The 57,671-nt window shown below is 39.8% G+C and carries 50 protein-coding genes (1 of these 50 running past the window's edge); 34 read left to right on the top strand and 16 right to left on the bottom strand.

Annotated features, from left to right (window positions below):
• Positions 1–2,876, bottom strand: the 5' portion of a protein-coding gene (locus tag I6F50_RS11565; protein WP_165727298.1) for a PAS-domain containing protein. The gene continues 565 nt to the left of window position 1, outside the view; 2,876 of the gene's 3,441 nt are visible here — the first part of the coding sequence; the start codon lies at positions 2,874–2,876; the stop codon falls past the left edge of the window.
• A gap of 414 nt (positions 2,877–3,290) precedes the next feature.
• Here I6F50_RS11565 and I6F50_RS11560 point away from each other — a divergent pair, with 414 nt between their 5' ends.
• The 12 genes from I6F50_RS11560 (at position 3,291) to I6F50_RS11505 (ending at position 17,211) form a co-directional block, all read left to right on the top strand.
• Positions 3,291–3,554: a DUF4212 domain-containing protein gene (locus I6F50_RS11560; RefSeq protein ID WP_007377498.1), complete on the top strand. Its 264-nt coding sequence runs from the start codon at positions 3,291–3,293 to the stop codon at positions 3,552–3,554.
• A 10-nt stretch (positions 3,555–3,564) separates the two neighbouring features.
• On the top strand, positions 3,565–5,289 hold the full coding sequence (locus I6F50_RS11555) for a sodium:solute symporter family protein (RefSeq protein WP_197176265.1): 1,725 nt from the start codon (positions 3,565–3,567) through the stop codon (positions 5,287–5,289).
• A 125-nt stretch (positions 5,290–5,414) separates the two neighbouring features.
• Complete coding sequence (locus tag I6F50_RS11550) at positions 5,415–7,253, top strand: putative nucleotidyltransferase substrate binding domain-containing protein (RefSeq protein ID WP_197176264.1); 1,839 nt, start codon at positions 5,415–5,417, stop codon at positions 7,251–7,253.
• Positions 7,254–7,268: 15 nt separating this feature from the next.
• The gene (locus I6F50_RS11545) at positions 7,269–7,892 is read left to right on the top strand and encodes a 3'-5' exonuclease (RefSeq protein WP_197176259.1); all 624 of its coding nucleotides are present in this window, start codon (positions 7,269–7,271) and stop codon (positions 7,890–7,892) included.
• Positions 7,893–8,161: 269 nt separating this feature from the next.
• The gene (locus I6F50_RS11540; RefSeq protein ID WP_197176258.1) at positions 8,162–8,890 is read left to right on the top strand and encodes an SIMPL domain-containing protein; all 729 of its coding nucleotides are present in this window, start codon (positions 8,162–8,164) and stop codon (positions 8,888–8,890) included.
• 74 nt (positions 8,891–8,964) lie between these two features.
• Entirely contained in the window at positions 8,965–9,627 is a 663-nt protein-coding gene (locus I6F50_RS11535; protein WP_197176257.1) for a peroxiredoxin-like family protein, read from the top strand.
• Positions 9,628–9,819: 192 nt separating this feature from the next.
• Positions 9,820–10,836, top strand: a complete 1,017-nt coding sequence (epd, locus tag I6F50_RS11530) for an erythrose-4-phosphate dehydrogenase (RefSeq protein ID WP_197176256.1) — start codon at positions 9,820–9,822, stop codon at positions 10,834–10,836.
• Positions 10,837–10,900: 64 nt separating this feature from the next.
• Positions 10,901–12,076, top strand: coding sequence for a phosphoglycerate kinase (locus tag I6F50_RS11525; RefSeq protein ID WP_197176255.1), 1,176 nt, complete (start codon positions 10,901–10,903; stop codon positions 12,074–12,076).
• A 201-nt stretch (positions 12,077–12,277) separates the two neighbouring features.
• On the top strand, positions 12,278–13,342 hold the full coding sequence (gene fba / locus I6F50_RS11520) for a class II fructose-bisphosphate aldolase (RefSeq protein WP_007377491.1): 1,065 nt from the start codon (positions 12,278–12,280) through the stop codon (positions 13,340–13,342).
• Positions 13,343–14,064: 722 nt separating this feature from the next.
• Complete coding sequence (phoB, locus tag I6F50_RS11515) at positions 14,065–14,754, top strand: phosphate regulon transcriptional regulator PhoB (RefSeq protein ID WP_006791869.1); 690 nt, start codon at positions 14,065–14,067, stop codon at positions 14,752–14,754.
• A 65-nt stretch (positions 14,755–14,819) separates the two neighbouring features.
• On the top strand, positions 14,820–16,127 hold the full coding sequence (phoR, locus tag I6F50_RS11510; RefSeq protein WP_024608321.1) for a phosphate regulon sensor histidine kinase PhoR: 1,308 nt from the start codon (positions 14,820–14,822) through the stop codon (positions 16,125–16,127).
• A gap of 115 nt (positions 16,128–16,242) precedes the next feature.
• Positions 16,243–17,211 carry a PstS family phosphate ABC transporter substrate-binding protein gene (locus I6F50_RS11505; RefSeq protein ID WP_197176254.1) on the top strand — a complete coding sequence of 323 codons (969 nt, stop codon included), beginning with the start codon at positions 16,243–16,245 and terminating at the stop codon, positions 17,209–17,211.
• Between the two features lie 233 nt (positions 17,212–17,444).
• Here I6F50_RS11505 and I6F50_RS11500 read toward each other — a convergent pair whose 3' ends face one another.
• From I6F50_RS11500 to sfsA, 8 genes are all read right to left on the bottom strand, one after another.
• The gene (locus I6F50_RS11500) at positions 17,445–17,681 is read right to left on the bottom strand and encodes a hypothetical protein (RefSeq protein WP_007587168.1); all 237 of its coding nucleotides are present in this window, start codon (positions 17,679–17,681) and stop codon (positions 17,445–17,447) included.
• Between the two features lie 33 nt (positions 17,682–17,714).
• Complete coding sequence (gene panC / locus I6F50_RS11495; protein WP_007587167.1) at positions 17,715–18,563, bottom strand: pantoate--beta-alanine ligase; 849 nt, start codon at positions 18,561–18,563, stop codon at positions 17,715–17,717.
• The gene (gene panB, locus I6F50_RS11490; RefSeq protein ID WP_197176253.1) at positions 18,563–19,357 is read right to left on the bottom strand and encodes a 3-methyl-2-oxobutanoate hydroxymethyltransferase; all 795 of its coding nucleotides are present in this window, start codon (positions 19,355–19,357) and stop codon (positions 18,563–18,565) included. Before panB ends, panC begins: the two co-directional genes overlap by 1 nt.
• 30 nt (positions 19,358–19,387) lie before the next feature.
• Positions 19,388–19,873, bottom strand: a complete 486-nt coding sequence (folK, locus tag I6F50_RS11485; RefSeq protein WP_007587165.1) for a 2-amino-4-hydroxy-6-hydroxymethyldihydropteridine diphosphokinase — start codon at positions 19,871–19,873, stop codon at positions 19,388–19,390.
• Positions 19,874–19,877: 4 nt separating this feature from the next.
• Positions 19,878–21,359: a polynucleotide adenylyltransferase PcnB gene (pcnB, locus tag I6F50_RS11480; protein ID WP_007587164.1), complete on the bottom strand. Its 1,482-nt coding sequence runs from the start codon at positions 21,357–21,359 to the stop codon at positions 19,878–19,880.
• Positions 21,360–21,437: 78 nt separating this feature from the next.
• Entirely contained in the window at positions 21,438–22,382 is a 945-nt protein-coding gene (gene gluQRS / locus I6F50_RS11475; RefSeq protein WP_197176248.1) for a tRNA glutamyl-Q(34) synthetase GluQRS, read from the bottom strand.
• Positions 22,383–22,402: 20 nt separating this feature from the next.
• Complete coding sequence (gene dksA / locus I6F50_RS11470) at positions 22,403–22,846, bottom strand: RNA polymerase-binding protein DksA (RefSeq protein ID WP_002962671.1); 444 nt, start codon at positions 22,844–22,846, stop codon at positions 22,403–22,405.
• A gap of 316 nt (positions 22,847–23,162) precedes the next feature.
• Positions 23,163–23,882 carry a DNA/RNA nuclease SfsA gene (gene sfsA / locus I6F50_RS11465; RefSeq protein WP_007587160.1) on the bottom strand — a complete coding sequence of 240 codons (720 nt, stop codon included), beginning with the start codon at positions 23,880–23,882 and terminating at the stop codon, positions 23,163–23,165.
• A 123-nt stretch (positions 23,883–24,005) separates the two neighbouring features.
• Here sfsA and pepB point away from each other — a divergent pair, with 123 nt between their 5' ends.
• Entirely contained in the window at positions 24,006–25,301 is a 1,296-nt protein-coding gene (pepB, locus tag I6F50_RS11460; protein ID WP_007587159.1) for an aminopeptidase PepB, read from the top strand.
• A gap of 183 nt (positions 25,302–25,484) precedes the next feature.
• Complete coding sequence (locus I6F50_RS11455; RefSeq protein ID WP_007377478.1) at positions 25,485–26,051, top strand: phosphoribosyltransferase; 567 nt, start codon at positions 25,485–25,487, stop codon at positions 26,049–26,051.
• A gap of 48 nt (positions 26,052–26,099) precedes the next feature.
• On the opposite strand, the gene I6F50_RS11450 is transcribed toward I6F50_RS11455, so the two are convergent.
• Complete coding sequence (locus I6F50_RS11450; protein WP_002962665.1) at positions 26,100–26,756, bottom strand: Crp/Fnr family transcriptional regulator; 657 nt, start codon at positions 26,754–26,756, stop codon at positions 26,100–26,102.
• A 288-nt stretch (positions 26,757–27,044) separates the two neighbouring features.
• Here I6F50_RS11450 and I6F50_RS11445 point away from each other — a divergent pair, with 288 nt between their 5' ends.
• A complete protein-coding gene (locus I6F50_RS11445; protein WP_002962663.1) occupies positions 27,045–27,281 on the top strand; it encodes a YgjV family protein in 237 nt (78 codons plus the stop codon).
• A 363-nt stretch (positions 27,282–27,644) separates the two neighbouring features.
• On the opposite strand, the gene rdgC is transcribed toward I6F50_RS11445, so the two are convergent.
• Positions 27,645–28,562, bottom strand: coding sequence for a recombination-associated protein RdgC (rdgC, locus tag I6F50_RS11440; RefSeq protein WP_024589755.1), 918 nt, complete (start codon positions 28,560–28,562; stop codon positions 27,645–27,647).
• Positions 28,563–28,675: 113 nt separating this feature from the next.
• Positions 28,676–30,445 (bottom strand): sensor histidine kinase, encoded by a 1,770-nt coding sequence (locus I6F50_RS11435; RefSeq protein WP_197176247.1) that lies wholly within the window; start codon positions 30,443–30,445, stop codon positions 28,676–28,678.
• Positions 30,446–30,811: 366 nt separating this feature from the next.
• Here I6F50_RS11435 and I6F50_RS11430 point away from each other — a divergent pair, with 366 nt between their 5' ends.
• From I6F50_RS11430 to I6F50_RS11365, 14 genes are all read left to right on the top strand, one after another.
• A complete protein-coding gene (locus tag I6F50_RS11430; RefSeq protein WP_024589756.1) occupies positions 30,812–31,180 on the top strand; it encodes a response regulator in 369 nt (122 codons plus the stop codon).
• 228 nt (positions 31,181–31,408) lie between these two features.
• Complete coding sequence (gene thrA, locus I6F50_RS11425; protein ID WP_165722047.1) at positions 31,409–33,826, top strand: bifunctional aspartate kinase/homoserine dehydrogenase I; 2,418 nt, start codon at positions 31,409–31,411, stop codon at positions 33,824–33,826.
• Between the two features lie 9 nt (positions 33,827–33,835).
• Positions 33,836–34,771 (top strand): homoserine kinase, encoded by a 936-nt coding sequence (gene thrB, locus I6F50_RS11420; RefSeq protein ID WP_197176246.1) that lies wholly within the window; start codon positions 33,836–33,838, stop codon positions 34,769–34,771.
• Between the two features lie 11 nt (positions 34,772–34,782).
• On the top strand, positions 34,783–36,066 hold the full coding sequence (gene thrC / locus I6F50_RS11415; RefSeq protein ID WP_165741378.1) for a threonine synthase: 1,284 nt from the start codon (positions 34,783–34,785) through the stop codon (positions 36,064–36,066).
• A gap of 269 nt (positions 36,067–36,335) precedes the next feature.
• Positions 36,336–37,592, top strand: coding sequence for a serine hydroxymethyltransferase (gene glyA / locus I6F50_RS11410; RefSeq protein ID WP_165727306.1), 1,257 nt, complete (start codon positions 36,336–36,338; stop codon positions 37,590–37,592).
• Between the two features lie 104 nt (positions 37,593–37,696).
• On the top strand, positions 37,697–38,146 hold the full coding sequence (nrdR, locus tag I6F50_RS11405; protein WP_006794272.1) for a transcriptional regulator NrdR: 450 nt from the start codon (positions 37,697–37,699) through the stop codon (positions 38,144–38,146).
• Positions 38,147–38,148: 2 nt separating this feature from the next.
• A complete protein-coding gene (gene ribD, locus I6F50_RS11400) occupies positions 38,149–39,273 on the top strand; it encodes a bifunctional diaminohydroxyphosphoribosylaminopyrimidine deaminase/5-amino-6-(5-phosphoribosylamino)uracil reductase RibD (protein ID WP_197176245.1) in 1,125 nt (374 codons plus the stop codon).
• A gap of 27 nt (positions 39,274–39,300) precedes the next feature.
• Positions 39,301–39,954, top strand: coding sequence for a riboflavin synthase (locus tag I6F50_RS11395; protein WP_166419234.1), 654 nt, complete (start codon positions 39,301–39,303; stop codon positions 39,952–39,954).
• Between the two features lie 29 nt (positions 39,955–39,983).
• On the top strand, positions 39,984–41,096 hold the full coding sequence (gene ribBA / locus I6F50_RS11390; RefSeq protein ID WP_165739809.1) for a bifunctional 3,4-dihydroxy-2-butanone-4-phosphate synthase/GTP cyclohydrolase II: 1,113 nt from the start codon (positions 39,984–39,986) through the stop codon (positions 41,094–41,096).
• A gap of 100 nt (positions 41,097–41,196) precedes the next feature.
• Positions 41,197–41,661, top strand: coding sequence for a 6,7-dimethyl-8-ribityllumazine synthase (gene ribE / locus I6F50_RS11385; protein ID WP_007587130.1), 465 nt, complete (start codon positions 41,197–41,199; stop codon positions 41,659–41,661).
• Positions 41,662–41,676: 15 nt separating this feature from the next.
• A complete protein-coding gene (nusB, locus tag I6F50_RS11380; RefSeq protein ID WP_024599862.1) occupies positions 41,677–42,087 on the top strand; it encodes a transcription antitermination factor NusB in 411 nt (136 codons plus the stop codon).
• A gap of 45 nt (positions 42,088–42,132) precedes the next feature.
• Positions 42,133–43,107: a thiamine-phosphate kinase gene (gene thiL, locus I6F50_RS11375; protein WP_165739811.1), complete on the top strand. Its 975-nt coding sequence runs from the start codon at positions 42,133–42,135 to the stop codon at positions 43,105–43,107.
• Positions 43,104–43,589: a phosphatidylglycerophosphatase A gene (locus I6F50_RS11370; protein ID WP_007587120.1), complete on the top strand. Its 486-nt coding sequence runs from the start codon at positions 43,104–43,106 to the stop codon at positions 43,587–43,589. Before thiL ends, I6F50_RS11370 begins: the two co-directional genes overlap by 4 nt.
• A gap of 38 nt (positions 43,590–43,627) precedes the next feature.
• Complete coding sequence (locus tag I6F50_RS11365; RefSeq protein ID WP_024589765.1) at positions 43,628–46,714, top strand: ligand-binding sensor domain-containing diguanylate cyclase; 3,087 nt, start codon at positions 43,628–43,630, stop codon at positions 46,712–46,714.
• 73 nt (positions 46,715–46,787) lie between these two features.
• On the opposite strand, the gene dxs is transcribed toward I6F50_RS11365, so the two are convergent.
• The 3 genes from dxs to I6F50_RS11350 form a co-directional block, all read right to left on the bottom strand.
• On the bottom strand, positions 46,788–48,650 hold the full coding sequence (gene dxs, locus I6F50_RS11360) for a 1-deoxy-D-xylulose-5-phosphate synthase (RefSeq protein WP_169045060.1): 1,863 nt from the start codon (positions 48,648–48,650) through the stop codon (positions 46,788–46,790).
• A gap of 105 nt (positions 48,651–48,755) precedes the next feature.
• Positions 48,756–49,643 (bottom strand): (2E,6E)-farnesyl diphosphate synthase, encoded by an 888-nt coding sequence (gene ispA, locus I6F50_RS11355; RefSeq protein WP_007587115.1) that lies wholly within the window; start codon positions 49,641–49,643, stop codon positions 48,756–48,758.
• A gap of 2 nt (positions 49,644–49,645) precedes the next feature.
• Positions 49,646–49,888 (bottom strand): exodeoxyribonuclease VII small subunit, encoded by a 243-nt coding sequence (locus tag I6F50_RS11350; protein WP_002961738.1) that lies wholly within the window; start codon positions 49,886–49,888, stop codon positions 49,646–49,648.
• 320 nt (positions 49,889–50,208) lie between these two features.
• Between I6F50_RS11350 and pomA the strand changes: the two genes are divergently transcribed.
• From pomA to I6F50_RS11330, 4 genes are all read left to right on the top strand, one after another.
• Positions 50,209–50,976, top strand: coding sequence for a flagellar motor protein PomA (gene pomA, locus I6F50_RS11345; protein ID WP_007587114.1), 768 nt, complete (start codon positions 50,209–50,211; stop codon positions 50,974–50,976).
• 2 nt (positions 50,977–50,978) lie between these two features.
• Positions 50,979–51,899, top strand: coding sequence for a flagellar motor protein MotB (locus I6F50_RS11340; RefSeq protein WP_007587113.1), 921 nt, complete (start codon positions 50,979–50,981; stop codon positions 51,897–51,899).
• Positions 51,900–52,050: 151 nt separating this feature from the next.
• Positions 52,051–52,539: a hypothetical protein gene (locus I6F50_RS11335; protein WP_024593682.1), complete on the top strand. Its 489-nt coding sequence runs from the start codon at positions 52,051–52,053 to the stop codon at positions 52,537–52,539.
• Between the two features lie 70 nt (positions 52,540–52,609).
• Positions 52,610–54,550, top strand: coding sequence for a DNA topoisomerase III (locus I6F50_RS11330; protein WP_165739814.1), 1,941 nt, complete (start codon positions 52,610–52,612; stop codon positions 54,548–54,550).
• 76 nt (positions 54,551–54,626) lie between these two features.
• Here I6F50_RS11330 and I6F50_RS11325 read toward each other — a convergent pair whose 3' ends face one another.
• Positions 54,627–55,937 carry a M20 family metallopeptidase gene (locus I6F50_RS11325; RefSeq protein WP_165739816.1) on the bottom strand — a complete coding sequence of 437 codons (1,311 nt, stop codon included), beginning with the start codon at positions 55,935–55,937 and terminating at the stop codon, positions 54,627–54,629.
• Between the two features lie 111 nt (positions 55,938–56,048).
• On the opposite strand from I6F50_RS11325, the gene I6F50_RS11320 reads away from it, so the two are divergent.
• Positions 56,049–56,906 (top strand): tetratricopeptide repeat protein, encoded by an 858-nt coding sequence (locus I6F50_RS11320; protein ID WP_197176244.1) that lies wholly within the window; start codon positions 56,049–56,051, stop codon positions 56,904–56,906.
• Positions 56,907–57,671 lie beyond the last annotated feature (765 nt).

Here is a 57,671-nt window from a genome sequence, read left to right as displayed (position 1 = left end):
TCGTTAAATATTTTTGCTTGCTCTACTTCGCTAATACCAGGGCCTGTATCCCATACTTCTATTCGTAAATTGTGCTTTCGGTTCCTACAGGCAATTAATACACGGCCATTATCGGTGTATTTAACTGCATTAGAGACCAAGTTTTGAATAATTCGGCGCAAATAGGTTATATCGCTGTGCACAATTTGCTGGTGTGAACGCACACTAAGCTTAAGGCCTTTATCACTTGATAAAATAGCGTACTCACTTTGCAATGGCGCTAAAATATCTTCAATATAAAAGTGGCGAGGGGTTGGGGTCATAGCGCCTTGTTCTAGCTTGGCTATTTCAAGTAGTGCCGACATTAAATGCACGGTTGAATCGAGACTGTCGCCTAATTTTTCAAAGCTGTTTTGGTTAGTGCTGTCGAGTTGCTTTTCGTCAATGGCAGCAAGGTATAAACGTGCTGCGTTTAACGGCTGTAAAATGTCGTGGCTCGCCAGTGCTAGAAAGCGCGTTTTACTGTCGTTGGCTTGCTCAGCTTCTCGTTTGGCTAAAGTAAGTGCTTGCTCGGTTTGTACACGGCTATCTATTTGAGCTTGTAAGTCTCTATTAATGGTTTGCACTTCTTGAGTTCGCGCTTCTATGCGGTTTTCAAGATCCATGTTTACTTCTTCAAGCGCATTTTGCGTACTTATGTGATTGGTAATATCCGAAAAGCTGGTAACAAATCCGCCATCGGGCAGCGGATTACCAATCATTTCGTATACTTGGCCATTACGACGGTGGCGAATAAAGTGATGCGAGCTGCCGTATTTTAAATGCTGCACACGTTTTTCTACTTGGCGTTCTATTTCACCAGGGCCACATTCACCACGGTTAGCGTTGTATCTAATAATATCTTCTATGGGTTGGCCTACTTCTAAAAATCCTTCAGGGTAGCCGAACATTTCGCTGTAGCGTTTATTCCAAGCTACTAGCTTTAAATCTTTATCGACAACTGAAATACCATGGCTTAAATTTTCGAGTGAGGTAAATAACAGATTTTGATTAAATTGCAGCGCTTGTGTGGTTTCGTCAAAAAAGTTTACAACTTCTTCAAACGCCATACGCTTACCCGACGATACCGTATGTATTAATGCTTGCGCGGAAGATGCGCCAAGCACGCCTGTTAACGCGCGTTCGCAGTAGGCTATAAATTCAGGCTCTGGGTGTGCGTTGTTATCGCTTAAGTGATGGGCGAGTGCGTAATGCGCCAATACTTGTTGGCTGCGCTGAATACCTAAAAAGGTTTGCAGTAGTATTTTAAAGTCGTAAACAGTGGCTTTTACGTCTTTATTTAAGCGCCTTGATAAAATAGCCTGATCTTTAGGGTTAACAAAAGCAGCTGCCTGAATCTTATCAATTAAGCGCTCCTCAGCCCCAAGTGAAAAACTAATATAACACCCAATATTGGCAAACAAAGCTATCAAGGTTCCACGAGTTATAAGCGTTTGTTGTAGCTCGCTATCAAGCGTTGCTCCGGCATCGAGTATTGGCAGCATTAAAAATAGTACCCAGCAAATAAAGCCCGCTACTAAACCTGCATAAACCCCATAAGCATGGCCTTTTCGCCAGTATAAACCGCCCACAATAGCGGGTAATAATTGAGTAACAAGTGAAAAAGCAACTAAGCCCATACTTGCCAGCGCGCTGCTATGGCCAAACCATTGTTGATAGAAATAGGCCAAAATTAATATGCCTGCAATAGCAAAGCGCCTTACAAGTAAAATTCGAGACTTATAACTGGTAGTAATTAAGTTGCGTTTAAATTTACGACGTAGCATTAGGGGTAATACCACATCGTTTGAAATCATCGTGCTTAATGTAAGCGTTGCTACCACTATCATTGCGGTGGCGGCCGATAAACCACCTATAAATACAAAGGTAGTTAAAAAGGCGTTGTCGTTAATTAACGGTAGGGCAAGTACAAAGCTGTCGGGTGAATAGCCGCTGCCAATTTCAGGATGAATTGCCGCAGTCGCAATAGGTAAAATCATTGCGGCAGTTAATAGTAAATACAGCGGGAAAGCCCAGCGAGCGGTAAGTAAGTGGCGTTTGTTTTGATTGTCGACCACGGTTACATGAAACTGGCGTGGTAAACATATAATAGCGGCCGCAGCCATTAAAGACTGGCCAATAAAGTTAAAGCTAAAGAAGTTAAAGTCGCTCCAATGGGCCCAAATCGACTCGGTTACTTTATTTGAAGTAGGCTCTGGCATATTAAATAAGGTGTAAACAGCAAGGCCTGCTACAGCAATAAGTGCAATAAGTTTAATCATCGATTCAAACGCGACAGCAAGCATTAACCCAGAGCGATACTCTGTTACGTCAACTTTGCGGGTACCAAAAAATATTGCAAATAAGGCCATAATTAATGTGGCAGAAAGCGCGAGCATATCGCCTGATATTTTATTACTGTTTTGCAAAAGTAAAAAGCTGGTACTAAGCGCTTTTAATTGCAGTGCAATGTAGGGAATAGTCGCCAGTAAGGCGATTACAGTAACCATAATAGCGGTAGTTTGGCGTTTGCCGTAACGAGCTGAAATAAAGTCAGCAATAGTCGTTATGTTTTGTTTTTTGCTTACCAGTACCAGCTTACGTAAAAACCCTTGGCCGAATAAAAACAGCAGCGCAGGGCCCAATAATATTGGCAAATAACTCCAGCTGCTGGTGGCGGCTGTACCCACTGAGCCGTAGTAAGTCCAAGAGGTACAGTAAATCCCAAGTGAGAGTGAATACACAAAAGGGTGATGGCTAATACGCTTCGCCAAAGGGGTTGTTTTATCGCCCCAATTGGCGAGCCAAAACAGCACACCTATATAACTTAAAGCAACAATAATGAGTACGGCAGTCATGTTGTTATTAAACCTTATTATTTTAAATAGTCCCTCAACCCTATGAGGGATTAACACAATACCAGAACTGAGGTTAAGTGTGAGGCTTGAATTTAAAATAAAACTTTCATTTTATTTCTATCTTATTGAATATTAATAATAAAAATAAAATCATCTCAAGCATTAGACTAATGTCGCATTAATAAACAACTTACCAATTTAATAGTAAAGCCAATTCAAAAAATTAAGCTAACCAATTGAAATAAAATGAAAATGTATAAAATACGTTTGAATGATAAATACAGTTTACGTAAACGTTAACAAGCTGTTACGACTATGGTCTCAATTCAATATGTAACCAGCGTTGCTAAATTGGTAAGCGAAGATAAAAAACCACTCATCGCGATATTGCGGTGCTTAAAGGGGAAAACAAAAATGGCTTTTAAAGATGAAGAACAAGCAAAAGCTTATTGGGCAGAAAACATTTCGCTGTTATTTAAACTATTAGCAGTGTGGTTTATCGTGTCTTTCGGCTTTGGCATATTACTGGTTGATGTACTTAATGAAGTACGTTTTTTTGGGTTTAAACTTGGCTTCTGGTTCGCCCAGCAAGGCGCGATTTATACCTTTGTTGCTTTGATTTTTGTGTACGTTTTCAAAATGAATACGTTAGATAAAAAATACGGCGTAGACGAATAGGAGCTAAGCAATGGATGTTCAAACACTCACGTTTATAATTGTTGGTTTAAGCTTTGCGCTTTATATCGGCATAGCAATTTGGGCCCGTGCGGGTTCAACTAAAGAGTTTTATGTAGCAGGCGGCGGCGTACCTCCTCTTGCTAATGGTATGGCAACGGCTGCCGATTGGATGAGCGCCGCGTCGTTTATTTCAATGGCGGGTATTATTTCGTTTGCAGGTTACGATGGCAGCGTTTACTTAATGGGGTGGACAGGTGGTTATGTACTATTAGCCATGTGTTTAGCGCCTTACTTACGTAAATTCGGCAAGTTTACTGTTCCTGACTTTATTGGCGACCGTTACTATTCACGCACCGCGCGTTTAGTAGCAATTGTATGTGCCATATTCATTTGTTTTACTTACATTGCAGGGCAAATGCGTGGCGTAGGCGTCGTATTTTCACGCTTTTTAGAAGTAGAAATTGAAACCGGTGTTTACATTGGTATGGTGATTGTATTCTTTTATGCGGTACTTGGCGGCATGAAAGGCATTACCTACACACAAGTAGCGCAGTATTGTGTACTTGTATTTGCCTACCTTGTACCAGCCATTTTTATCTCGATGATGATGACGGGTCATTTCTTCCCACAAACCGGTTTTGGTGCCACATTAATTGGCAGCGATGGCGTGTACGTACTTGATAAACTAGACGGCTTAAGCGCTGAACTTGGTTTTGCGCAATATACCGAAGGCTCTAAGAGCATGATTGACGTGTTCGCTATTACTGGCGCGTTAATGGTAGGTACTGCTGGTTTACCACATGTAATTGTTCGCTTTTTCACTGTACCTCGCGTAAAAGACACGCGTATTTCTGCAGCATGGACACTTGTGTTCATCGCGATTGTTTATACTACAGCACCTGCGGTTGCAGCCTTTGCTCGAGTAAACATGGTTGATACTATTAATGGTAAAGACGGTAGCGGTACAGCTTACGCAGAAGCACCTGGATGGATTAAAAACTGGGAACGCACAGGTTTAATTACATTTGATGATAAAAACGGCGATGGCAAAATGTTCTACACGGCGGGTAAAATCACCGATCCGAGCAGTGCTAACGAAGTAAACGTAGACCGCGACATTATGGTATTAGCAAATCCAGAGATTGCTAACTTACCAGCATGGGTAATTGCACTTGTAGCTGCTGGTGGTATTGCCGCTGCACTTTCTACAACAGCAGGTTTACTACTGGTTATTTCGACCTCCGTTTCGCACGATTTACTCAAGCGAACTCTCAAGCCCGATATTACTGACAAGCAAGAGTTACTTGCAGCGAGGTTGGCAGCCATGGTCGCTATTGTTATCTCCGCGTACTTTGGTATTAACCCGCCTGGGTTTGTGGCATCGGTAGTGGCATTTGCATTCGGCTTGGCGGCAGCGAGTTTCTTCCCAGCAATTATTATGGGTATATTCTCTAAAACAATGAACCGCGAAGGCGCCATTGCAGGCATGGTAACGGGTATTGGCTTTACCGCTGCGTATATCATCTTCTTCAAGTTTGTTAGCCCAGAGCTAAACAGCCCTGAAAACTGGTTCTTAGGTATTTCGCCTGAAGGTATTGGCTTAATTGGTATGATTATTAACTTTGCAGTTGCTGCAATTGTTCTTAAGTTTACTAAACCTACACCGGTTGAAATTCAAGAAATGGTTGAAAGCATTCGTAACCCAAAAGGGTCTGCAGAAGCACACGACCACTAGGCTATAATTTATAGATATAGTTTAGAAAACATAAAGCACCAAAAGCCCGACTTTAGTCGGGCTTTTTATTTGTTTAATAAATAAGTACATTAGATTGGTACATCACCATTTAAAGAGCGAATACAATGAGTGTAGAACAACAAGAAATAGCCCAATACGTTTGTTTGCAAGCGCCTTTTACTATGCTTGATAGCAGCGCATGCGAATATTTTGTAAATCATCTTGATATTATTTACCTCACCCGCGAAAACCAAACTCAGTGGTTACAAAGTGAAAACCCTAAACTGTTTTTAATTCGCTCTGGTTTGTATGACCTAGTTGATGGTAAGGGTGATGTTGTTACACGCTTAGCGCAAGGTGACTATTTTGGTTTTCCGTCGCTGTTAACCGGTGAGGCAATTCAAAATAGGTTGGAAGTACAAAAAGAGGGCATAGTGTATATGCTCTCTCAAACGCACTTTGATTTTTTACGCAGAGAATATAAATCGTTTGAGCAATACTTTGTACGCGCTCATGCAAACCGCTTGTTGTCATCGCATTATAAAAGTAAAAACGATAGTTGGTCTGAACGTAAAATATCAGAGCTGATGACCCGCACCGCCATTACGCTTTCGCCCGATGCAAGTATTAGGCAAAGCGCTAAAAAAATGAAAGAGCATGGTGTGTCGTCAATAATGATAACGCAGCACGCGCACTTAGTAGGGGTGGTAACCGACCGCGACTTACGTAATCGAGTACTTGCCGACGAGGTAGATCCACAAGACGCAGTAAGCAGTATTATGACCGCCAAGCCTAAGTTTATATTTGAAAACAACCGGGTGTTTTCGGCGCTGCACTTAATGCTTAAATACAATATTCATCATTTACCCGTGCTTGACGAAAACCATAACCCAATAGGGATGATAACCAGCACCGATTTACTGCGCCAACAAAAAAGCGACCCCGTACAGCTTATTGGGCGCATATATAAAGCGCATACTGTTACAGATTTAAAACGCTACGCTAAAGAAATTCCCGAACTTTTGCGTGGTTTTTCGTACAACATTGACGACATATCGCTAATTGGTAAATTACTCAGTGGTTTAACCGATGCGCTTACGTCGCGCCTTATTCACTTATTTCAAGAAGAGCATGGCGCAGCACCAACCAGTTTTAGTTTTATTTGCTTTGGCTCGCAAGCACGAGAAGAACAAACCCTGCATTCAGATCAAGACAACGGCTTATTACTCCCTAACGACTTAACCATCGATCAGCACGCTTACTTTAAAAGCATGGGTGAGTTTGTATGTGAAAACTTGGTTGAATGCGGCATTAGGCGTTGTCCAGGTAATATTATGGCAAGCAGCGATGAGTGCCGAATGAGCGTAAATGACTGGAGCGAGCGCTTTTTTAAATGGATAAAAAGCCCCACACCCAATGCAATGCTTAACTGTAAAATATTTTTTGATCTGCGCTTTATAGAAGGCTCTAACACTTTATACACGGCTTTTTGCGAGCAACTAATTCGTATATCGCGTAACGACTTATTCTATGCCGCAATGGCAAGCGATATAAGCAGTAACAGCGTGCCAATTGGTTTATTTAATAAATTTAAAACCGAAAAAACAGATCAAAATAATAAATACATAGATTTAAAAAAGCGAGGTGTCGTGATTATAAATGACATAGTACGTTTGTACGCTCTAAAAGCGGGTATTAGGCGCGCCAACACGCAAGAGCGATTAGACGCACTACTAAAACACAAACTGATCAGCAAAGAGGATATATACAACCTAAAAGACTGCTGGCGGTTCTTAACGCAACTTCGCTTGAGTACACAAATAAACGAAGAGGGCCTACCAAGCAACTGTATTAATCCTAATAAATTAAACTCACTAGAGCGCCATCAACTAAAAGAAGCGTTTTACCTTGTTAAACAAGCGCAGCAAGCCGCCGCGTTTAAGTTTGCTCGCGGTAGTTTATGATGGTGGGTTGCTAACATGGTAAAAAAGCTGCTCACTCGGTATTTAAAACGCCGTAAATTACTCGGTAAAAATGCCTTACAACAGCGTTATTTAGTAATTGATTTAGAGCTCACTGGCCTTGATGCAAAACAGCACGAAATTGTATCGGTAGCATGGGTGATAATAGATAACCAATGTATAAAAATGAGTGAGTCACAGCACCTTATAAATAAAGAGGTTACAAGCTTAGAGCAAAGCCCTGTTTTTCATGGAATTAGTGACGATGCTATAACAAAAGGACAGAGCCTAAATAGCATACTAACGCAATTGAGCTGTCATTTTAGCGACTGCATTTTAGTGTTTCATAATGCCATGCTCGATTGGGGTTTTTTAAAAATAGCGCTTAAAAATGCCAATATAACTATACGTCCTAAACTCATAATCGACACGCTCCATATTGAACAAAAGCGCTTACTGCATCATTCAACTGAAATAAAACAAGATGATTTAACCCTAAATGCCTGCCGCACACGTTATGAGTTACCAAGCTATCATTGCCATCATGCATTAACCGATGCACAAGCGACCGCCGAGTTACTGCTAGCCCAATGCCATCAAATAAGCCGTGGCAAAGAGCTAAAAGTAGGTGATTTGACGTAGGTTGGCTGTAGGCGCGGCTTTATGCCGCGAGAGATAAACTCCCGCCTACATAAAGAGGCGGTTACCCTATTTAAAGTAATCATGTAGTCGTGGTAAAAAAGATAAAAATAGGCGAATTGACGTAGGTTGGCTGTAGGCGGGGCTTTATGCCGCGCGAGGTAAACTCCCGCCTACAATAAAGGACAGTTTACTTTTACTATTAGCTGTATAATTATAGGTACTAAGTGTCTAATCATTACTTTAAATAGTTATCGCTTCAAGGAACGAACATGAAACTCATCACTACTATTTTCTTAACCTTATTCCCACTCATCACTTTTGCTAATTCAAGCTTACCTACAAGCCGTCAAATTTCGGTTCAAGGGACTGCAGAGGTGCTTGCCAATCCTGATATCGCTAAATTACTATTTCAAATTATAAGTATTAAAAACGAACCTTTAGCAGCTAAGAACGATCTTGATAATAAAGTTAATTTACTAATTGGCGGACTAAATCAATTTGAAATAACTGCCGATGATGTAGTTGCCTCAAGTGTTAAAGTTGAAAAAACGGGTATGGATTACGTTGAAACAGGGCATCAGGCTCCCGCTGAATATGCAGCTATAAGGACCTTTGAAGTAACACTAAAAAACATTGAAAAAGTGAATGATCTAAGTGATTTTTTATTGAGTTTAAAAGTAAATACGATTCAAAATACTGAGTTTTTATCTTCAAAATCTGAGCTGTTACAAGCACAAGCCACACAACAAGCACTTAATAACGCAAAAGAAAAAGCAAATGTGCTTGCTAACTCCTTTGGTAAAAAAGTGGGTGAAGTACGCACTATTAGCTTAACTCAAAAAAGCGTTTACAGTGGCTTTGGTGCAGCGGTTAAAAAAATAGATAGAGTAAATCCAATGAGCGATTCATTTCCTAAAGCTCGCAAAAATTATTTACAACCAACGGTAAGCTTTAAATCATCAATAAACGTGGTGTTTGATTTAGAAATAACTAACTAAAATTTTCATTTCAAATACATTTTCATAATGTAAGCTGGCTTTACGTTTTTGATTAATTTGAAGGTAGCGATACTATGAGCGATGAAAGCAACACGTTAAAAGCACAAACCGAGGCAAAAGTAGCCGCTGGGCGAAAAGGTAATCCTGATTTTATGAAAGGTGTTGATGAAAGTATTGCTCAAGCAAAATCCTTTCAAGAGGGTGCTAATGCACTTAATTTAGCTCAAAGTGCCCCACGCTTTGAGCTGCCGAACCAACAAGGTGAGCAAGTTTTATTAGAAGAGCTACTTGCACAAGGCCCTGTGGTTATTACTTTTTATCGTGGTAGTTGGTGTCCGTACTGTAATTTACAACTGAAAGCACTGCAGTCACGTTTACCTGAAATTCATGCTTTAGGTGCGCAGCTGGTGGCTATTAGCCCGCAAGTACCCGATGGCTCAATGAGCGAAAACGAAATAAGTAAAATGGATTTTGTAGTACTGTCGGATCAAAATGCGGATGTAGCAGCAAGCTATGGCGTAGCATGGCAAGTACCTACATTTTTACTAGAGCATATGCGAGTAGACAGAGGCCTAGATTTAGAGTCGCTGAATAACGGAAATGGCAGTATTTTACCTATTCCTGCCACCTTTGTTTTAGATAAACAAGGTAAAGTGACTTGGCGCTATGTTGATGTTGATTACCGTACTCGCTCTGAGCCAGAAGATATAATTAATGCATTAAAAAAACTAGTTTAAAAAGCTTAATTTACAAGGCTTAGTCTAAAAGCCCAGAGCCATTAAAGAGCTTGCAAGGCGTAAGCTCTTTGCTCTTAATTTAAAGTTTCTAATGCTACCCTCTTATAATAATACTCAAGGTCGATTACAATACAGCCATCTAAAAGGCGAATTGCCTTTATCTGCAAGCTAAAAGAGTGGATTTTATATTTCATGGCAATCAAACTTGCAATTAATGGTTTTGGTCGTATTGGTCGAAATATTGTCCGCGCGTTATACGAGTCTGGTTTGAGCGACGATATAAAAATTGTTGCGATTAACGAACTTGCTGATCCTGAAGCTATTGCTCATTTATTAAAATACGACACATCCCATGGTCGTTTTTCTTTTCCTGTAAAACTTGGTGAAGACACCATTAGTGTTGCAGGCGATACCATTGCACTTTTTTGTGAAGAAAACCCAATTGAATTACCTTGGCAAACGCTCGATGTAGACGTTGTACTTGAATGTACGGGTGTTTATCACTCGCGTGAACACGCACAGTTACATATTACTGCAGGCGCTAAAAAGGTGTTGTTTTCGCATCCGGCCGATAACGATGTTGATGCTACGATTGTGTATGGCATTAACGACGATGAGCTTAAAAGCGAACACACAATTGTGTCTAACGGGTCGTGTACAACTAACTGTGTTGTGCCGGTTATTAAAGTACTTGATGATGCATTTAGTATTGAATCGGGCGCTATTACAACAATTCACGCGTCGATGAACGATCAACAAGTGATTGATGGTTATCATCATGATTTACGTCGTACTCGCGCTGCAAGCCAATCAATTATTCCAGTTGATACAAAGCTCGCCCGTGGTATAGACCGTATTTTACCTAAATTTAAAGGCCGTTTTGAAGCCATCGCCGTACGCGTACCTACTATAAATGTAACGGCAATGGATTTAAGTGTAACGGTTAATACCGATGTAGATTTAAATGCAGTAAATAATGCACTTAAAGCGCAAGCAAAAGACCGCTTAGAAGGTATTTTAAGTTATACCGAAGAGCCGCTTGTATCGGTTGATTTTAATCACGACCCACATTCTTGTATTATTGATGGCACACAAACACGTGTTAGTCACAAACGACTGATAAAGTTATTAGTATGGTGTGATAACGAATGGGGTTTTGCTAATCGTATGCTCGACACAGCGCGTGCTATGATGGCAGTGAATAAGTAATTTATTAATATAATAATTTTAAACGTATTTTTCAGGTTCAGTATCGTTAACTAAGGAGATGTTCATGTCGGTCATAAAAATGGCAGATTTAGATTTAAACGGCAAACGCGTATTAATTCGTGAAGATTTAAATGTACCAGTTAAAGCAGGTAAAGTGACGTCAGATGCGCGTATTCGTGCAGCACTACCTACTATTAAATTAGCGCTTGAGATGGGTGCTAAAGTAATGGTTATGTCACACCTTGGCCGTCCTACGGAAGGGGAATATGATGAAGAGTTTTCGCTTGCACCTGTAGCTGATTACTTAAACGATGCCCTTGAGCAAACTGTACGTTTAGAAAAAGATTACCTAAACGGTGTTGATATTGCTGATAATGAAGTGGTTGTTTTTGAAAATGTGCGCTTTAACAAAGGCGAGAAGAAAAACGACGAAGCGTTATCTAAGCAACTAGCAGCACTGTGTGATGTATATGTAATGGATGCATTTGGTACGGCTCACCGTGCGCAAGCATCTACGCATGGCGTTGGCTTATTTGCCGATGTGGCATGTGCAGGTCCATTGTTATCAGCTGAACTTGAAGCGTTAGGCAAAGCACTTGATAATCCAGCGCGTCCATTAGTGGCGATTGTAGGTGGTTCTAAAGTATCTACTAAGCTAACTGTTTTAGATTCACTTTCTAAAATTGTTGACCAATTAGTTACCGGCGGCGGTATTGCTAATACCTTTATTGCTGCAACAGGTAGCCCAGTTGGTAAATCGCTTTACGAACCTGATTTAATGGACGAAGCGAACCGTTTATGTGCAGCAGCGATTGCTAATAATGGTGAAATTCCTGTACCGACTGACGTAGTTGTTGGTAATGAGTTTTCGGAATCTGCTGTAGCTACGCTTAAAGATGTAAGCGAAGTAACAAGCGACGATATGATTTTTGATATTGGTCCTGATACAGCGAGCAAGCTTGCAAAAATTATTGCAAATGCGGGCACTGTTGTATGGAATGGCCCTGTTGGCGTGTTCGAGTTTGACCAATTTGGTAATGGTACACGTGCTATTGCACAAGCAATTGCTAACTCAAATGCGTTTTCAATTGCTGGTGGTGGTGATACCTTAGCCGCAATTGATAAATACGGCATTGCCGATAAAGTTTCTTATATTTCTACTGGTGGTGGTGCGTTCTTAGAGTTTTTAGAAGGCAAAAAACTTCCAGCAGTTGAAATGCTAGAGTCGCGCGCTAAGTAATTTTAGTAGCGTAAGGTGAGGGGGTAATAGCCCTTACCGACAATTAATTATTAAATACCTCTCACCCTAATTTAATAGTTAATTTAGACGGAATATTACTGCAAAGCAGTGGTTTTTCGTGGCGTTGTTATAACGCCAAACTAACACATCCGTTCAAACTAGATGGTAGGGAACTACTGTCGATAAATTGGAGAATACCCAATGGCTTTAATCAGTATGCGACAACTTTTAGATCATGCCGCTGAGCATGGTTATGGCGTACCTGCTTTTAACGTTAACAATCAAGAGCAAATGCGCGCAATAATGGAAGCGGCTGACAAAACAAACAGCCCTGTAATCGTTCAGGGATCAGCTGGCGCACGTGCTTATGCTGGTGCTCCATTTATTCGTCATATGATTTTAGCAGCCGTTGAAGAATGGCCACATATCCCTGTTGTTATGCACCAAGATCACGGCACATCGCCAGGTGTATGTCAGCGTTCAATTCAGCTTGGTTTTTCATCAGTAATGATGGATGGCTCGTTAATGAGCGACGGTAAAACCCCTTCGAGCTACGAATATAATGTAGAAGTAACGCGCGAAACTGTTGCTATGGCGCATGCTTGTGGCGTATCGGTTGAAGGCGAGTTAGGTGTACTTGGTTCACTTGAAACAGGTGAAGCTGGCGAAGAAGATGGTGTTGGCGCAGAAGGTATATTGACCACTGAGCAAATGCTAACGGATCCTGAAGAAGCGGCTGACTTTGTAAATAAAACACACGTTGATGCACTTGCAATTGCCTGTGGTACTTCGCACGGTGCTTATAAATTTACTCGCCCACCAACAGATGACATTTTAGCGATTGATCGCATTAAAGCGATTCATGCCCGTATTCCTAATACGCACTTAGTGATGCATGGTTCGTCTTCTGTTCCTCAAGAGTGGTTAGAAATTATTAATCAGTACGGTGGCGAAATTCCAGAAACTTATGGTGTGCCAGTTGAACAGATTGTTGAAGGCATTAAGTTTGGTGTTCGTAAGGTAAATATTGATACCGATTTACGTTTAGCATCTACTGGTGCAATTCGTCGTCATATGGCATTAAACCCATCTAACTTCGATCCACGTAAATACTTAGCTGAAGCAACTAAAGCCATGACAGAGATTTGTGTTGCTCGCTACAACTCGTTTGGTACTTCTGGTCAGGCTAGTAAAATTAAGCCAATTTCACTTGATGAAATGCACCTTAAATACTTAAGCGGCGAACTAGACCCTAAAATTAGATAATAGATCGTTTATAATTGATCATTTAAGCCAGTAACTTTGTTGCTGGCTTTTTTAATGCCTGCGCTTTTATATTACGGGTACGGCTTTTATTGATCAGATCACTGTACTATCAACGCCGTACTTTTGGATCACGCATTTACTAACATAGCACTTTCGGATCATTACTTTACTAAGCCAACTCCACTTTGGCGCTATTTTAGCCTTTGAAATAATTTGATCGTTATTTATTTGTATAAACAATCAACAACTTATGGCTTTGACTAGGTACAACTCTGATCTGAGAGTGGATCGGCTTGGTAAAAATCTGATCCTTTATTTGGGGCTTAGTAAAATTTAGATCTATTTTTAAACGTATTGATTGTTACACAGGCGGGTATGTTAATTTTAAAATGGCTTTAAAGTTACTTTTAAGCCGTCGATCTGTAAAAAAGTATGGGTTAGTAAAACAATGATCCCAGCTAATTTTGTATTATGTAGTAATTTAAATACGGGCAAAAAAGCAGGTAATTTAAAAAATATGACATTTTAAAAATTTATCGTAAATCTCTTTTTATTACGTTAAATATTAAAAAGGTTTTAAAAATATGACGTTAATGAGGTTTTTTGTCACTAATTTGTGTTTTTTTTACCACCATTTTAATTTACACGTTACACTTTCATAAAAATGTCATACTTAGTCATAATAATGAAAACTAATTCGATAGCGTAAGAGATAAATTGGAATGTCACGTAAAGTACTAGTCGTAGATGACGAAGCTCCTATCAGGGAGATGTTGGTTTTTGTTTTAGAGCAAAATGGATTTCAAGCAATTGAAGCAGAAGATTACGACTCTGCTATTGCAGCTATGGTTGAACCTTACCCAGATATGGTTTTACTTGATTGGATGTTACCAGGTGGAAGCGGTATTCAAATTGCTAAAAAGTTTAAGCAAAACGAACACACCCGTCAAATCCCAATTATTATGCTTACAGCTCGCGGCGAAGAAGAAGACAAAGTACGCGGTCTTGAAGTAGGTGCTGACGATTACGTAACTAAGCCGTTTTCTCCTAAAGAGCTTATGGCGCGTATTAAAGCGGTTATTCGCCGTGTATCGCCAACCTCATTAGAAGAAGCTATTGAAGTACATGGCCTGCGTTTAGACCCTATTTCGCATCGTGTTACCTCAGAAGGTAACGAGCTTGATATGGGGCCAACCGAATTTAGATTACTGCACTTTTTTATGACTCACCCAGAGCGTGTTTATAGCCGTGAACAACTGCTTGATCATGTATGGGGAACTAATGTTTACGTAGAAGATCGCACGGTTGATGTGCACATTCGTCGTCTGCGTAAAGCAATTGGCCCACTTGGACATGACCGTTTGGTGCAAACTGTACGTGGTGCTGGATATCGTTTTTCAAGTAAGCTGTGATCAGCTTAAAGCTTAGCTAATGTATGAAATACGCATGTATTACTACTCTAAGGTAAAGTGAGTGTATGTATCGAGTTGTTAATAAGCAGGCGTTAGTAAAGCGCCTGTTTATCTATTTTTTACCCTTACTATTAATTGGTGTGCTGGTTGGCGCGCCATTTTTGCTTTTATTTTTAGGATCTTTTTCCCTCCTTATTTGGCACTACCATCAACTTTATCGTTTGAGCGATTGGCTACTTAATCAACGTAGCTTTAATCCACCTGAGGGCGAGGGTGCATGGGAGCAAGTGTTCGAAGGTATTTATCATCTACAGCATCGTAATCGTAAAAAACGTAATGAGCTTGCTGATTTAATTCGTCGCTTTCGCGATGGGGCTGAAGCAGTACCTGATGCGGTAGTGGTATTACAAAACGATTTAAGTATTGTGTGGTGTAATCAATTAGCCCTTAAAGTGCTTGGTTTGCAGTGGCCAACCGATCATGGTCAGCGTCTTGATAATTTAATTCGCGAACCTAAGTTTGCTAAATACATGCACAAAGGTGAATTTGACGACGCGCTTGAGCTGGATAACGGCCATAGCATTGAGCAAGTACTTGAGTTTAGGGTAATGCCTTATGCAAGCACGCAACTTATGGTTGTTGTGCGTGATGTAACGCGCTTAAAACAGCTAGAACAGATGCGTAAAGACTTTGTAGCCAATGTGTCACACGAACTACGTACACCGCTTACAGTGGTTACTGGGTATCTTGAGATGATGGATGGCGACATGATGCCGCCGCCAGCAATGTGGAACAAAGCGCAAAATACTATGCTTGAACAATGCAAGCGCATGGATAGCTTAGTCAGCCAATTACTATCGCTTTCGCGTATTGAAGGTGCTCGTCGCCAAGACAATGATAAAGCCATAAACGTACCGCAATTACTTGGTTATATTCACACTGAGGCAAACTCAATTAATCAAGACAAAGGCCATGAGCTTATTTTTAATATTGATAAAACCCTCGATATTAAAGGCTCTGAGGATGAACTGCGTAGTGCGTTTTCTAATTTAGTATTTAACGCCATTCATTACACTAAACCCGGTGGCAAAGTGGAAGTCTGTTGGCAGCGCAAAAACAATAAAGCGTGTTTTAGTGTTACCGATAATGGTGATGGTATTGCGCCAGAGCATATTAACCGTTTAACTGAGCGTTTTTATCGTGTTGATAAAGCCCGCAGCAGAACAACAGGTGGCTCAGGCTTAGGGCTCGCGATTACAAAACATGTACTAACGCGCCACGATAGTAAATTAAATATTAGCAGTGAAGTTAACAAAGGTTCGTGTTTTTCTTTCGAATTTTCAATAGATAAGACAGTTTCGCTAGCTAAGTAATTAGGCTGAAAAGCAAAGTCATAAAAGTGTCATTTAAGAGTAATGTAACTGTCATGTACTCACTTTAGAGTGGGCAGCAGTTAGAAAATGGGACGAACAAACCGGAGAACCCTACATGAAATTTAAAAACTTAGTTGCCGCAATGGGTGTGGCTGTTACAACTTTCGTATCTGCACAAGCAGTTGCTTTAGATCAAGATATTCCTGAGTATCAAAAAATTAGTGGTGTTTCAGGTAACTTCTCATCAGTAGGTTCTGACACTTTAGCCAACATGATGACGTTTTGGGCTGAAGAGTACAAACGTATTTACCCAAATGTAAATATTCAAATTCAAGCGGCAGGTTCTTCTACTGCTCCACCGGCACTAACCGAAGGTACTGCTAACCTTGGTCCAATGAGCCGTAAAATGAAATCTAAAGAAATCGAAGCGTTTGAAAGACGCTACGGTTATAAACCAACTGAAGTACGCGTTGCTATTGATGCACTAGCGGTTTATGTACATAAAGACAATCCAATAGAAGGTCTTCGTATTGACCAAGTAGATGCTATTTTTTCATCTACTCGTAAGTGTGGTGCACCAGAGCAAGTAAACCGTTGGAGCGATGTTGGCCTAACAGGTGACTGGGCAGCTAAAGATGTTCAACTTTATGGACGTAACTCAGTGTCAGGTACTTATGGCTACTTTAAAAAGAAAGCACTGTGTAAAGGTGATTTCCGTAATAACGTAAATGAGCAACCGGGTTCTGCATCGGTAGTACAGTCAATTTCATCTTCATTAAATGCAATTGGTTACTCTGGTATCGGCTATAAAACATCGGGCGTACGTACAGTACCGCTTGCTAAAAAAGGCGATAACTTTGTTGATGCAACACTTGATAACGTTGCGCAAGGTAAATACCCGCTATCGCGATTTTTATATGTTTATGTGAATAAACACCCGAATAAGCCACTATCACCTATGGAAGAACAATTTTTAAGAATGGTACTTTCAAAAGATGGTCAGCAAATTGTAGAAAAAGATGGTTATGTACCACTTTCTGCAAAGCTAGTAAAAACAGAACTTAAAAAGCTGGGTTTGAACTAATACCAATTGCATTAAATTAGTGAGTTATTATAGCGATAAGAAAATAGCGCAATAACAAGGCTAAAATTATGATACATAGTTGTTCTATATAAATAATTTTTAACGTAGTTAGTGAGTTATTTAATACACTAGAATGGTCATGTTTTTAATAAAATTGGTATGATAAACCATAGGCAATAAAAAACCGCTCACTGAGCGGTTTTTTTATGCCTAAAACTAAAAACTTTAAGGAATTAAATATTACCTAATTTTTCGGCTTGTGCTTTACATTGATTATAGCTCTCAACACATTTACCAGAGCATACTTGCTGCTTTAAGCCCTCAGCAGTTGTTTGCTGTTCACATGTACTTTCGCATTGGTAATTTTGTTGAGCACACTGATTCATTTCAGGGTTTTCAACTTGGTTTTGGCAACCTACTAATAGTGCAAAAGTAAGGGCGACTACGCTTGTTTTTATTAAAGTGTGCATGCTTCTTATCCTTAAAATGGAGTCGCAATAATATTAAATTTCGACTTGAATATTGTCGATCAATCTAACACCACCAAAATAGGCTGCGGCTAAAATAACAAATTGAGTATCTTCGATTGTAGCAGTTTTTAATGTATCTCGTTGAGCAATCTCAAAATAGTCTGGCTTTAGGCCAGCTTGCTCTAAGCTCTGTTTAGCTAAGCTTTCAAGTTTTACGAAGTCTTTTTCGCCGCTTTTAAGTTGCTCAGCGCATGTATTAAGTGCTTTAAATAATACGGTTGCAGTCGCTTTTTGCTCATCAGATAAGTAACCATTACGCGAGCTCATAGCAAGGCCAGAAACTTCTCGCATTGTAGGTACACCAATAACTTCGACCGGAATTGATAGGTCGCGCGCCATGGTTTTAATTACTTGCAGTTGCTGAAAATCCTTTTCACCAAAGCAGGCGTAATCGGGTTGTACAAGATTAAATAATTTTGTAACTACCGTGGCAACACCTCTAAAGTGACCAGGGCGTGAGCCACCACAGTAACCTAATGAAATATCAGGCACATCTACAAAGCTCTGTGCGCCAAGTCCATTTGGATAAATTGTCTCTACACTTGGGGTAAATACAATATCAGTGCCTAGTTCTGCAAGGCCTTGTTTATCTTCGTTTAGTGTACGAGGATAGTTATCTAAATCTTCGTTAGCACCAAATTGCATTGGGTTAACAAAAATACTCACAACGACTTTATCGGCTAAGTTTTTTGCTTTTTCTACTAGCGAAAAATGCCCACGGTGCAAGTTGCCCATCGTTGGCACAAGTGCCACGCTAAGACCCGCTTGGCGCCATGCTTTAATTTGACTACGTAACGATCTGATTTCAGTAATTGACTGCATTATTTAAACTCGTGTTCAGCGCTTGGAAACGCGCCATTTTTAACGTCTGTACAATACTTTTGAACGGCTGCAGGCATATTGCCTGTTTCGAGTAAAAAGTTTTTAGAAAATTTAGGAATGTAACCTGCTGAAATACCAACAAGGTCATGCATTACCAGTATTTGGCCGTCAGTTAAACTGCCCGCACCAATACCAATTGTTGGGATGCTTAGGGCGTCTGTAATGCGTTTTGCCAATGCACTTGGAATACATTCAAGTACTAATAATTGTGCGCCAGCAGCTTCAAGTGCTTTTGCGTCATCAATCATTTTTTGTGCTTTGTCTTCTTCGCGACCTTGTATTTTAAAGCCACCAAATACATGTACTGACTGTGGTGTAAGGCCTAAATGCCCGCAAACTGGAATACCTTGTTGAGTAAGCGTTTTAATGCTCTCGTAAAGCCATTCTCCGCCTTCAAGCTTAATCATGTTTGCGCCAGCGCGCATAAGCTCAGCTGCATTTTTACAAGTATCACTTACGCTTGAGTAGGTCATAAAAGGTAAGTCAGCAATTACAAATAATTCGCGGCTACCAGCGCGTACACAGCGGGTATGATATACAATATCTTGATTGGTTACGCCAAGGGTGTCATCGCCGCCTTGTAGTACCATGCCCAAAGAGTCGCCCACTAAAATAACTTCAACGCCGTTATCATGAAATAACTTTGCAAAACTAGCGTCGTAGGCTGTCAATGCAGTAATTTTGTTATTTTCTGCTTTCATTTTATTTAAAGTAGAAACGGTTATTTTAGACATAATATCCTCGCAGGCAAAAGCCTAGGTTAATTACAGAGGTAATTGTTGTAAGTCGTTGAGCGGTAAATTATTTGCAATGGTTTTTAATGCAATGCCGCTAGGTAAAATAAGTTCAGGTGCAAGCTCTAATAGTGGATAAACCACAAACTCGCGATTATTCAAACCATAATGAGGCACAGTTAAGCGCACCGTATTTATAATTTGATCATCAAATAATAGAGTATCGATATCAAGTGTGCGTGGACCCCAACGCTCAGCCTTTCTTACTCGACCATGCTCAAGTTCAATACGTTGCGTTAAATCAAGTAATTGCTCTGGCTCAAGGGTCGTTTTAATGCACGCTACTGCATTGATATAGTCTGGTTGATCTTGTGGGCCCATAGGCTTACTTGCATAGTAATGCGATACGTTTATAAATTCACAATTAGGCAGCTTTTTAAGCGCGATTACCGCGTTATCAAGCTGCTCTTTTGGTGAGTTTAGGTTGGCACCTAAACCCAAATAAACACAGTGCATGTTATTACTCAGCTGGCTTTTTAGTAGGTCGACGGCGCTTTCGCGGCTTAGGACCACCTTGATGGCCTAAGTTTTTAACCATCTCTTTTTGGCCGTTTATATCTTGGCTTAAGTATTGTGTCCACCACTGGGCAAGCTCAGTATGCTGTGTTTCGCCTGCATCTACGCGTAATAATAAAAAGTCGTAAGCGGCTTTAAAGCGAGGTTGCTGCGTTAGTCTGTAAGCACGTTGGCCTGCGCGTTTATCCAAACGATGCTGAATATGCCAAATATCGCGAGCACCTAAAGTAAAGCGTTTAGGAACCGCAATGTGTTGTGAGTTATCGCTTAGTACTTTATTCATTGCTTGTGCGAAAGCATCGTATTCTGCAAGTTGCTCTTGGCTTTGAATCTTTTTAGTACGTTCAAGCAGCGGGAACCAAAGTAGTGCGGCAAAAATAAACGCTGGTGTTACTTTTTTATCGGCATTAATACGTTTGTCGGTATTTTGAAACATTTGCTGAATAAGCGTGTGTTCTAAGCCACTTGGGTTTTTATCTAAGATTTTATCAAGCTCAGGAAACAGTGAGCGGAATAAGCCGTATTTACGCAGCATTAAAAAGTTAGCTTCGGCCTTGCCATTTAAAAACAGCTTAAGAATTTCTTCAAATAAACGTGCCGGCGGAATGTTATCAAGCAAACTTGCAAGCTCGCTAATTGGCTTTTCACTTTTAGGCGCAATGCTCATATCAAGTTTAGTAGCAAAGCGAACTGCACGTAACATACGAACAGGATCTTCGCGGTAACGCGTTTCAGGGTCGCCGATTAGCTCAATTTGTTTAGCTTTAATTGCCGCTAAGCCGTTGGCGTAATCGTGAATACTAAAATCTTTGATTGAGTAATAAAGTGCATTGATTGAAAAGTCGCGGCGTTCTGCATCTTCTTCAATACTGCCAAATACGTTGTCACGTAGTAATTGGCCTTCATCGCTTGATTGGCTTATTTGATTTTTGTCTTCTTGCGCTTCGTGGTGGCCACGCATAGTCGCCACTTCAATAATTTCACGGCCAAATACAATATGTGCTAAACGAAAGCGACGACCAATAAGGCGACAGTTTCTAAATAGTTTTTTTACTTGATCTGGCGTGGCATTAGTAACTACGTCAAAATCTTTTGGCTGTTGGCCTAACAATATATCGCGAATACAACCACCAACAAGGTAGGCATCGTAGCCACCGTCTTTTAAGCGGTATAATACTTTGATTGCATTTGGGCTAAATTGTTTGCGAGAAATACCATGCTCACCACGAGTGACAACAATAGGTTCACTGCTTACAGAAGCGCTTTCGGCACTGGTATTCGGGCCGATTATTTGTCGGCAAAATTGAAAAAGCTTGGAAATAATAGTCTGTCTCCTAGAAGGTGTGATTGACTCTGCATCGCAATCAAAAGTTACAGCAAATGGGGCGGTTATAGCCCAGTACAAGCTGTTTGACGTAATTAGCATATATTTAGGCGGCTATCATATACCAGCAGGGTTTAAAAATTAAGTTGATGTGTTGAAATTAAGCCGTTTTTAGCTATTTTATTTACTTAAATGTGTAAATTGGACTTTCTGACTACGTGGATGCTGAGAAATTTGTATTTCGGATACTTGTGGTACCTGTTTTAAGCTAAAGTTTTTAATTCCCCAAGCGATTAATTGTTCAATATTTAAATCGATTAAATCAGCTATAACAGGCAATCCTAAAAATTCAAATGCACTAATTAAAGCAGGCTTTGGATTTTGTTTGCTAATGGCAGGGGCATAATTTTGTTTAGACAATTTGAAACCAGGCTTGGCAACCGCTAAAGGTAAATGAGCAAATTCAGGCACAGGGCTATCGAGTTGTTTAAATAAACTAATTTGCCGAGCGGTTGGCTCAATTAAATCAGCACCTCTTACAATTCGATTAATCTCTTGATCAATATCATCGACGACCACAACAAGTTGATATGCAAATAAGTCATCGCTGCGTTTAATTAAGTAATCTTCATGGGAAAGGGCGCTATTTACTGTTATATCACCTTGAATTAAATCATTAAATTGAGTCGTTGGATGTTGCTGAACTAAGCGAAGCGCACCGCATTGAGTATTATGATTAAGTGCTTGGCAATGCCCCTGATAAATACCGCCAATGGCTTTTATTTGTTTGCGAGTACAGGTGCAACCATAAACAAGGTTTTGTTTTAAAAGTGAGTGGGTAATATCTTGGTATAAAGGCAGACGCTGCGTTTGATATACAACAGGTTCGTCCCAGTGAAGGGCGTAGGCATGTAAGGTATTAAGAATATCGGAGTCGGCGTTTTTAACCACGCGCGTAGTGTCAATGTCTTCAATACGAACTAACCAATCTCCTTGGTTAGCTTTTGCATCTAGATAACTACCCACAGCCGCTACAAGTGAGCCAAAATGTAATGGCCCAGAAGGAGACGGTGCAAAACGACCGCGATATTTACGCATAGGCGCAGTAACGGCTGTAGGAGACATAACTAATTAATAAATATTAATTAGCCGCGTCCAGATTGCTTTTCTTTGATTTCTGCAAGTGTTTTGCAGTCTACGCATAAATCGGCAGTAGGACGTGCTTCTAAGCGACGTATGCCAATTTCGATGCCACAAGACTCACAAAAGCCAAAATCATCTTCTTTAATCAAATTAATTGTTTTTTCAATTTTTTTGATTAATTTACGTTCGCGGTCACGAGTACGAAGTTCTAAAGAGAACTCTTCTTCTTGTGCAGCGCGGTCAACTGGGTCAGGAAAGTTAGCAGCTTCGTCTTGCATGTGTGATTTAGTACGATCAACTTCGTTACGTAAATCATTACGCCAAGTTTCTAAAATCGCTCTAAAATGAGCACGTTGTGCATCATTCATGTACTCTTCGCCTGGTTTTTCTTGGTATGGTTCTAAACCGGCTTGAGCCAATAAACCATGTTTCTTTTGGTCTGGCATAACTCTCTCCTAAATCCTTAATTTAATGCCTCAGCATTAGCCGGCGGTATAAATAACAGAATCTTATATCCTAGGCAAATTTATTTTTAATTAATCGAATTAGCTTCAACCATGCTTACTGAGTAAAAAGTGTATTAATAGTCTATTTACACTTTTAATTAATTCACATATTCGCTTTCTAAAACTTGCCTTGTTATGTGGGCAAAAGCTTTAAAAACAAGTTAATTTTTATAATTCACTTTGTATAACTTTTTTTAATTTGAGTACTTTGCTTATTTTGCAAATTACGCTTAGTTCAATCCCTTGGTTTAATACACTATTGTGCAAATACTATTTTTTTATGAAGTAAAACTTCATTAGCAGAAATTGTGGCCTTGTATGCTAATACTTCAACGCCGGCTATTATTGCTTGGCTTAATAGCGTGGCGTATTTTTTATCAATATGCGCAGCTGCACTTACTGTATTTATTCCTTCATGCAAAACAGCGAACAGTAATACTGCTCGGTGGCCTTGTTCGATCATTTCTATTAGTTCGCGAATATGCTTTTGTCCGCGCAGTGTTTGCGCATCAGGAAAGTAGCCTTGCCCGCTTTGTGGTGCATCTTCGCTTAATAATGTGACTGATTTAACTTCTACGTAGCAATCAGGCTTATTTTCGTCTGTGAGTAAAAAATCGATTCTGCTGTTTTCGCTGCCGTACTTTACTTCGCTTTGCAATTGACTGTAGTCGAGTAGCTCGCTTATTACATTATTGTTTATTGCTTCTTCTACTACTTTATTAGCCACTGCTGTATTTACACAAATAAGCTGCGATAAGTTATTTTGCGTAAGCTCTAATGAATGCGGGTATTTTCGTTTTGCGTTATCGCTTGTTGAATAAAAAGCAGCAAAACCCGGCTCTGCGCATCCCGTCATTTTACCTGTATTAGCACAGTGGGCGGTAAATTCACTGCCATCACTTAATTGTAAATCAGCTAAAAAGCGTTTGTAGCGTTTTAATAAGGTGGCAGGTTGCAGAGTTGGCGTGTACTTCATGATAACTTCCAAAGCGTAAATACTGCACAGCAGTGTGGTTTATGTTATTTATCTCAAGCTGTTGGGAACTTAAGCGCTCTATAGTAAACTCGGTGGCACATTTAAGTGCAAGGGTATTCTAACATGAGTGAAAAATTTGTTGTTCAACTAAGCGAACAAGCAGCAGCGAGTCATTGGGGCGATAATGCGTCATTGTCTTTTAATGAGCGCGGTGCAACTGTTCATTTGTCTGAGCAAGAAACATTGAAAAATGTTCAAAAAGCTGGTCGTACTATTGCAATCCAAGGTATTAAAAACGTTGAATTAGCAGGCGATGCTTGGTGTACAGAAAGTCAGTGGGCTTTTTATCAAGGCTTTGTAACACCAAAATCGTTAAACGGTGTTGATTTTGTTGATAACGCACAATCAGATATTAAAGAACTTGCTCACTTAAAAACGTCAGCAATTTGGGCACGTGAAATGGTTAACGGGACTGCCGATGACATTTACCCAGAAAGCCTTGCTGAAAAAGCGGCTGAGTTTATTCAATCATTAGCGCCTGAGCATGTAAGTTACCAAATTATTAAAGGTGATGCGTTACTAGAACAACAGTGGATTGGTATTCATGCTGTTGGTCGCGGTAGTGTTCGCCCGCCAGTATTGCTTGAGCTTGATTACAACCCAACAGGCGACGAAAATGCACCAGTAAGTGCAGCGCTTGTAGGTAAAGGTATTACGTTTGACTCAGGTGGTTACTCAATCAAATCAAGCGAAGGTATGCTTGGTATGAAGTGCGACATGGGCGGCGCTGCAACAGTAACTGCAGGTTTAGCATTGGCTATTAACCGTGGTATTGAAAAACGTATTAAACTGTTTTTATGTTGTGCTGAGAACTTAATTTCGGGTCATGCATACAAATTAGGTGATATTCTTACTTATAAAAATGGCACGACAGTTGAAATTGTAAACACCGATGCTGAAGGTCGCTTAGTACTTGCAGATGGCCTAATGGCCGCAGGTGAGACTGGCGCTCCACTTATTATTGATGCAGCAACACTAACTGGCGCAGCGCTTGTTGCTGTTGGCCAAGAGTACAATGCATTATTTGCACTTGATAAAGAACTTGTACGTGAAGTTGAGAGTTTTGCATCTCAAGAAATGGAAGCTGCTTGGCCACTTCCTCTTGAAAAATGGCATCAACAAAACTGCCCATCTCCTTATGCTGATACGGCGAATAGCCGTGCACAAAAAGGTGGCGGTTATGGCGGTGCATCGAATGCTGCAGGCTTTTTATCGCGCTTTGTGCCAAACGATGGCAAAGGCTGGGTACACATCGATTTAGCGGCTGCATTTAACATGGGCAGTACAAGTCAATGGGCAGCGGGTGCAACAACTCAAGGTATGCGTACAGTTGCTCGTACTTTACAAGAAAAAGCATAATATTTACTAAATTACGCTTTTTACGCTAAAAATAGGCACCCTTGGGTGCCTATTTTTTAATTTACAGGCAAGCAATTTTATTTCATTTACGGTAAAATCAGTCGCCAATACCTGTTTGAGTTTAATTTTTGCTTAACTCTAAGCTGCGCTCAAATCTTATATCCACCACTGGGGTTTCTAATTATGTCAGATAAGTGCTACATCACAGCTCAACAGCTGCTTGAAGATTCGTTCCGCGTAGCGGCACAAGTATACCAAGATGGCTTTCGTCCTGATTTTATTATTGGTATTTGGCGAGGTGGTGCACCGATCGGTATTGCTGTTCAAGAATATTACGATTACAAAGGCATTGAGACTGACCACATTGCAGTACGTACATCGTCTTATTACGGTATTGGTAAACAGTCGAAAGAAATTAAAGTACACGGCTTACATTACATTGTAGAGAACGCAAATGCAGGTGATTCATTATTAATTGTTGATGATGTATTTGACTCAGGTCGTAGTATTGTTGCATTAAAAGAAAAGCTTTCAGAGCTTATGCGCTTAAACTTGCCACGTGATATTCGTATTGCATGCCCGTACTACAAGCCAAAAAACTCAAAAGTAGACACTGTTCCAGATTATTATATTCATGAATCTGAAGAGTGGTTAGTTTTCCCGCATGAATTATCGGGTTTAACACCGGATGAAATTATTGCTGGTAAATCTGATCTTGCGAAAATTCATGACATTTTGCTAGAGAAGTAATTAGTAATTGGCATAAATAAAAAAAGGCCGTTAAGGCCTTTTTTTATTTTAAAGCTGAGCAAAGCTATCTACGTATTCACTTAGTTTTGGTATATCGACTGCTTGCAAGCCATCGTTACTTCTAAGTACCAAGCCTTTTTCTACGAGTTCTGTAACAACACGTCTGTAAGCTCGCTCAGTGGTAGCAAAACGTTCGGCTTCAGCATTTACAGTTGGGTAGGCTCTAAGTAGCGTAGGGTTGTTGTTCTCGGCCCTTAGTAAGCAATCTTTAGCTATGTTATAGCTAAGTGGTAGTAATAACTTATCTAAATTGATTTTTTGGTTTTCCTGAAACTTAGCCGCAATAGTTTGTGCTGTGTATAAGCTTAGTTCTGGTTTTTCAAGCAGTAGAGCACGCCAATGCCTTAATTCAATAAGGTTATAAGTGACATCGCTAAAGCACGTTACCGTATATATACACGGATTATTATTTAGCGCTTCTATTTCACCAATAAGGGTGTTGTTACAATCCAATTGTCCTAACAGCAGGCGTCGTCCATTACCTACGTCGTAACTAAACGACACAGTGCCACTGCGTACAAGCACAAGCTTGCTTAAAGGCTGATCTTGATGGATCAGAACTTCTTTTTTTGATTGTTGATAGCTACTACCGGCAAAGGTTAAAAGCTGATCAACAAGGTAACTAGAAAAATGGTATTGAAACATCAATGTGCTCTTCGGACATTTGTCCTATTTATTACATCTTAATGACGATAGCATTAAGACACTAAGAATTTACGCTAACTTGCTACTAATATTATTAGCTTTGCTAAGAGTATTATTTTACCTTCATTTCCCGTGTAATGATTTAAGAATTTGCTGGTATTTTCCGGCAAACTTTTTCAGGTTTTTTAAGCAGGTTAGCTTTTTTATTTTGTTGTAACTTTGCAATACTTACAAGTGCCATAAGATAGCAGTACATGTAATGCTAACCTAAAGGCTAGGAGAGAACAATTGAGTTGGGAATATTTAGGTTATATTGCATCAGCTTTATTGGTTGCATCGTTAACAATGACAGATGTAGTAAAACTGCGTTGGTACAACATGTTTGGTTGTATTGTATTTACTGCATACGGTGTTGCCATTGGCGCAGTGCCTGTTATTTTTACCAACGGCTTATTGTCGCTTGTAAATTTATACCACATTATAAAAATATATCGCCAACCTAAAGTTGAAGACGCTAAAAGCTAAAATAAGTTATCTGCACAAAGTAAGTTAATGGTTTTAATTAAAATCAAAAACTTCAGCTTTTGTGCAGTCCAGCTTAAAGCGTATATAGATAATCTCATATCACTCTACATAACTTACCTTGATGAACCTTTGAACCATGCTGTAATCTCCTACTTAAAAGATGATTATCTTAGGTTTTAATACGTCGATCGTTAGCTAAATACTGTTCGCGGTTAAGATATAAATAAGTGCTTCTAAATTTCATAAAAAAATCCGATAGCAGTAAACTGCTATCGGATTTTTATCTGTTATACCAACCTGCTTACATATGTTATTTAATTCATTAAATTGCTTAAATATTTATGCAGGTAGGCACTATGGTATTTACGCTTTTTCTAAATCTTCAACGTCACCTAAACCTGCAGTTAGCTCTTCAAGTAATTGCTTTATTTCTTCAGAAGCTAAAATAAAGTCAGCATCAAGTTTTAAAGCCATATCTTCTTTAGGAATATCTGCGTTTTCTTCTTTTAGAGTTTCAGAGTAGCTTAAACGTTTGATAGAGCCATCGTTTTGCAGCATAAACTTAAGACGCTCTTGCCAGTCAAGCGCAAGTTTAGTTACGCGTTTACCACTTTCTAAATGCGATTTAACTTCATCACACGATAGATCATGACCTTTAAGCTTTACTTGTGCGCCGCTGTCGTCTGCTTCTTCAAGTTCAGCGTCTGAGCCAATAGCAAAACCTTCTGGTGTACTAAAGTTAGTTAACCAATCAGTTAAAAATACATCTAGGTCGTAGTTAGCAAACGCAGGTACAACCGGAAGCGTTCCTAACGATTTACGAAGTAGTGCTAGTAGCTCTTCTGCTTTATTAAAGCTGCCACTGTTTACAACAACCCAACCGTTTTCTTGGTCAATAAAGGCAAATTGTAAGCTCGACTTTTTAAATGCTTGAGGTAGAAGAGTATGAAGAATGTTTTCTTTTAATTCGTCTTTTTCTTTCTTTTTAACTGGGCGGTTTTCTTCAGCTTCTATCAGATCAATTTTCTCAGCAACTAGTTCATTAATAACAGAAGCAGGGAGTACTTTTTCTTCGCGTTTAGCGCAAACTAGAATACTTTTCTGAGAAAAATGCGATAGCGTATCGCCATGTTTTCCAAACGCTTTTGTCCAACCAAATGTTGCAAGCTCTTGACCAGTACATGGGCGAAATAAATCTTGCTCTAATGCTTTATCAAAGTCTTCTTGAGTATATGAAACGTCTTGCTTAAAGCGGTAACAAATAAGGTTACTAAACCACATAGGGGAATTGATCCATTTGAAAAATTTGTACAATCATAGCAATAAAAACAGTATCTCGAAATGACTGATTTGTTACTGTTGAATATGAACAAATTTAATGCATATACTTTTATTTATTCATATTTATCAAAAATAGGCAGTGGCTTAGCCATGTTCTTCGGAAATTGAATATAGTAACGCAGACCTTTGCCCGGTTCACTCGTTGCATCAATAGAGCCACTAAGGGTTTGCTTGACCAAATTAAGCATTATATGGGTGCCTAATCCGCTACCGCCTTCATCGCGTTTGGTAGTAAAAAATGGGTCAAATAATTTTTTTAATTGCTCGTTAGTAACACCGTTACCGCCATCTTTGTAATCAATAGTTAAGTTAGTGTCATCAGCGCTTATTTTAATATCCATTACACCGTTGCTTTTACCTTCAAAGCCATGAATAAGTGAGTTCATAATTAGGTTAGTAAAAATTTGGCTTATAGCCCCTGCAGGGAGATTTAAAACTAAATCATCAGGACATTCTAATTTTATAGTATGGGATGTCTTTTTTAGTTTTGGGTGCAGTGAGCGTATTACTTCGTTAGTGTAATCTTTAAAGTTAATGGTTCTTACTGCTTCACTGGCTTGATCGACCGCTATTTGTTTAAAGCTAGCTATAAGCTCCGAAGCTCTATCTAAGTTAGTGGTTAGTAAGCTTGTGCTTTGCTTTGCTTCGTTAATAAATTCTTCTAGTGCTTTTGGCGAAAGTGTTTTTTCGGTATAAGCATTTTCGAGTTTATTTAAGCGTTCTTGTAAAAATGATATTGCCGTTACACCTATCCCAATAGGGGTGTTTATATCGTGTGTAATACCTGCTACAAGTCCGCCTAGCGCAGCCATTTTTTCTGTGCCTAGTAAACGTTCCTGTGCAAGGCTTAACTCTTCTATATAGCGCTGAGATTCAGTTTGCTTTGTAATTAACTCTAGCTCTGTGCTGCGGCGTAAGTCTACTTCTTCGGTGAGGACAATTTTTTGCTTTTCGAGTTCGTATTTTTGCTGCTGTAAATCCATCATTGCTTGGCTTAAGTTGGATGTTTTACGGGCTACGTCTTGTTCAAGTTGTATGTTGTGTTGATCAAGCTTTTCGTTACTTATAATGAGTTCTTTTTGGGTGTGTTCAAGCTCTTTTCTATACTGAACCACTTTATCTATTAGTTTGTTAAATGACTGCTCCATCACTTTTAGTTCATTATGTTCTTCTGTTTCTATTTCTATATGTTGACCTTCTAGCTCGTCTAGTTCTAAATTTTCTAGTTGCTCAGTGAGTTCTGCTAAAGGGTCTGTAAGAAGTTTTCTAAATGCCATTAAAAATAAGATGATCAAAAAGGTGGTTTTAATCATCGCATTACCAATCAAAAAGTAGATTGATACCATAATGCGGCTAAAAACAACTTCTCGACTTGAGAATAAGGTAACGTCACCAACTTGAGTAGCACGACCTGAAAATTCAAAAATAAGTGGAAAGGTATAACCAAATAAACCCGATTTTGCGTCTTCTAAAATAACCTCTTCTTGTACTAACTGTTGGTTATATAGCTTATGTATATCAAGAGAGCGCCCTAGCTGTGAAATAATTTCGCCGCTGTCGTCTCGAACAATAATCCCTTCAATCATGGGGATGGCGAGTAAACCTTCTGCTGTTGTAATTGTTTGCTTGGTATTAAGCTCCCAAATTGCACGTGTTAAGCTGCGACTAAAGGTTTTTTGTAAGGTACTAAGTTCATCGCGAATATAGTCTTTAGTATTGACGTATTCAGCAAGCACTTGTCCACAGGTCACTACAAAGGTAAGCAAAAAATAGACGGATAAAACGCTAGTCAGTAGCTTCTTAGAAAGACTTTTTTGTAACATGAGTGACTTGTTCATCCTTTATTATTTTTGTAACGTTACGATAGTAATTTAAAAGTTAGTCAATAAACCTCTAAAAATAAATAAAAAAGTTAAAATTTAATAAGATAAATCCAAAAAGTGAGCGTGTAGTATCAAAGTATTTAAACCAAGGTATAAATTAATAAATTCGTTATCTGTTATGTATTGTAGGCTTAATTAGTATTTGCTTTGGTTAATTATATCTTAAACGGATTTATTCTATATTTATCATTGTATTAAATTATTAATGCGCTGAGTGCTTGGAGGCGTGTTAAAGTGTCTAAAATGCAATGGAAGGCATTAGTTTAATAACCTTTTAATAACTTTGATGGTTGTGTAGTAGTAAACATGATGAAATTTTCGATATTAGTCTGTGACGATTCTGCAGTTGCCCGTAAACAAGTCGTGCGGTGTTTAAATGAATGTATAGACGCTCAAATACAACAAGCTACAAATGGAGCGCACGCTCTAGAACTTTTACGAGCACAAAGCTTTGATTTATTGTGCTTAGATCTCACCATGCCCGAAGTTGATGGTATACAAGTACTCGAGACTATAAAAATAGAAAAAATAGAGTGCTTTGTTTTAGTTATTTCTGCCGATATACAAGAAAAAATGAAGCAACGAGTCGCACAACTTGGCGCAATAGACTTTATCGATAAACCTATCAATAAATCTAACTTAAACGAAATATTGCATAAATTTGGCATTCATTAGGTTTTTTCATGTTAAAAAAGGCTGTTTTATCTTTTAATTTAGGGTTGACAGCATAGCCTTTGTTAAGGCAGTCTTAACATATGAAAACAATTAATCGCGTACTGACCATTATTATTACAACCATCATTCTTACTGGATAGTGGCATAGGTCGGTGCAACAAATTTAAAGGCCTGTGTTCACTTAGAACACAGGCCTTTTTTCGTTTTATGGGATGAGGAACATAAACAATGCGAGTTTTAAAATTTGGTGGGTCTTCGCTTGCCGACTATGCATGCTTACAACAGGTAGCTCAGCTAGTTAAAGCACAATTAAAAGATGAAATGCTTTTGGTACTTTCTGCTCCAGGTGGAATGACCGATTCGCTAGTTGCACTTGCAAGTGCTGCAGAACAAGGCTCTGACTTTTCGCAGCAATGGCAAGCATTAGTTAGCCGCTGTGAAGGTTTGAAAGCTGACGTTGAAAAAAGTGGTGTAGTAGTTACAAGTTGGCCAAACTTAGGCGAGCTTAAAAATAAACTAGATGGCGTATCACTTATACAATGTTGCCCTGATCAAGTTCGCGCATTTGTAATTAGCTTCGGAGAGCGCGTTAGTGTTTCTTTAATGCAGGCTTTATTGAACTCGCACGATGCAAGATACTTAGAAGCAACAAGCTGTATCGCTTCAACTGGCGGTTATATCGACGCCGAGGCTGATTTAGTAACAAGTAAAGCGCGCTTTCAAGCTGTGCTTAAAGAAAGCCCTGCAACTATCTATATCATGCCTGGTTTTACGGCGAGTAATGATAAAGGTGAGCTTACAACGCTTGGCCGTAATGGCTCAGATTACTCAGCAGCCATTGCAGCAGCATGTTTAGAAGCTGAGATTTGCCAAATTTGGACTGACGTTGATGGTGTATACAGTGCTGATCCTCGTTATATTAAAAAAGCGACTAAAGTAGATTTTTTATCTTATAAAGAAGCGATGGAGCTTTCTTATTTTGGTGCAAAAGTACTTCACCCTAAAACAATTTTACCGTGTGCTAAAGCAGGCGTGCCGTGCGAAATTAAAAATACGCATAACCCAGACGCACAAGGCTCATTAATTGGTAACGATTATTCATCAGATGAGCCAGTAAAAGCGCTTTCGAGCCTACAAGACCTTGCAATGCTAACTGTCTCAGGGCCAGGCATGAAAGGCAAAGTAGGTATGGCGTCTAAGGTATTTAACGCGCTTGCTCACGATAACGTATCAATTGTATTGATCACGCAGTCATCATGCGAATTCAGCATTAGCTTTTGTGTACACGAAACAGACCTAGCACTTGCACTTGATGCGCTACAAACTGCATTTGAACTTGAATTACAAGCAGGGCTTATTGAGCCTGTACAAGTGCAGCGCAATTTAGCCATTGTTACTTTAGTGGGCGACAACATGCGCGCGCACCGTGGCTTAGCGGCTAAATTTTTTGCATCGCTTGCACAAGCGCAAGTAAATATTGTGGCAATTGCACAGGATTCTACAGAAAGTGCTATTTCAGCAGTAATTGATGGCGAACTTTGTAACGACGCCGTAAAAATATGCCATGAAAACTTTTTCACGCATGTGCCGTCAATTGATGTGTTTTTACTAGGTTGTGGCTTAGTAGGGCAAGAGCTTATTAATCAGCTTGAGCGCCAACAAGCGTGGCTTGAAAAACGTAATATTAAACTCAACTTGTATGGTGTTGCTAACTCTCGCCAATTACACCTTGATAGTGAAGGTATTGCTTTTGGTGATTGGCAGCAAAAATTGGCCTCATCTGAGCAGGCGTTTGATTTAAAACTAGTAGAGCAGTTTGTTAAGCAAAATCATTTAGTAAACCCTGTGCTTGTTGACTGTACGTCGTCGGATGCACTTGCTGCGCAGTATGTAGACTTTTTAAATGCAGGTTTTCATGTGGTTGCTGCCAATAAAAAAGCAACAACAAGCTCATACACGTATTACCAAGATTTAATTGCAGCAACGCAAAAGAATAATCGTAAATTTTTATACGAAACGAACGTTGGTGCAGGCTTACCAGTAATCGACAACTTACAGTCATTATTTGGTGCCGGTGATGAGTTATTAGAGTTTAGCGGTATTTTATCAGGTTCACTTTCGTATATGTTTGGCGCACTTCAAGATGGTTTATCACTTTCTGAGGCAACTATTAAAGCCAAAGAAAGTGGCTTTACTGAGCCAGATCCTCGTGATGATTTATCGGGTACCGATGTAGCACGTAAGTTATTGATCATCGCTCGCGAAGCCGGTATGAAATTAGAGCTAAGCGATATTGAAGTTGAGTCAGTATTACCACCAGGTTTTGCACAAGGTGATAGCGTTGATGAGTTTATGGCAAAACTACCAAGCTTAGATGCTGATTTTAACGACCGTATCAAAAGCGCTGCGAGCGAGGGTAGGGTACTTCGCTATGTAGGCACAATTAAAGAAGGCCACTGTAAAGTAGGTATTGAAGCGGTAGATGCAAAGCATGCGCTTAGTGTCATTCGTGATGGTGAAAACGCACTGGCTATTTTAAGCCAATACTACCAGCCACGTCCGTTTGTAATTCGTGGTTATGGCGCCGGCTCGGAAGTAACAGCCGCGGGTGTATTTGCTGATATTTTAAAAACGTTATCGCGCTAGGAGCTCGTTATGATTGAAGTATATGCTCCGGCGTCTATTGGTAATTTTGCAGTGGGTTTTGATGCACTTGGCGCAGCGCTTGCGCCAATTGATGGCAGTTTTTTAGGTGATGTAGCCGTTGTAAGCGCAGCACCAAACGACGAATTTATTTGCACAGGCGAGTACGCTCACAAGTTACCAAGTGATGCTAATGAAAATTTAGCGTACCAGTGCTTAATGCATTTTAGAGCGCATGTTGCGCCTACTATGCCAAGCGTAAAGCTCGAGCTTAAAAAGAACTTACCAATTGGCTCTGGGCTTGGCTCTAGTGCATGTTCGGTCGTGGCTACTTTTGCTGCCCTTGATAAGTTTGCAAAAACTAATTTAAGTCAGGTTGAGCTTATTGAACTGATGGCTGACTTTGAAGCTGTAGTAAGTGGCGGTCGTCATTACGACAACATCACGCCATGTTATTTAGGTGGCTTGCAGTTAACAGGTGATTTAATTCCTGATAAATCGATTGCACTGCCTGTTGATGAAAACTGGTACTACGTTGCTGCGTTTCCTGGTTTTTCACTCAACACTGCAAAAGCGCGCTCTGTTTTACCAAAAGAGTTGAACATGCATGCAAGTGTTGAGTTTGCTCAGCGTTTGTCGGCATTTAGTAGCTTGCTGTTAACTAATCGTTTTGACGATGCGCTAAGCATAATGAAAGATGAAATAGCAGAACCTTACCGCGCACCGCTTATAAAAGGCTTTAGTGAAGCCAAAGCAAGCTTGCCAGCGCTGGGCGCTGAAATAGTCAGTATTTCGGGCGCAGGACCAACCTTATTTAGTGTGTGTAAAACACTTGAAGCTGCACAGCAATGCGCGCAGTGGTTAGAAACCAATTACATTAACGAGCAAGGCTTTTGCCACATTTGTAAATTAGATAACGACGGCACGCGTCAATTAACAGTTTTATAGGATAGGTAGTCATGCAATTACATAATTTAAAAGATAGCTCACAAAAAGTGTCGTTCGTTGAAGCCGTAAAAACAGGTTTGGGTCGTAATCAAGGTGTGTTTTTCCCTGAATCCCTTGCCCCACTGTCCGATGTTGATGCATTGCTTGATATGGACTTTGTTACACGCAGTGGTAAAATATTATCTCACCTAATTGGTGATGAGCTGCCAAGCGACACTGTGACACAAATGGTTAAAAATGCATTTAACTTTCCAGTTAAGCTGGTGGAAGTTGAAGAGAATACATACTGCTTAGAGTTGTTTCATGGTCCTACACTTGCGTTTAAAGACTTTGGTGGTCGCTTTATGGCAGAGTGTTTAACGCAGTTTAACAAAGACGAGAAAGTAACTATTTTAACAGCAACATCGGGCGATACCGGTGCAGCTGTAGCGCATGCTTTTTACAATAAACCAAATATCGATGTTGTTATTTTATACCCTAAAGGCAAAATTTCACTTGCTCAGCAAAAGCTATTTACTACGCTAGGTAACAATATTCATTGTTACGCAGTTGAGGGCAGCTTTGATGATTGCCAAGAGCTAGTTAAAAATGCCTTTTTAGATGAAGAAGTTAAATCAACACTTGGGCTTAACTCAGCTAATTCAATTAATATTAGCCGTTTAGTTGCTCAGGTTTGTTACTACTTTGAAGCCATCGCACAGCTACCAAAAGAAAAACGCGCAACAGCACATATATCAGTACCTAGTGGTAACTTTGGTAATGTGTGTGCCGCAATGATTGGTGCGGTTATTGGTTTACCTGTTGGCAAATTAAGTGCAACAACAAATCAAAATGATACTGTGCCGCGCTTTATGCTTGATAAAAACTGGACGCCAAACGCAACGCTTGAGTCGCTTTCAAATGCGATGGATGTAAGTAAGCCAAACAATTGGCCGCGTGTACAAACAATGTTAGATAATAACTGGTTTAGCTACGATAATTTTTATTCAACAAGCGTAAACGAGCAAGACACGCAAGCCGTGATGAAAAAAATTCAACAAACTGGCTATGTTGCGGAGCCTCATACTGCTATTGCTTACCAAGGTCTTGTTGAAAATCGGGCACCTGGTGCAGCGGGTATCTTTTTAGCGACAGCTCATCCTGCTAAGTTTAAAGAAAGCGTAGAGGGTATTCTAAATATTGAATTAGGTATGCCAAAACCACTTGCTGATGCACTAGCAAAACCATGCCTAGCAAGCGATATGAACGCCGATTACGACGAGTTACGTACCGAAATGCTCGCTAAATTAGGCTAAGTTAAATTAAAAGGAAAAGCGGCTTGAGCCGCTTTTTTTATAACTTTATACGGATGAATACACTTAGTTATATTTACTAATTAAATGTAGTGAATATAATTCATTTAAAATTATTATGGCTTTATAAAAAAATATCATCTTAAAAGAGCTGTGAAATAGTTTCAATCCCTGTTTAAATATCCTCAACTTAAGAGCGTAGGCAAAGAGTCGTTTAAAGCGTACAATAAAGCCTCTAAAAAACACCATACACGTTGCCCTAGGAGACCCCAATGTTAGAACGTAGCATGAATATTTCGGATTTTGATCCAGAGTTATTTGACGCGATAACCAAAGAAACTGCTCGCCAAGAAGAGCATATCGAACTAATCGCTTCAGAAAACTACTGTAGCCCACGCGTACTAGAAGCGCAGGGTTCACAGCTTACAAACAAATACGCAGAAGGTTACCCAGGCAAACGTTATTATGGCGGTTGTGAGCATGTAGATGTTGTTGAGCAATTAGCAATTGACCGTGCTAACGAATTATTTGGTTCTGACTATGCTAACGTACAGCCACATGCTGGTTCGCAAGCAAATGCGGCTGTTTTTCTAGCATTGTTAGATGCAGGCGATACTGTATTAGGTATGAGCTTAGCTCATGGTGGTCACTTAACTCACGGTTCTCACGTAAGCTTCTCTGGTAAGCTTTACAATGCAATTCAATACGGACTAGATGAAGCAACGGGCGAAATTGATTACGCACAAGTTGAAGCGCTAGCACTTGAGCATAAACCAAAAATGATTATTGGTGGTTTCTCAGCGTACTCAGGTATTGTTGATTGGGCTAAGTTCCGTGAAATTGCTGATAAAGTAGGTGCTTACCTGTTTGTTGATATGGCTCACGTTGCCGGCTTAATTGCGGCAGGCGTTTACCCAAGCCCAGTTCCTCATGCACACGTTGTAACAACAACTACGCATAAAACACTTGCAGGCCCTCGTGGTGGTTTAATTATTTCTGCATGTGGCGACGAAGCTATTTACAAAAAGCTTAATAGCGCTGTTTTCCCTGGTGGCCAAGGCGGTCCTTTATGTCATGTTATTGCAGCAAAAGCAGTGGCATTTAAAGAAGCACTTCAACCAGAGTTTAAAGTATACCAAACACAAGTTGTTAAAAACGCAAAAGCAATGGTTGCAGTTATGCAAGAACGTGGCTACAAAATCGTTTCTGACAAAACTGAAAACCACTTATTTTTACTTGATTTAATCGATAAAGATATCACTGGTAAAGATGCGGACGCTGCCCTAGGCAACGCTAACATCACAGTTAATAAAAACTCAGTGCCAAACGATCCACGCTCACCATTTGTAACATCTGGTTTGCGTATTGGTTCTCCTGCAATCACTCGTCGTGGTTTTACAGAAGTAGAGTCAAAAGAGCTTGCTGGCTGGATTTGTGACGTACTAGATAACATCACTGATGAATCTGTACAGGCGCAAGTTAAAGAAAAAGTAAAAGCTATTTGTGCAAAATTACCTGTATACGCTTAATTGCATAAGCAGTAGTAATTTAGATCACAACTGTTTAGTTTTTTGCTAAGATAAAAGGCCGCTATTTAGCGGTCTTTTTTGTTTTAAAACGGAAGTACCGAGTTATGCATTGTCCATTTTGTACCGCAAAAGATACTAAAGTAATTGACTCACGCCTTGTAGGCGGAGGCCATCAAGTTCGCAGACGTCGTGAATGTAATGATTGCCACGAGCGCTTTACTACATTTGAAGGCGCTGAACTGGTTATGCCTCGCGTTGTTAAGCAAGATGGCAGCCGGGAACCGTTTAACGAGGATAAGCTTTTAAATGGCTTAAATCGCGCACTCGAAAAACGCCCAGTGAGTACAGAGCAAGTAGATGAAGTTGTAAATATAATAAAATCACAACTACGCGCAACGGGTGAGCGAGAAATTTCAAGCCATTTGGTGGGCGAATGTATTATGGAAGCACTTAAAAAACTCGATAAAGTTGCGTACGTAAGATTTGCTTCTGTTTATCGCTCGTTTGAAGACATACGCGAATTTGGCGAAGAAATTGCCCGTTTAGGGGAGTAACAATGCAAAGCCAAACTATTTTTACCGAACAAGACGAAATGTATATGGCACGCGCCATAGAACTTGCCAAAAAAGGGCGGTTTACTACAACGCCTAATCCTAATGTTGGCTGTGTATTAGTTAAAAACAATCAAATAATTGGTGAGGGTTTTCATCAATTAGCAGGCCAAGGGCACGCTGAAGTAAACGCGTTAGCTATGGGGGGCAACCGTGCACAAGGCGCTACCGCTTATGTAACGCTCGAACCTTGTAGTCATTATGGGCGTACGCCACCGTGTGCTGAAGGCTTAAAAAAGGCAGGCGTAGTAAAAGTAATTGCTGCTATGGTTGATACAAATCCACAAGTTGCAGGCAAAGGCCTTAAAATACTGAGCGACGCCGGTATTGACGTTGCTTATGGATTACTTGAATCACAAGCTCGCGCACTTAACGTTGGCTTTTTTAAGCGAATGGAACAAGGCTTACCTTATGTGACCTGTAAAATGGCAGCAAGCATAGATGGTAAAACAGCGCTTAAAAATGGGCAAAGTAAGTGGATCACAAGTTCCGCAGCTCGCCAAGATGTACAGTTATACCGAGCGCAAAGCTGCGCTATTTTAACCGGTGCCGATACCGTGTTAGTAGACGATGCTAAACTTAATGTGCGACTAAGCGAGTTGCCTTGCACGTTACCTACCGATTTACCGCTTCGCCAGCCCGTGCGTGTTATAATTGACTCTCAAAATCGCTTAACACCTGACCTTGCTTTATTTAAAATCCAAAGTGATGTAATTATATTTACGACTAAGGTTGATAAATCCCTGCAATGGCCGCATTTTGTAAAGCATATTGAAGTAAGTGAAAGTAACGGTAAAGTTGATTTACAGGCTGTTTTAGAAAAGCTTGGGCAACTGCAGTTTAATAATGTTTGGCTTGAGAGCGGAGCAACACTTGCTGGTAAAATGACAGAGCTTGATTTAGTTGACGAGTTTGTTTTTTATTTGGCGCCTAAATTAATGGGCCATGATGCAAAAAGTTTAGTTAATTTTCCTGAATTGACGAGTATGCAAAACACCGTTAATTTAACATTTAATGAATGTGCGCGCATTGGTGACGATTTACGTATCACCGCGTTAAAAGCTCATTAAAACCACTTAATAAAAAAGAGTAGCGCTATGTTTACTGGAATAATAGAAGCCACAGGCAAAATTGCTTTATTACAAAAAAAACAAGGCGACTTAGCTATTCGCATTCAAAGTGCTGATCTTGATATGAAAGATGTAAAGCTAGGCGACAGCATTGCAACCAATGGTGTTTGCTTAACCGTAGTTGATAAACATATTGACGGCTTTAGTGCTGATTTATCTAACGAGACGATTGGTTTAACCGGTTTTGCTCACTATGCTTTAGGGCAAACGGTTAATCTTGAAAAAGCCATGCAACCAGTTTCGCGTTTGGGCGGTCATTTAGTATCTGGCCATGTTGATGGCATTGCGACTATCACAAGTATTGCAGCAAATGCGCGAGCAACAGAATATTGGCTTACAACCGACGAAAATTTAATGAAATACATTCCGTACAAAGGTTCGGTATGTATTGATGGTATAAGCCTGACAGTAAACGCTGTAGAGGGCAATAAATTCAAATTAACAATTGTCCCACACACGAGTGAGCAGACCACAATTGCTCATTTTAAAGTAGGTACTCAAGTTAATTTAGAAGTCGATCAAATTGCACGTTATTTAGAGCGCCTTATAAAAGGTGCAGAGCAACCAACGGGCTCTGATATTTCGATGAGCTTACTCGCAAAAGCGGGTTTTATTAAATAACGAAACTGATAACTTACACGAGCAAATTTATGAATTTACACAGCGCACAAGAAATCATCGATGATATTAAAGCCGGTAAAATGGTTATTTTAATGGATGATGAAGATAGAGAAAATGAAGGCGATTTAATAATAGCTGCTGAGCATATTAGCGCTGAAGCGATTAACTTCATGGCGACTCATGGCCGTGGTTTAATTTGTTTAACCATGACACAAGATCGTTGTGAGCAACTTGATTTACCGTTAATGGTTAAAAACAATGGTGCTGCATTTTCGACTAACTTTACAATGTCGATAGAAGCATCAAAAGGTGTTACAACCGGTATTTCTGCTGCTGATAGAGCGCGCACAGTGCAAGCGGCTATAGCAAAAGGCGCAGTGCCAACTGATATTGTTCAGCCTGGTCATATTTTTCCAATTATGGCACAACCTGGTGGCGTATTAACTCGCGCAGGACATACTGAAGCTGGCTGTGATTTAGCACGTTTAGCTGGGCTTGAAGCATCATCAGTTATTGTTGAAATACTCAATGCTGACGGCACCATGGCGCGTCGCCCTGATTTAGAAGTGTTTGCTAAAGAGCACGATATTAAAATTGGTACTATTGCTGATTTAATTGAATACCGTAACTTAAATGAAACGACAATTGAGCAAGTTGCAAAATGTAAGTTGCCTACTGTTCACGGTGAGTTTGATTTAGTGACTTACAAAGACACAATTGACGGCCAATTACATTACGTATTGCTTAATGGCGACATAAAAGAGCAAGAACCGACAAATGTACGTGTACATTTGCAAAGCACTTTTAACGATATCCTACTTTCAGACAGAAGTGCTGACCGCAGCTGGGGCCTTTCTGAAGCAATGGCCTATATTGCTAAAAATGAAGGTGCTTTAGTTATTTTAGGTAAGCAAGAAAGCACTGAAGAGTTAGAGGCAACTGTAAAAGCATTTGCAGCAGCTGATGTTGGCGAAAGCGTTACGCCACGTAAATTCAAAGGTACATCTCGTACTGTTGGCGTAGGTTCGCAAATACTTGCAGATCTGGGAATTAAACAGATGCGTTTAATGAGTCGTCCTAAAAAGTATCATGCACTTTCGGGCTTTCATTTAGAAGTTGTTGATTACATTGAGCCACAATAAGCATCACGCTTAAACTAGGCTATTATTTTATTTTTATGGTATGATGCGCAGCAATTTTTGCGCAATCGCAACCGCTTGAACTTATTTTTAGGGTTATCAAATGAAAATTATTGAAGGTAGTAAGTACGCTCCAGGCAAGAAATTTGCCATTGTCATTTCTCGTTTTAATGACTTTATTGGCAGCAGCCTCCTTGCAGGTGCTGTTGATGAGCTAAAACGCACTGGCGGCGTATCTGATGACGACATTACCGTTATTTATGTACCAGGCGCGGTAGAATTACCTTTAGCGGCTAAACGCGTTGCGGCAAAAAAAGAGTATGATGCAATCATCGCATTAGGCGTAGTGATCAGAGGTGGTACACCACACTTTGACCTAGTTGCTGGCGAATCAAACAAAGGTCTTGCGCAAGTATCACTTGAGTATGATATCCCGGTTGCATTTGGCGTATTAACCACAGAAAGCATTGAACAAGCAATTGAGCGTGCTGGCACCAAAATGGGCAATAAAGGCGGCGAAGCTGCTTTAGGCGCGCTTGAAATGGTTAATGTGTTAGATAAAATTTAAGTTTAAGGAATTTTTGTGAAACCAGCAGCAAGACGTAAAGCACGTATCTTAGCACTCCAAGCCGTTTATTCTTGGCAAATAAGTGGCAATTTAATTGCCGATATCGAACAACAAATGTTGATCGAAACAGACGTTACTAAAATTGATGTTGAATACTTTAAAGACCTAGCGACAGGTGTTGCTGTAAATTACAAGCAACTAGATGAAGCTGTATCGCCACATTTAACACGTCCGTTTAATGACTTAGATATGGTTGAGCGCGCAATTTTACGTTTAAGCAGCTATGAACTTAAGTTCCGCGACGATGTACCTTATAAAGTTGCTATCAACGAAGGTATCGAGCTGGCCAAAATATTTGGCGCTGAAGACAGCCATAAATTTGTAAACGGTGTACTTGATAAAGCTGTTAAGCATTTACGCAAGTAAGTAACCGTTAAAGAGGGGAGCCGGCATAGGCCGGCTTTTTTGTGTATGAAGGAATTTGAATTAATTAACCGCTACTTTAAAGGTCGCGGGATCACCCGTCGTGATGTAAACCTAGGTATAGGGGATGATTGCGCTTTAGTAACCGTTCCACAAAACTGCCAACTTGCCGTTACAACAGATACTCTTGTTGCTGGCGTACACTTTTTTGATGATATTTCCCCTCGTGCATTAGGCCACAGAGCGCTTGCTGTTAATTTAAGTGATTTAGCGGCCATGGGCGCTGAGCCAACGTGGGTTTCAGTTGCGTTAACCTTGCCAAGTATTGACCCAAAGTGGATTGAAGAGTTTACTGAAGGCATGCATGAAATTGCAGAATACTTTAATGTGCAAATTATAGGTGGCGATACTACTCAGGGTCCATTAACTATCACTATTTGTGCAAAAGGGACTGTACCAGAAGGGACTGCACTTCGCCGTAGTGGTGCGAAAGTGGGTGATTGGATTTATGTTACAGGTCCGCTAGGTGACGCTGGACTTGCAATTGAGTCTCGCAAACAAGGTATAAGTATTGAGCCAGAGCATTTAAAGTACTTAAATAAGCGCTTTGACTTTCCAACACCGCGTGTTGCTGCTGGGCAGGTATTGCGAGGCCTTGCATCATCGGCTATTGATGTATCGGACGGTTTAATCGCTGATTTAAGTCATATACTTGATATGTCGCAAGTAAATGCAGTTGTGAATATTGAAAGTATTCCGACTTCAGATGCAATGCAAGCAAGCCTTGATTTTAATCAGCAGCTGCCATTTATTCTAAGTTACGGTGATGATTACGAATTGATTTTTACTGTACCTGATAGCAATAAAAGTATGCTAGATATAAAACTGCGTCAATATGGTGTAGATGCAACATGCATAGGCCAAATTAAAAGTGGCGATGGTCAAATTGAACTTTTACACAACGGTGAAAAGTTTGATTTTAAGCAGCAAGGTTTTGAGCATTTTGCAAAGGAGCTGGTTTGAACAAAAACCGAAAGTTTAATCTAAAGCGCCCACATCAGTTTTTTGGTTTGGGTTTTGGTACTGGGTTAGCCCCTAAAGCACCTGGTACATTTGGCACTTTTGCTGCACTGCCATTCATTTTTATGACTATGTATTATCCGCTATGGTTGCAAATTGTGTTTGCCGTAGTGATCAGTATATTTGGTATATGGGCCTGCGGTAAAACGGCTGATGATTTAGGCGTGCACGACCATCCTGCTATTGTATGGGATGAAGTGGCAGGTTATTACATTACAATGATTGGTGCAGCACTTAGCTGGCAAACATTACTCGTTGGTTTTTTGTTATTTCGCTTTTTTGATATAGCAAAACCTGGCCCAATCCGTATGCTAGACAAACGAGTACATGGTGGTTTAGGTATTATGGCCGATGATATACTTGCGGGCGTTTTTTCGCTTATATGCTTACAGGCGCTAATAAAAGTGGGTTTACTACCCTTTTAATTTTTTATATTTGATTTGTTTAACTAGGTGGCAGCAATATGATGCGATTTTTACTGGTTTGTGTACTGATGTTGTGCGCGACACCAAGTTGGGCTTCAATTAGTGATTACGTAGTTAAGCAATGGAATATAAAAGATGGTCTACCTTCGCAATCACTTAAAAGCGTAGTACAAGACCAGCAAGGCTATATGTGGCTTGGTACTCAGTTTGGCTTAAGCCGTTTTGATGGCACAACATTTACAAACTACAACACGCAAAATAGCCCGTTCTTGCCTAGTAATGGTATTAATAAACTTTTAGTCGATTCTAGTGGCTTATTATGGGTAGGTACTAAAAGTGGCTTGGTAGTTATTAATCCTGCCACATTTGCAGCACAAGAGTTTAATATTAAAGGTCCAGTAAGAGATATTCTTGAGGACTCCAAAGGCAGCATATGGATTGCGGCTAATGGTTTATACTATGTAGATAGAGGGCAAGTTGATTTACGCACTCAAGTAAATGGCCCCCTACCTATTGTTAATGCTACCGTAATTACCCAAATTGTTGGCTCTGTTAGCCAAATGGCACTCTCTCCAGAAGGTATTTGGCTAGTTAATGATCGTCATTTATTACGCCTTACTAAAAACTCATCAGATTTCTCTAAACTACGTTTAGAGCTTACCGCTAAAATATCGTTACCAGAGCGCTTAGCGCAAACCATAGTGCACGATTTATCATTCTTAAACGGTAATTTGTATATAGCCTCTGAGCTAGGTGCATACTTTTTAGATTTAGATGACGAACTAAGACCTTTTCCTTTACCAAATGCAAATAACTCAGCCGTTTATAAGTTTATGAGTGATACCGATGGTGGCTTATGGGTTTCGACTTATGGACGTTTATTATTTAGAGATAAAACCGGTGAGTGGCAATGGGTAGAACCAAGCCAACTTGATCAAAGCATATGGTTTGCTGATATTTTTAGAGACGATAAAAATAACGTTTGGTTAGCAAGTTTTAGTGAAGGCTTATGGCTTGCCCATGAAGGGCGGGTAGAAAGGCATTCAGCAGTTTCAGATATGACCGAGTCTGTTATGGCTATTAGCCAAGCTCCAGATGGAAAACTGTGGGTTGCTAACAAAAGCGGCATTGGTTATTTCGATTTAGATAAAAGTTTTATTAATTTAGTTCCAAGTAGTAAATATGGATACGCGTCAGTACACGATCTACAATTCGATGGTGAGCGATTATATATAGCCACGGGGCGCGGCTTATTTGTTTTTGAAAACAAGACACTTTATACCGTCCCTGGTCGAGCGCTTCGCGATAACCCGGTATTTGCAATAAGTCGCTCTAGTAAAGGCGGTTTTTGGATTGGTACCGGACGCGGTTTATATCGATTAAATTATGCTGGTTTAACGCCTTTTGCATATAACGCTTTTTTAGGTAGTAAGTTTATTACCTACGTATTGGATAAAACAAACTTTGGTGTGATTGGTACTAGTAAAGGCGCATATTACTTTACAGACCGTGGCATTGAAAAAATTGGTGACCAAACAACACTTGAAAGTGCATACGTAACTAGCGTGCTACATATAGATGGCGTGGGTATTTTAATCGGCTCTCTTAACGATGGGCTTTTTTACAGAAGTACGCAAGGGCAGTGGCGTCAACTCGATGCAGCTAATGGTTTACCGTATGGGTCTATATTTAGCCTAGAATATGATGAAAAGTTAAAACATGTTTGGGTAAGCACCATGAAAGGTGTTTACAGAATGCCTGTAGAGCAATTTAAAACAGAGATAAAAAGCTTAAAAGTTGAAGAAGTGATTTCATCTTTTGACCGTCAACTCGATGGTAAAGCGAATCAATGTTGTAGTGGACTTGGGCATGATGCGGTAGCAGACACCGGCAATTCTATTTGGTACCCAAGCTTACAAGGTGTTGTTGAAATACCTAAAAATGTAGAGCTATTTGGTGTGCTTGCATTAAAGCCAACAATAGAAACAATAACAACACCACTTCGTCATTTAACCACCGCTGCGCTTGGTAAAAAACCATCATTAGAAACAGACGAGCGTGATATAACGCTAACTTACACAGCTATTGATTATTATGCACCAAACAGTATTGAATTTAGATATAAACTAAGTGGCTTAGATAGTGACTGGCGCTATGCTAATACGCGACGTGAAGCTATTTATACTAACTTGCCTCCAGGCTCGTTTTTGTTTCAATTAGAAGCGAAGCGCCAAGGTGAAGACTGGACTAAAGCGCAAGAAGTAGAATACGGTTTTGTAGTGCCTGAGCGCTTTGACGAAACTATTTACTTTAGGCTTTTAATTACCAGTGGCTTTATTTTGCTTTTCTACCTTATTTTTTGGGTGTTTAGAGCGCAAGAGCGTAGAAAACAAGAAGCATTAGAGGGCTTGATCACCGAGCGTACCTTAGAGCTTCGTCAAGCTAATGATAAATTAGGCCAAGTGAATTCACAGCTTAAATTAGTTAGTCACTCAGATGAGTTAACAGGGCTGCGTAGCCGTCGCTTTTTGTTTGATCAACTCCCTAAAGATATTGAACACTTTCAACGTAATTCACAATCGCTGCAGGCACAAGGCAAGTCACTGGTGCTGGTAATTATTAACTTTGATAATTTCAGCCGTATCAATGATGCCTATGGCCCAATTGCAGGTGATAGCTGCTTACAGCAAATGGCTGCATTATTAAATTCGCGTACGCAGGGCTCTGACTATGTGGCACGTTGGAGTGGTGATGAGTTTTTACTATTATTACGTGATTTTAAATGCAATAAAATAGACAGCTATGCTTCAGATCTTTGTAAAGTAATAGCGGCTAATTTATTCCAATTACCAAATGGAAAAACAACTAATATCACGGCATCAATTGGTTGGTCATTTTATCCATTACCACTTTTGGGTGGGCAGGTAATTAGCTGGGAAACATCTATTAACCTAGCTGATATTTCACTACACCAAGTTAAAAAGCGCGGTGGTGATGGTGTTGCAAATATTACGTTTGATGATCAGCTTGATGCATTTGAGTTTGAACAAAATTCTAACGTTGATCAACAATTAGGTATTTTACAAAGCAATGGCCTAGCTGATATTAAAGTGTGGATGCGCTGATCAGCAATATTTGATATTAAAAAAGGAGCCTAGGCTCCTTTTTTAATATGCTCAACTTTAGATGTATAGGAAGTTAATTAATAAACGCTTTAATAGCGGTTAATATTCCTTGCTCGCCTAACCCCATTTCATCGTGCATTTCATCTTGGGTGCCGTGTTTAATAAACTCATCAGGAATACCTAAGTTAAGGATATTAATATCAGCTTTTTGCGTTGCTAAGAATTCGTTAACTGCAGAGCCGGCACCGCCAGCAATCGCATTATCTTCAAGCGTAACAATTACATCGTGGCTAGTTGCAAGCTCATTTAAAAGTGCGGTATCAAGTGGTTTAATAAAACGCATATTAACAAGCGTTGCATCTAATTCATCTGCAGCAAGCTGTGCATTTTCAAGTAATGTACCGAACGATAAAATGGCAATTTTACTGCCGTTCTTAATTGTATCTGCCTTACCTATTTCAAGCAGTTGCATAGTGCTTTCAATGTCTGCAGTACCTGCACTACCGCGAGGGTAACGAACAGCAACTGGGCAATTTGCTTTATAGCCGGTGTACAGCATTTGACGGCACTCGTTGGTATCGCTTGGTGCCATAATTACCATATTTGGAATGCAGCGCATAAAGCTTAAATCGTACGCACCTTGGTGAGTTTCACCATCGGCTCCCACAATACCAGCGCGGTCAATGGCAAATAATACAGGTAAGTTTTGCAGTGCAACATCATGTATTAATTGGTCATACGCACGTTGTAAAAAGCTTGAGTAAATAGCAACAACAGGTTTTAAACCTTCACAGGCAAAGCCAGCAGCTAAAGTAACCGCATGCTGCTCAGCAATGGCCACATCAAAGTATTGATCTGGAAACTCTTTAGAAAAACGTACCATGCCTGAACCTTCGCGCATTGCAGGCGTGATAGCCATTAACTTGCTGTCTTGTTCGGCCATATCACATAACCAATCGCCGAATACTTTTGAAAAAGTAGCAGCACTAGGTTTAGATTTAGGTAGGCTAGTTGTGCTCGGATCGAATTTTGGTACACCATGATAGCCAATAGGATCGGCTTCAGCCGGTTTATAGCCCTTACCTTTTTGCGTTTTTATATGTAAAAGCTGTGGGCCTTTTAAATTACGCATATTACGTAATGTATCTACAAGCATGTTTACATCGTGACCATCAATGGGACCAATGTAATTTAGGCCTAATTCTTCAAAGAAGGTACCCGGGATCATCATGCCTTTAATGTGCTCTTCCATTTTACTGGCAAGTTGCTTTACCGGAGGCACTCCTGAGAGTAACTTTTTACTACCTTCACGAATGTTAGTATAAAAGCTACCTGATAAAATTCGAGCAAAGTGATTTGTTAATGCGCCAACATTTTCAGAAATCGACATTTCGTTATCATTTAAAATAATAAGCATGTCTGATTTTACATCACCTAAATGATTCATCGCTTCAAATGCCATGCCTGCGGTTATAGCTCCGTCACCAATAATGGCTACAGACTTTCGACCTTTACCTTCTTTTTGTGCAGCAATAGACATACCTAAGGCAGCTGAAATAGAGGTGCTTGAATGGCCTACGCTAAACGTATCGTATTGGCTTTCATCGCGAAAAGGAAAAGGGTGTAAACCGTCTTTTTGGCGAATGGTGTGCATTTGCTCGCGACGACCAGTAAGAATTTTATGCGGATAAGCTTGATGACCCACATCCCAAACTAGGCGATCGTCTGGAGTGTTATAAACATAATGCAGCGCAACGGTTAGTTCAACCGTCCCTAAACCAGACGCTAGATGACCGCTACTTTGCGATACTGAGTTGAGTAAATAATCGCGCAGCTCATTGCTAAATGCAGGGAGTTTGTCTTGCGCTAAGTCACGCAATTGGGCTGGCTCGTCAACCAAATTAAGTAATGGATACTTGCTACTATCAAGTGTCATGGTTTTATATATATCCTTCGCTAACATTAATTAATTCAAAGCTTTTACGAATAATTAATGTTGAGTAATAATGTCAGTGCTAATTGCAATACGTATGAGCAAAAATTAGTGGTCACGCTCAATTAGGTAATTTGCTAGCGACGCAAGAAGTGTTGTGTCAGCATCTATATTTGCTAACGCTTCATGGGCTTGTTGTATTAAATTTTGCGCCTTTTCTTTAGCGCCTAGCATACCTAATAACGCCGGATATGTCGCTTTATTCGCGGCAATATCGGAGCCTTGTGGCTTTCCTAAAATAACTGTATCGCCTTCAACATCTAAAATGTCGTCGTGTACTTGAAATGCTAGCCCTATAGCATACCCAAAAACACTTAAATTTTCTAAGGTTTGTTGATCAGCCTTTTCACTGCACAGTGCACCAAGTGTAATTGCGCAATTAATTAGAGCCCCGGTTTTTAGCTTATGTATTCGCTCAAGCTCTTGTACGGTAATTACTTTATCAGTTGCTGCTATATCAAGGCCTTGTCCGCCAACCATACCCTGAAGGCCTGATGCATGGGCAAGTGTAGCAATCATTTTTACTTGTGTTTGCGATGAGCATTCAAATTTGTGATTCGCAATAAGCTCAAAAGCAAGAGTTTGAAGAGCATCACCGGCTAAAATTGCATTTGCCTCGCCAAACTCTATATGACAAGTAGGGCGTCCGCGGCGTAAGTCGTCATCATCCATTGCTGGTAAGTCATCATGGACTAACGAATAGCTATGAATACACTCAATTGCAGCAGCAAGTACGTTTAAGTCTTGATGGTTTGCGCCGAGCATTTTACCTGTGGCATAAACTAAAAATGGACGTAATCTTTTACCGCCATTAAATAATCCATACTGGGTGGCGTTCTTTACCGTTTCTTCTGTATCTAGAGGCTGGTTAAAATGCTGTTGTAAGGTCGCTACTACATCTTTTTGAGCACGTTCAATATGATTTTTTATGCTCACAGCTATTCCATATCATTATCAAAATTTGTAAGTACTGACTTTTCGCCATTCCCCATCAAAATTGATACTTTTTGTTCTGCTTGCTGTAATTTCCCTGATGAAGCACTTGCTAATGCAATTCCACGCTCAAATTGCTTTAACGATTGCTCAAGCGATAAGTCACCTTGTTCCATGTCACTAACGATTGTAGATAATTCTTCTAGTGCTTGTTCGAAACTTAAGTTTTCAGGTTTTTTAGTCGCCATCTTTATTTCAGCTTACATAATAAATTTAGGGTCAATTTTAGGGGGAATGCTAAACTAGGTCAAAGGATGATATTGGTTTTTTACCTTTATAACGTTAAATTATATTTCAAGTGCATTAATAAAGCCTTAATAGCGGTCTGTTGGTTTAATAAATCAATTGATAATTAGGTAGCCCTTATAACTTGACCTAAGATAGTGCTAAAGGCTGCTTTTTATGTTTATTTATAAAAATGGCTTAAGCAATTCAATATGTTGCCGATAAGCAGTTAATAATAAAAGTTTATGATAAGGCCATTAAGCATGAAACTTCTGGAGGAAATGTGGATTTAGCAACCATAATCGGGATCCTAGGCGCAATTGGCTTAATTGTCATGTCTATGTTTATGAGTAGTAGCGGTGAAATGGCTATGTTTTACAATACCCCGTCTGTGGTTATTGTATTTGGTGGTTCACTCTTTATTGTTTTATCAAACTTCACTATGTCGCAATTTTTGGGGATAGGTAAAGTTGTTGCCAAAGCGTTTATGTTTAAAATCGAAACGCCAGAAATACTTATCGAAAAAGCAGTAGAACTTGCTGATTCAGCTCGTAAAGGCGGTTTTTTAGCACTCGAAGAAGCTGAAATTCCAAACCCCTTTATGCGCAAAGGCGTCGATATGCTCGTTGATGGCCATGATGCAGATGTAGTTCGCGCTACACTTCAAAAAGATATTTCTCTAACTACGACTCGCCATGAATTGGGCGCGGGTTTATTTAAGTCGTTAGCTGATATAGGGCCTGCAATGGGCATGATTGGTACTCTAATTGGTTTGGTTGCAATGTTGTCTAACATGGATGACCCGAAGGCAATTGGTCCTGCAATGGCAGTAGCACTATTAACAACTTTATATGGCGCGTTTTTAGCCAATGTAGTGGCAATTCCTATTCAGGTAAAACTTGAACTGCGTAAAGATGAGGAAGCTATGAATCAGCGTTTAATTTTGGATGCTATTTTAGGTATACAAGATGGTCAGAATCCAAAAGTAATCGAAGGTATTTTGAAAAATTACTTAGCTGAATCTAAACGCAAAGTAGATACCGAGGAGTAACTATGTCTGATCAAGAGTGCAAATGCCCACCACCAGGTCTACCTGCATGGATGGGAACGTTTGCCGATTTAATGTCACTGTTAATGTGCTTTTTTGTACTCTTGCTCGCGTTTTCAGAAATGGATGTACTTAAGTTTAAACAAATTGCGGGCTCTATGAAGTTTGCTTTTGGTGTGCAGAATAAAATTGAAGTAAAAGACATCCCTAAAGGGACCTCTGTTATTGCCATGGAGTTTACCCCAGGTAAACCAGAGCCAACCCCAATAGAAACCATTCAGCAGCAAACAGTCGAAATGACTCAACAAATGTTAGAGTTTCAGGCTGGCGATGAAAGCTCAGCAGGCGGCAGGCAAGAACAGCGCGGGGATAAACGCGGTGGCGAATCTCGTAGTACCTCACAAGAAGAATCTTCTGAGCAAGCAACTTCAGCAGCCGATCAGGAGCAAACTAACGAGCTTGTTAAAAAGATAGCGCAGCAGCTTGAAAAGCAAATAATCGATGGCGCAATTGAGCTTGAGTCTTTAGGGCAGCAAATAATTATTCGCATTAGAGAGAATGGTTCATTTCCTTCAGGTAGTGCATTTTTACAACCTAAGTTTAAACCTATAATTCAAGATATCGGTGTGCTGTTAAAAGATGTACCCGGTGAAATAACAGTATCTGGCCATACAGATGATTTTCAGGTATCGAATGAGTTATATATTAATAATTGGGACCTATCATCAAAGCGTGCTGTAGCCGTTGCAAGTGAACTGCAAAAAGTCCAAGGATTTGATAAAACCCGAATGATGGTGGTTGGTCGAGCTGAAACACGACCACTTGTACCGAATGACACCGATGAAGATCGCCGCAGGAATCGCCGAGTAGAAATATCTATATTACAAGGTAAAGCAAAAGAGTCAGCTCCTATAGATGTAAGATAACTTTTATTGGCAAACACACTTATTTATCATAAAGTATGCTTTCTTTAACAAATGTAACGGAATAGTTTATGAAAAAGGTCGATAAGTTTAGTCATATGCCAGGAAATGGCGGTGGTAATGACGATGATGAAAAAAAACTTGATTAACTCTAATGCCTGAATGGTTTTTAAAGACTATATTGATATTAGATACTAGTTGGGTGTTTATTTTAAGCCCTGCTATTTTCATCTTTTATTTTAGAAAAGATTATTTGGCCCTGCGTTTCGCTTTAATTACAGCCGCTTTTTTTTTATATGGAACCATTATTCATCCTTACTTGAAAGAGTTTGATAATGGGATTTATGTTTATCGATACCTTGTTTGGGCCTTTAATGATATTGCTTGGATGGCACTCATCGCATATCTGGGTTTAAAAGATAAGGTTTATTTATGGCAATGCGTATTAGGTCAATTGGTTGTTATTATGGCACCAATTTTACAGCTATTTAGATTAGTCGACCGCCATTTATGGGATCTTTCTTATAGTACATACATTTATAAAACCTTATTGCCATTTATTAATATAGGCACCGTTGTTGTTTGTTATCTTCCGCTTATTTATATTTTAACAAAAGACAAAAAAAGCCCAGCTAGCCAATAGTTACAAAAAGTTCCCTCCTTTAAAATAGCTGTGCTAGACTACTGTTTATATAAACAGTGATGAGCAGGCTATGAAACTCTACATTGCAGAAAAACCTTCACTTGGACGCGCTATTGCTGATGCGTTACCAAAACCACATAAAAAATATGATGGTTATATAGAAGTCGCTAATGGCGATTGTGTGTCGTGGTGTATTGGACATTTGCTAGAACAAGCAGAACCCGATGATTACGATGAGCGCTTTAAAAAGTGGCAGTTTGAACACTTACCTATAATACCTGAACAGTGGAAGTTAAAAGCCAAAACCAAAACTCGCAAACAGCTCACTGTTTTAAAAAAATTAATTAAACAAGCCTCGCAACTTATTCACGCTGGCGATCCAGACCGTGAAGGCCAGCTACTAGTCGATCAAGTAATTGAAGAAGCTAAAATAAGTCAGGCTAAAAAGCAGAGTACGCAACGTTTACTCATTAGTGATTTAAACTTATCGGCGGTAAAAAAATCACTGGGTACTATGCGTTCTAATCGAGATTTTATTCCGTTAAGTGTATCTGCTTTAGCGCGCTCTCGTGCTGATTGGCTATTTGGTATGAATTTAACACGTGCATACACACTAGCTGGGCAAAAAGCAGGGTTTGGTAATGTGCTTTCGGTAGGGCGAGTACAAACCCCTATTTTAGGTCTTGTTGTTAATAGAGATAACGAAATAGCACACTTTGTATCTAAGCCTTTTTACGATGTACTGGCGCATTTACTTACTCCAGATAACCAGCCATTCATAGCTAAGTGGGTTCCTAGTAAAGCATGTGAGCCACATCAAGATGAAGAAGGGCGAATACTTAACAAAGCACTCGCACAAAATGTTGCTTCACGCATTACAAAGCAAAGTGCTGAGCTTACTTCACTTGACCAAAAACAAAAAAAACAAAGTGCTCCATTACCGTATAACCTATCTGCACTGCAAATAGATGCGGCTAAAGCATTTGGTATGCCAGCTCAAAAAGTGTTGGATATTTGCCAAATACTTTACGAACGTCATAAATTAATTACTTACCCACGCTCGGATAATCGTTATTTACCTAAAGATCACCATCAAGATGCATCAGCTATTTTTAAAGCTATAAGTGCTAATGGTGGGCAAAGCAGTGAATTAGTAAACGGGGCTGATGTAAAAAAGCGTAGTAAATGTTTTAACGATTCAAAAGTGGCTGCGCATCATGCCATTGTGCCTACGGCTAAGCAGTTAAAGTCAGCGAGTTTGAACGGTGACGAAGCGAAGGTATATCAATTAATAAGCCGCCATTACCTAATTCAGTTTTATCCCGACTATATATATAACGAAACTAAAGCAGAGATAACAATCGCTGGCGGATTATTTAAAGCAAATGCAAAACAAGATGTAAGCCTGGGCTTTAAGGTATTAATGGGTAAGTCTGAATTAAAAGATGAAGCTACGTTACCTCCTTTAACTAAAGGTATGCCTCTTTTTTGTGAGCAAGGCGAAGTGGTCGAAAAGCATACATCACCTCCTGCTTATTTTACCGACGCTACATTATTGGCTGCGATGACGGGCATTAGCCGTTATGTTAAAGATCCACAAATTAAAAAAGTATTAAAAGACACTGATGGTTTAGGGACTGAGGCAACACGTGCGGGAATAATCGAGTTGCTATTCAAGCGGCGCTTTTTAAAACGTGAAGGTAAGTCAATTAGAGCGACCGAAACGGGACTTGCCCTTATTAGCGTATTACCACAAGGTTTAGCGAGTCCTGATTTAACCGCAAAGTGGGAATCGAGCTTAGGTGATATCGCGCAGCAAGTAATGAGTTATCAGCAATTTTTACAGCCTTTACTTGCTGAGCTAAATGGGTTTGTACAATTAGCAGCAAACTGCGATAGCAATGCATTTGCAAGGTTACCAAAAAGCTCACCTAAAAAACGCTTTGCTAAACGAGGTGGAAAAGCGACCTTTAAAAAGTCGAGTTATAAAAAAAGCTCTGTTGCTAGTTAGCTACAGAGCCATTTTATTAAACGATATTACTTAACCTGAACTCTACTTGAGATAGATTTATTATCCAGAATTCAGGTTACTTATTAAATAAAGCAACAGCAGCGTTACTCATTGCTTTTATTCCGGTAGGGATAGCAACTTTATAATCTGGTGCAAATTTACTAGAGTGTAGGGAAGGGAGTACTTCAGCTGTTTTTATCGAATCTGCATATTGTGCTTGGTTTACACCTCCTAGCCAAAATAAGGTAATCGGGATATTTTCATCGGTGCGTCCGTATAGGCCAAAGTCTTCACCCGCCATTACAGCTTGTGTTTCAAGCACATTAGTATCACCAATTGCGCTGGCAATAGAGTTTCTAACAATGTCTGTTTGTGCAGGGTTATTATAAGTAGATGGAATAGATTCATCTTCATGTACATATACTACAGGGTAGTTTGATTCATTTAGGCCAGCACTTTGTGCAATACCTGCCGTGATTCGTTTTATTGCTGCTATTTGAGCACTTCTAACATTTGGGTTATAGCTTCTGAGAGTGAGTTGTAGTTTTACTTCATCCGAAATCACATTATGTTTTGAGCCACCATGAATAGACCCAACCGTAATAACCGAAGGCTCTAGCGGTGAAAGTTCTCGGCTTGTGATTGTTTGCAGAGCAAGTACTGTGCGTGCAGCTATAATCACAGGGTCTATAGTTGTATGCGGATAAGCACCATGACCACCTTTACCTTTTATTGTAATATCGACAGAATCTACACTTGCCATAGTGTATTCATTTTTCATTGATATCTTACCAGCGGGGACGCTAGCACTTACATGTAACGCAATTATATGATCAGGTTTTTCATATTTACTAAATAGTCCTTCGCCTAACATGGCTTTAGCACCCCCACCAACTTCTTCGGCAGGCTGTGCAACCATCATCAAAGTGCCTTTCCATTGATCTTTGTGTACTATTAATTGCTCAGCAGTACCAATAAAAGAGCTCATGTGAATATCGTGGCCACAACCGTGCATTACACCTACTTTAGCACCATGCTCGTCAATTACTTTAACTTTTGAGGCATAGGATTTTCCTGTCTGCTCTATAATAGGTAAGCCATCGGTGTCAGTACGGATCATCACGGTTGGACCGTTTCCGTTTTTGTAAATGCCGACAACACCAAAGCCACCTACATTACTTGTTACTTTAAAACCCAGCTGAGTTAATTTATCCGCTATTTTATTACCCGTTTCTTGTTCGTGATAAGAAAGCTCTGGCGATTGGTGTAAATCGAGGTAAAACTTTTCTATAGCTGGCATGGCTTTGCTTAAATTCAAATCGAGTCCATTTGCTTGTACTAATGGGCTTGCTAATAAAAGTATTGCACTTAGATAAGTTAATTTCATGTTTTCCCTCATTGTTGAATATGTATACCGGATGATTTAGGTATATGACTTGTAATTATTATGTTCACCACCATATAAAAACCTAAATAGATGAATATGGCAATCAATTCAATGAGCAACATAGTTAGTATTAATGCACAAAACCTTCAACAAGTACTCGGTGAAACATCACAGCAAAAATTGGTGTTGCTTAACTTTTTCTCTCCTCAAAGTCCTGACTGCATCGGACAGGCTGCAATTTTAGATAAAGTAGCGGCTGAATATGCAAGCTATATAGTAGTAGCAAACCTAGATTGCGATGCAGAGCAAGCACTCGCTTCTCAACTTGCGCAACAAGTTGGTCTTCAAACTCTGCCTACGCTTGTATTATTAAAAGACTCTGCACCAGTAGATTTACTTGCAGGTGTTCAAAGTGAGGCACAAATACGCGAAGCCCTAGCAAAGCATTTACCTGCGCAACAAGACTTACTGTTAGAGCAAGCAAAACAAGCGTTATTAAAGTCAGATTTAAATGCTGCATTTAATTATGCAAAGCAAGCTTATGAAATAGACAGCGGTAATGCACGCATCAAATTAGTGCTTGCAGACATATGTATTCAAATTCACAAGGTAGATGAAGCCCAAGCGCTTATAAATACAATAGACGTACAAGAGCAAGATGCTTACTTTAATAATATAAAAGAAAAATGCGAAGCTGCGCTTGAAGCAAAAGACTCACCAGAGATTAAAGAAAAGCAACAACAAGTAGAAAAGTACCCAAATGACCTAGAATTAAAAGAAGAGCTCAGTATTTTACTCAATGAAGCAGGCAGAAAAGAAGAAGCATTGGATATACTATTTACAGTGCTGCAAAAAGATCTGAATTTCAATGAAGCGAAACCAAGCTTTTTAGCCATTATTGCCTCTTTACCCGATGGTGATGCGCTCGCAGCAAAGTATCGTCGCAAGTTATATAGTATTTTATACTAGGGTCTGTTGCTCTTTGCGGATTAAAATTTGTTCAAACTAGGGGGTGTTTAATCGCGGCGCGAGATTTGTAACCTAGCGGGCTCGGTAATTGCTCCTGCGTTACCCTACTGCCTTACATCCATGTAAGAATAAGTAAAAACCGAGTAACAAAGAGTAAATAGCCCCTAGGAAGAACCCTTTGGGCAGCGCCTGTTTGGCATTAATGCTACGTTATCGCTTATTTATGGGGAGTAACCACACTACATAGGCTCTGCCTTGCCTGAATACTAAACAGGCTGCTGCAAATTTAACCTTGAAAGATAAACAGACCCTAGATTCTAATAACTATTACTTTTGAGAAGCACCTAAATAAGGTGCTTTTTGCATTTTTAAGGTTTTAATTAAAAGCTATAGAATGGTTTAGCTATGTAAAAACAAGAGTTATCAACAGGTTTTTGTGGGTAACTTGTGCTTATCATGTGTGCTTGCTTGGGGCTTAATTTTAATTACTATTTTATGCAAATAACGCTTGCGTAAAATCCGCCGCTCCCTATAATGCGACCCCACTGAGACGGGAAACGCCAACGCATAGCGAGGCAGGAACAACTCAGAGAGTTAAGTAAAACTTCGGTTTTAAATTGTCGAAAGAAAGTTTAAAATTAAGTGTTGACTCGAAAAATAAAGGGTGTATTATTCGCATCCCTTGAGACGCTAAAGCGACTCAAAACGTTCTTTAACAATATAAAGCAATCATCTGTGTGGGCACTCGTACAGATTGAGTTCTAA

Source organism: Pseudoalteromonas sp. NZS127_1, assembly GCF_015864295.1.
Classification (GTDB): domain Bacteria; phylum Pseudomonadota; class Gammaproteobacteria; order Enterobacterales; family Alteromonadaceae; genus Pseudoalteromonas; species Pseudoalteromonas arctica.
Note: the sequence above shows the minus strand (reverse complement) of the source record. Positions and strands in the feature narration are given on the sequence as shown.

What these genes read in the sequence shown, in the direction of transcription:
- I6F50_RS11560 (WP_007377498.1), top strand. Translation starts at nt 3,291, where the DNA reads ATGGCTTTTAAAGATGAAGAACAAGCAAAAGCTTATTGGGCAGAAAAC.
- I6F50_RS11555 (WP_197176265.1), top strand. Translation starts at nt 3,565, where the DNA reads ATGGATGTTCAAACACTCACGTTTATAATTGTTGGTTTAAGCTTTGCG.
- I6F50_RS11550 (WP_197176264.1), top strand. Translation starts at nt 5,415, where the DNA reads ATGAGTGTAGAACAACAAGAAATAGCCCAATACGTTTGTTTGCAAGCG.
- I6F50_RS11545 (WP_197176259.1), top strand. Translation starts at nt 7,269, where the DNA reads ATGGTAAAAAAGCTGCTCACTCGGTATTTAAAACGCCGTAAATTACTC.
- I6F50_RS11540 (WP_197176258.1), top strand. Translation starts at nt 8,162, where the DNA reads ATGAAACTCATCACTACTATTTTCTTAACCTTATTCCCACTCATCACT.
- I6F50_RS11535 (WP_197176257.1), top strand. Translation starts at nt 8,965, where the DNA reads ATGAGCGATGAAAGCAACACGTTAAAAGCACAAACCGAGGCAAAAGTA.
- epd (WP_197176256.1), top strand. Translation starts at nt 9,820, where the DNA reads ATGGCAATCAAACTTGCAATTAATGGTTTTGGTCGTATTGGTCGAAAT.
- I6F50_RS11525 (WP_197176255.1), top strand. Translation starts at nt 10,901, where the DNA reads ATGTCGGTCATAAAAATGGCAGATTTAGATTTAAACGGCAAACGCGTA.
- fba (WP_007377491.1), top strand. Translation starts at nt 12,278, where the DNA reads ATGGCTTTAATCAGTATGCGACAACTTTTAGATCATGCCGCTGAGCAT.
- phoB (WP_006791869.1), top strand. Translation starts at nt 14,065, where the DNA reads ATGTCACGTAAAGTACTAGTCGTAGATGACGAAGCTCCTATCAGGGAG.
- phoR (WP_024608321.1), top strand. Translation starts at nt 14,820, where the DNA reads ATGTATCGAGTTGTTAATAAGCAGGCGTTAGTAAAGCGCCTGTTTATC.
- I6F50_RS11505 (WP_197176254.1), top strand. Translation starts at nt 16,243, where the DNA reads ATGAAATTTAAAAACTTAGTTGCCGCAATGGGTGTGGCTGTTACAACT.
- I6F50_RS11500 (WP_007587168.1), bottom strand. Translation starts at nt 17,681, where the DNA reads ATGCACACTTTAATAAAAACAAGCGTAGTCGCCCTTACTTTTGCACTA.
- panC (WP_007587167.1), bottom strand. Translation starts at nt 18,563, where the DNA reads ATGCAGTCAATTACTGAAATCAGATCGTTACGTAGTCAAATTAAAGCA.
- panB (WP_197176253.1), bottom strand. Translation starts at nt 19,357, where the DNA reads ATGTCTAAAATAACCGTTTCTACTTTAAATAAAATGAAAGCAGAAAAT.
- folK (WP_007587165.1), bottom strand. Translation starts at nt 19,873, where the DNA reads ATGCACTGTGTTTATTTGGGTTTAGGTGCCAACCTAAACTCACCAAAA.
- pcnB (WP_007587164.1), bottom strand. Translation starts at nt 21,359, where the DNA reads ATGCTAATTACGTCAAACAGCTTGTACTGGGCTATAACCGCCCCATTT.
- gluQRS (WP_197176248.1), bottom strand. Translation starts at nt 22,382, where the DNA reads ATGTCTCCTACAGCCGTTACTGCGCCTATGCGTAAATATCGCGGTCGT.
- dksA (WP_002962671.1), bottom strand. Translation starts at nt 22,846, where the DNA reads ATGCCAGACCAAAAGAAACATGGTTTATTGGCTCAAGCCGGTTTAGAA.
- sfsA (WP_007587160.1), bottom strand. Translation starts at nt 23,882, where the DNA reads ATGAAGTACACGCCAACTCTGCAACCTGCCACCTTATTAAAACGCTAC.
- pepB (WP_007587159.1), top strand. Translation starts at nt 24,006, where the DNA reads ATGAGTGAAAAATTTGTTGTTCAACTAAGCGAACAAGCAGCAGCGAGT.
- I6F50_RS11455 (WP_007377478.1), top strand. Translation starts at nt 25,485, where the DNA reads ATGTCAGATAAGTGCTACATCACAGCTCAACAGCTGCTTGAAGATTCG.
- I6F50_RS11450 (WP_002962665.1), bottom strand. Translation starts at nt 26,756, where the DNA reads ATGTTTCAATACCATTTTTCTAGTTACCTTGTTGATCAGCTTTTAACC.
- rdgC (WP_024589755.1), bottom strand. Translation starts at nt 28,562, where the DNA reads ATGTGGTTTAGTAACCTTATTTGTTACCGCTTTAAGCAAGACGTTTCA.
- I6F50_RS11435 (WP_197176247.1), bottom strand. Translation starts at nt 30,445, where the DNA reads ATGTTACAAAAAAGTCTTTCTAAGAAGCTACTGACTAGCGTTTTATCC.
- I6F50_RS11430 (WP_024589756.1), top strand. Translation starts at nt 30,812, where the DNA reads ATGATGAAATTTTCGATATTAGTCTGTGACGATTCTGCAGTTGCCCGT.
- thrA (WP_165722047.1), top strand. Translation starts at nt 31,409, where the DNA reads ATGCGAGTTTTAAAATTTGGTGGGTCTTCGCTTGCCGACTATGCATGC.
- thrB (WP_197176246.1), top strand. Translation starts at nt 33,836, where the DNA reads ATGATTGAAGTATATGCTCCGGCGTCTATTGGTAATTTTGCAGTGGGT.
- thrC (WP_165741378.1), top strand. Translation starts at nt 34,783, where the DNA reads ATGCAATTACATAATTTAAAAGATAGCTCACAAAAAGTGTCGTTCGTT.
- glyA (WP_165727306.1), top strand. Translation starts at nt 36,336, where the DNA reads ATGTTAGAACGTAGCATGAATATTTCGGATTTTGATCCAGAGTTATTT.
- nrdR (WP_006794272.1), top strand. Translation starts at nt 37,697, where the DNA reads ATGCATTGTCCATTTTGTACCGCAAAAGATACTAAAGTAATTGACTCA.
- ribD (WP_197176245.1), top strand. Translation starts at nt 38,149, where the DNA reads ATGCAAAGCCAAACTATTTTTACCGAACAAGACGAAATGTATATGGCA.
- I6F50_RS11395 (WP_166419234.1), top strand. Translation starts at nt 39,301, where the DNA reads ATGTTTACTGGAATAATAGAAGCCACAGGCAAAATTGCTTTATTACAA.
- ribBA (WP_165739809.1), top strand. Translation starts at nt 39,984, where the DNA reads ATGAATTTACACAGCGCACAAGAAATCATCGATGATATTAAAGCCGGT.
- ribE (WP_007587130.1), top strand. Translation starts at nt 41,197, where the DNA reads ATGAAAATTATTGAAGGTAGTAAGTACGCTCCAGGCAAGAAATTTGCC.
- thiL (WP_165739811.1), top strand. Translation starts at nt 42,133, where the DNA reads ATGAAGGAATTTGAATTAATTAACCGCTACTTTAAAGGTCGCGGGATC.
- I6F50_RS11365 (WP_024589765.1), top strand. Translation starts at nt 43,628, where the DNA reads ATGATGCGATTTTTACTGGTTTGTGTACTGATGTTGTGCGCGACACCA.
- dxs (WP_169045060.1), bottom strand. Translation starts at nt 48,650, where the DNA reads ATGACACTTGATAGTAGCAAGTATCCATTACTTAATTTGGTTGACGAG.
- I6F50_RS11350 (WP_002961738.1), bottom strand. Translation starts at nt 49,888, where the DNA reads ATGGCGACTAAAAAACCTGAAAACTTAAGTTTCGAACAAGCACTAGAA.
- I6F50_RS11340 (WP_007587113.1), top strand. Translation starts at nt 50,979, where the DNA reads ATGTCTGATCAAGAGTGCAAATGCCCACCACCAGGTCTACCTGCATGG.
- I6F50_RS11335 (WP_024593682.1), top strand. Translation starts at nt 52,051, where the DNA reads ATGCCTGAATGGTTTTTAAAGACTATATTGATATTAGATACTAGTTGG.
- I6F50_RS11330 (WP_165739814.1), top strand. Translation starts at nt 52,610, where the DNA reads ATGAAACTCTACATTGCAGAAAAACCTTCACTTGGACGCGCTATTGCT.
- I6F50_RS11325 (WP_165739816.1), bottom strand. Translation starts at nt 55,937, where the DNA reads ATGAAATTAACTTATCTAAGTGCAATACTTTTATTAGCAAGCCCATTA.
- I6F50_RS11320 (WP_197176244.1), top strand. Translation starts at nt 56,049, where the DNA reads ATGAGCAACATAGTTAGTATTAATGCACAAAACCTTCAACAAGTACTC.